This window comes from Rhodococcus sp. PvR099 (assembly GCF_017833315.1).
Lineage (GTDB): Bacteria > Actinomycetota > Actinomycetes > Mycobacteriales > Mycobacteriaceae > Rhodococcus_G > Rhodococcus_G oryzae.
Genome location: NZ_JAFIBV010000001.1, coordinates 1 through 57,167, shown reverse-complemented (window position 1 = coordinate 57,167; position 57,167 = coordinate 1). Strand labels below are relative to the sequence as shown.

Genomic DNA, 57,167 nt, shown 5'->3' with positions numbered 1-57,167 from the left:
GGTTCGCCCCGATGCCGTCGAATCCGAGGGCGAGGCCGAGGCCGATGCCCACGACGAAACCCCCACGGCCGGACCTGGATCCGCCGTGGTCCTGGTCGCCTCCACCGGTGGCGCCCGCGGTACCCGGGAGGACACCACCGGACCGGTTCTCGCGGAATGGCTGACCGCGCAGGGCCTCTCGGTGCGCGGTCCCCTGGTGTACGCCGACGCCGACATCGCCGCCGGGCTGGCCGACGCGCTCACCGGTGCACCGGCGCTCGTGGTGACCACCGGCGGCACGGGCACGTCCCCCACCGACCAGACCCCGGAGGCCACCCGCGCCGTGCTGGACCGGGAGCTGCCCGGACTCGCGGAGGCCATGCGCCGCAAGGGGTCCGAGAAGACCCCGTACGCCTCGCTCAGCCGGGGGCTGTCCGGTTTGTCCGGCCGCACCGTGGTGGTCAACCTGCCGGGATCACCTGGTGGTGTCCGCGACGGCATGTCGGTACTCGAACCGATCCTGGAACACCTGCTGGCGCAGGTTGCGGGCGGAGGTATGCACGATGCGTGAGCTACTCGCTCTCATCTCGACCGAGCCCATCGACCAGGCCGCGGTGGACGCGGCGGTCGCGGGACCCGAGCACGGTGCGGTGGTGCTGTTCAGCGGCGTGGTGCGCAACCACGATGGCGGACAGTCGGTCTCGGCACTGGAGTATCAGGCGCACCCGGACGCCCAGCGCTTCCTGCGCGAGTGCTGCGAGCAGGTGTCCGCCGAGACCGGGCTCCCGGTCGCGGCCGTGCACCGGGTGGGCCCCCTGGTCGTCGGGGACCTGGCGCTGGTCGCCGCGGTCGCGGCGCCGCACCGCGCGGAGGCCTTCGCGGCCTGCTCGGTTCTGGTCGAACGCATCAAGGCGGAGGTGCCGATCTGGAAGCGGCAGCACTTCGCCGACGGCGTCACCGAATGGGTTGGGCTGTAGAGGTGTGACGCAGCCGACGGTCGGAGCGGTCCGATCGTCGGCTATCCTGGGTGACACCTGGCGCGGCTGTATGCGCGCCAAACGTCGTGGAACGCTTCCTCAACGAACTCGTTGATCGGTGCACCCAGCACGAGCTCTTCTTACGGCGATCGATTTTGCCCACCGGCAATCTCGCCATCTTGTGCTGACAGACGTGTGGATCCTTTCGATTCCCCGTGCGTCGAACAGTGCAACCCGATGCCTGAAAGGCACTCGACCCACATGACGAAATCCTTTGCTGAACTCGGCGTGCGCGAACCCCTCATGAGGGCGCTCGCCGACGGCGGCATCACCTCTCCCTTCCCGATCCAGGTCGACACCCTGCCGGACACCCTTGCCGGCCGCGACGTGCTCGGACGGGGCAAGACCGGCAGCGGTAAGACGCTCGCGTTCTCCATCCCGATGGTCGCCCGCCTCGCCGGTGACCTGGCGGGCGGCAAGCGTCGCCCGGGCCGCCCCCTCGGCCTCGTCCTTGCCCCGACCCGCGAGCTCGCCACCCAGATCACCGCGACGCTCGAGCCCCTCGCCGGCGCCTACGACCTGCGCGTCACCACCATCTTCGGCGGCGTCTCGCAGCACCGTCAGGTGCAGGCCCTCAAGGCGGGCGTCGACATCGTCGTGGCCTGCCCCGGCCGCCTCGAGGACCTGATGAAGCAGAAGTTCGTCTCCCTCGACGCCGTCGAGATCACCGTCCTCGACGAGGCCGACCACATGGCCGACCTGGGCTTCCTGCCCGTCGTGACGCGGATCCTCGCGGCCACCCCGACTCAGGGACAGCGGCTGCTGTTCTCCGCGACCCTCGACAACGGCGTGGACAAGCTGGTCAAGCGCTTCCTGCACAACGAGGTGCTGCACTCGGTGGACGAGGCCAACTCGCCCGTCGCCGCGATGACGCACCACGTGTTCGACGTGCACGGCGTCGACGCCAAGAAGGACCTCGTGCACAAGCTGGCGTCCGGCACCGGCCGCCGGATCCTGTTCATGCGCACCAAGCACCAGGCCCGCAAGCTGGCGCGTCAGCTCACCGAGGCCGGTATCCCCTCGGTTGACCTGCACGGCAACCTGTCGCAGGCCGCGCGTGACCGCAACCTGGCCGCGTTCTCCGCAGGCGAGGCCCGCGTCCTGGTCGCGACCGACGTCGCGGCGCGCGGGGTGCACGTCGACGATGTGGAGCTGGTCGTGCACGTGGACCCGCCCGCGGAGCACAAGGCGTACCTGCACCGCTCCGGCCGCACCGCGCGCGCGGGCAGCGCGGGCGACGTCGTGACCGTGGTGCTGCCCGAGCAGCGCAAGGACCTCGCCATCCTCATGCGCAAGGCCGCCATCAAGGTGACCCCGCAGCAGGTGACGGCGGACTCCGATCCGGTCAACGCGCTGGTCGGCGAGATCGCGCCGCACGTCATCCCGGCACCCAAGCCCGCCACCCAGCCGCAGGGCCAGGGCGGCGGCGGCCGCCGTGGCGGCGCAGCCGGTGCCGGTCAGCGTCGTGGCGGCGCCCAGGGCGGCGCTCGCAGCGGCGGCGGCCAGGGCGGCACCCGTGGCGGCGGTGCGCAGGGCGGCGGCCGTGGCCGCGGACAGTCCGGTTCCGGGACCGGCCGCAGCGGCGAGGGTGCCGCCACCGGCGGCGGTCGGGGCTCGGGTGGCCGCGGGCGCGGCCAGGGTTCCGGGCAGCCCACCGTGATGTACAGCAGCGAGACGCCGGGATCCGGCGGCTCGCAGGGCGGCGGCAGCAATCAGCGCCGCAGGCGCGCCACGCGTCCCTAGGTTCTAGTTCTCCACCACGTAGCGGTGCACGCCGGTCATGGCCGCCGCGGCGGTGCCGTGCGATTGCGCGGCACCGCTTTCGTGTATCCGGACACACTCGTCGATGCGCCGCCGCAGCGCGTCCACGTCGATGCCGGAACCGATCAGCACCAGTTCGGTGACGCGCGCCGCTCCCCTGCCCCATGGGCCCGTCTCGAACCGGATGTGTCTGCCGACGGTCTGCAGCGTGTACCGCTGGGTGTGTCCGGGAATGCCGAAGTACACAAAGCCTTTGACTCGATACAGGCCGGGTGGCGGATCCTCCAGCAGACGGGTCAGGGCCCGAGGGTCCATCGGCCGGTCGCTGGTGAACGTCACGGCCTCGTAGCGGTCGTGCAGATGATCATGGCCGTCACAGTCGTGGTCGTGCGGATCGGCGAGCAGTTCGTCGAGACTGAGCTGACGCGGACCGTCGTCGACCCGGGCCACCTCGTCGAAGAGCAACCTCGGATCGATGCGGCCGTGCGCGGTGGGCAGCACCGGCGCCCGGCCGCCCAGCTCCCCGACGCGGGCCAGCACCGACTGCAGGTCGTGCTCGGAGATCCGGTCGGTCTTGTTGAGTACCAACAGGTCCGCCATCCGCACGTGAAGATCCAGCTCGGGGTTGGCCACCCTGGTGTCCTCGAACTCCACGGCGTCGACCAGCACCACCAGCCCGCCGTAGACGATGCGCGGATTCTCACTGCCGAGCACGAGGCGGACCATGTTCCGCGGCTCCGCCAGCCCGCTGGCCTCGACGACGATCACGTCGATGTCCGAGCGAGGGTGGGCCAGCCGGTCGAGCATCGAGTCCATCTCGCTCACGTCCACCGCGCAGCACAGGCAGCCGTTGCTCAGCGAGACCATCGAATCGACCTGGCCCGCCACCATCATCGAGTCGATGTTGACGGCGCCGAAGTCGTTGACGATGACGCCGATCCGCACGCCGCGGTTGTTGCGCAACAGGTGGTTGAGCATGGTGGTCTTGCCTGCACCGAGGAATCCCGCGACCAGGACCACCGGTATCAATCGCTTTGCCACACGACCTCCCGTCTCGACCGGCCACCCATCTTAGGTCGGTCGAAACGGGTTCGAGTGCGCCCCTGTCGGGCGATCAGTTCTCGGCGCCCTGCGCCGTCAACGCCTCGAGCAGCCCGCTCAGCAGATTCGAGACCAGCCCCAGGTTCTCGCCGGTCGCCAGCCCGGTGAAACCGCCGAGGCCCAGCTGCTCGAGCAGCGGCTGCAGCAGCACGAGCACCTGGCTGAGCCCCGCGTCCGCCGGGGCGGCCTTCTCGGTTGTCGTCGCGCTCGGGGGTGCGGGCTTCGTGGTGGTCTTCGTGGACGGCGTCGACGGTGTGGCCGGCTCGACGGCCGTCGCGGTCGTCGTGGGCGCAGCAGCCGTGGTGGTGGTGGTCGTGGTCGCGTCGGTTCCCGTGGCAGGCGTCGAGGCGACCGTCCCGCCCTCCATCAGGAAGTTGACCGCGCCGGTGGTGATCGCGATCGCGTGCTTGAGCCGGCCGTCGAGGCTGTCGAGGACCGCCGAGTCCTCGGGGTTGGACCCGTTGCCCATCTCGACGAAGACCAGCGGGACGGTGGTGAGCGCGGGACCGGCCACATCGCCGCGGGTCTGCAATCCCTCGACGACCCCGGCGTAGTTCGCGGGCGTGAAGCCGTTCTTGACGTAGACGTCGCGCATCGCCCGCGAGGCCTCGAGGCCCTTACCGGACTGCGCCTTGTCGACGGCCGGGTCGGGCACCGGCAGCTCCGGAACGATCATGTGGAACCCGCGCCTGCTCGCGTCCGCCTCCGCGGTGGTGGAGTCGGCGTGGATGCTGATGGCCAGGTCCGCGCCCGAGTCGTTGGCCGCCTTGGCTCGCTCGTCCACGCAGCCGCCCCAGCCGGAGTCGTCCTGACGGCTGAGCACGACCTTGGCGCCCAGGGTCTCCAGGCTGGTCTTCACCAGCTGCGAGACGTCCCAGTTGATCGTGTGCTCGGCGAGACCGCCCTGGCTGGTCATGCCGGTGGTCTGGCAGTCCTTCTTGCCCCCGCGGCCGTCGTCGACCTGCCTGGAGAGGTTCTCGGAGTGGGCCGTGCCCTGGTGCCCGGGGTCGAGGAAGACCGTCTTGCCGGTCAGCGGCGTCTCGGCTGCGGTGTCGGCTGCGGGTTCGGCCAGCGCCGCCGCGGGCAGCACCATCGCGGTCAGGGTCGCCGCGGCAAACCCGGCCATCATCGTGGTCATCTTCATCTTCGGGATGGGCGCCGGGTGCGGGTTGGTCCGCGGGCGCCGCTCTCCTTCCACACAGGTAACACCAGTCACTCAGGTCACATTCGGCACCAAGTGAAACAGATGTTTCGCCGACAGGCGAGGATCCGCGGCAACCGTTGGGTTTCCGTGACCTGACGCCCGGGTTCCCCGGGCACGCGCCGTGCGGTGGGGCACCATGGATCGCGTGGGGGACATTCAGAGCACGCTGGCGCGCTCGACCGGCGCGGTCGCGACCGCGACCGTGGCAAGTCGCGCGACGGGTTTCATCCGCACGCTCGCGCTGGCGGCCGTACTGGGCACCGCGGTGGTCGGCGATGCGTACAACGGGGCGAACAGCCTGCCGAACATGGTCTACGAGCTGCTGCTCGGCGGGGTGATGAGCAGCGTGTTCGTGCCGGTGCTGGCGCGGGCCCGGTTGCGCGGACGCGCCCATTCGCGCGAGTTCACCCAGCGCCTGCTGCTGGCCACGATCATCGGTGCCGCCGTGGCGACGGTGGTCGCGGTGCTGTGCGTTCCTCTGTTGGTCGGGGCGCTGGTGTCGGATTCGGACCAGTCGAAGTTGACGACCGTGCTGGCGTATCTGTTGTTCCCGGAGATCTTCTTCTACGCGCTCGCGGCGACGGTGACCGCAGTCCTGAACGTCCGCGACAGCTACGTGCCGGCGGCCTGGGCGCCGGTCCTCAACAACGTGATGGTCCTCGCCACGGTCGGCATTTTCGTGCTGGTGCCCGGCCCGATGACGTTGACACCGTCTTCGATGACCACCGCACAGGTATTGGTCCTCGGCATCGGCACCACAGCCGGCATCGTCGGACAGGCCTCGTGGACGGTCGTGGCACTGCGCCGGACCGGATTCCGGTGGAGCTGGCGGGTCCGGCCCCTGCCGTACACGTGGAGGCCGGTGCGCGTCGGGGCCGGCCTGCTCGGCTGGATCGTGGCCTATGTCGCGATCAGCCAGGTCGGCGTGACGTTCGTGCTGCTGGTGGCCTTCGACCACGGCGGCGTCTCGACCTACACCTACGCGGACCTGTTGTTCCAGGTCCCGTACGGAATCCTCGGTGTGTCCCTGCTGACCGTGCTCACCCCGCGCATCGCCCGCGCCGTCGCCGACGACGACCGCGGCGCACTGATCGCGGACATGGGGCGAGCCGCCCGGTACTCGGTGGTCGCGCTGGTCCCGGCCGCCGTCGCGATGACCCTGCTGGGACCGATGCTGACCACGGTGATGTTCATCGGTCGCGTCGACGTCGACGCCGCGCGGCTCATCGGCATCTCGCTGGCGCTGTCGGCGTTCGGACTCGCGCCGTTCGCTCTGGTCATGCTCCAGCTCCGGGTCTTCTACGCGGGCAACGACATGCGGACACCGGCGCTGATCAACGTCGCGATGGTGGCGACGAAGATCGCCGTCGTCGCGCTGAGCGCGGCCACCCTCCCGAGCCAGGTGGTCGTGGTGACGCTGCCGGTCGCGAGTTCCCTGTCCTACCTCGTCGGCGCCGTGTGCGGACACTTGGCGCTGCGACGCCGCTACGGGCTGCTCGGCTTCCACGCCGTGCTCGAGACGTTCACACGCGTGCTGTGGGCATCGGTCGTCGCGGGCCTGTTCTGCGTCGCGTCCGTCGGGCTGTCCCATCGGTTCATCGACAACCCGCGCGAGGCCGCGGCGGTCACGCTGCTGGCGGCCGCGGCCTTCGCCGTGCCGGCGTTCCTGCTCGCCGCCAGGACGATCGGCGTGCCCGAGGTCCGCCACGCCAGGTCGCTCCTGCTCGGCTGAACCGCGACATCGGCTGAACTACGACAAAACCCTCATCTCGCGGTTCGCGAGATGAGGGTTTTGTTGTGGGTGGAGCTAAGGGGACTCGAACCCCTGACCCCCACACTGCCAGTGTGGTGCGCTACCAGCTGCGCCATAGCCCCGTATTCGGTTGTTTCTCCGCACCGGAGTGCGTGCTCCTCCGTGCTCGAAGAAAGTTACACCATTGCCACTCCGGCCAACAAATTGCCTGGTCAAAGCCTACTCGGATGGAGCGAGGGGCGGGCGGCTCGCTCTCGCCGTCCGCCCCTCGCGACCCGAGTCAGTTCAGCTCGGCGACCCAGTTCGGATTCCCGAGGGCATCGATCATGGTGCCGTTCACGATGACGGTGGGCGTTCCGGCCGCACCGCTGGCCGCGAGCGCCTCGCGGCCCTTCTGCGCCGCCGCGGCGGCGTCGTTCACCTTGGCGCCGTCCGAGATGCACGCCACCGCGGCGTCGTTGGCGCCGGAGTCCTTGGCGATCTGGGCCAGGTCCGCATTGGAGTGATCCGAGGAGCCGTTCTCCTTTGGCTGGTTCTCGGGCGAGAACAGCGCCGCGTGGAACTTGGAGTAGGCGATCGCGTCGCCGCTCTCCGCCACGCACATCGACGCGGCCACCGCGCGGGTCGAGTAGTCACCGCTGGCCGAGAGCCGGTTGAGGAAGTCGAGGACGTGGTACCGCACCGCGACCTTGCCCTCGTCGACCTTCTGCGCCAACTCCTGGCCGTTCGTGTTCTCCAGCTCGGCGCAGTACGGGCACATCGGATCCTCGAAGACGTCGATCGTGGTGGCCGCCTCCGGCTGACCGATCCGCACGGCGCCGTCCTCCTGCACCGCCACCTGCACGGCCGAGTTCGACACGGCCCCATAGCCCTCGTTGCGCGGCTTGCTGCGGTTGCTCTGCCAGATCACCCCGCCGATCACGACAGCGGCGATCACCAGGATCGCCAACCCTCCGAGAATGTACGTCGACCGACTCGACGTCGGCTGCAGAGAGGTGACGGGCTTGTTCTTCGCATTCACAGATGCAGTCCTTCGCTCCGAGAGTCAAATGTGGCTTTACTCTGCCATCTCATGCTGAGCGGGCACTGAGAGTGCGGGCCTCGATCCGGGCCCCAGCGCGAACGGGCTGCGGGGGAAGACGGTGAGCCACGCGGCCATGGCGAGGAACCCGACGTCGCGGGCGATCTCGCGGGCGTAGTCCCAGCCGTCGACATCCGCGGCCCCGCCGCCACCGAAGCAACCGCAGTCGATGGACAGCCCGCGCGCCCACACCGAGATGATCACCCCGATCAGCACCACGAGTAGCAGCGCCGACGCGATCGCCGCGATCCGGACCCCAAGGCCGATCAGCAACAACAGTCCGAGCGCTATCTCGAGGAACGGCAGCGTGTTCGCGACCGGCCGCACCAACGACTCCGGCAGCAGCTGGTAGGCGCGCACGGCGATCACCGTTCCCGCCGGGTCTGCGGCCTTGAGCACTCCCGAGATCAACCAGACGGCGGCAAGCCCGAGCCTGGCGAGCAGGCTGACGATACGAATCCACACCTGGCCCACGGTACCGATCGGCGTAGATTCACCGGTATGAGCGAGCCGCAGCCGGGGCCCGACGCCACCGAGAACGCGCTCCCCCATGAGTTCGATCACACCCATTCGAACGTGTCCGGCGGCTGGCTCCGGGCGGCGACGTTCGGCGCGATGGACGGCCTGGTCACCAACACCTCGCTGATCGCAGGCGTCGGCGGCGCGGGAGTCGACGCGCACACCGTGATCCTCAGCGGCGTCGCAGGCCTGGTGGCAGGCGCGTTCTCCATGGCCCTCGGCGAGTTCGCCTCGGTCTCCACCGCGAACGAGCAGATCGAGGCGGAGGTGAAGGTCGAGACGCGTTCGCAGGCCCGCTACCCCGAGGCCGAACAGGCCGAACTGGTCGAGACCTTCACCGCGATGGGGATGAGCGAGGCGACCGCGGAGGCCGCGGCCGCCGAGGTACACAACGACTCCGCACGCGCGGTGAACATCCACCTCACCCACGAGCTCGGCGTCAACCCAAGCGAGAAGCCCTCACCGCTGGTGGCGGCCGGTTCCTCGTTCCTGATGTTCTGTGTCGGCGCGATCATCCCACTGATCCCGTACCTGCTCGGATTCGAGTCACTCGTCGCCGGGCTGACCGTTGGCGGGATCGGCCTACTGATCGTCGGCGCGATCGCGGCGAGCTTCACTGCGAAGTCGAAGGTCCGCGGTGCGCTCCGGCAGCTCGCCTTCGGCGGGATCGCCGTCGCCGCCACCTACCTGGTCGGCGCGCTGATCGGGGTCGGCATCCCCGGTTGACGCCTGTGGGATGGTCCGCGGCGCGACGAGCCAGAACGCGATCGGGAGCAGCATCAGCGCGCCGGTGACCGCGAAGGCCACCCCGTAGGACAGGTACTGGGCCAACACCCCGGCCACCAGCGGACCGGCCACCACCCCGACGTCGGAGGCCATCTGGAAGGTGGCCAGCACCGGACCGCCCCTGGCCTTGGAGCCGATCACGTCCGCGACCGCGGCCTGCTGGGCCGGGTTCATCAGCCCGGACCCCACGCCCGCGACGAGCGACAGCGCGAGGAACACCAGCAGGTTCTCGCTGAATCCGAGGAGCATCGTCGCCGCCCCTGCGACGGCCAGCCCGGCCAGCACGAACGGCCGCCTGCCGCGCACATCCGACATCCGGCCCGCCGGGATCTGCACCAGCGCGTTGCCGATCGCGTACACGGTCAGCGCCACACCCGCCAGCGCTGTGCCCTGGTCCAGCGCCTCGACCACGAACAGCGGCACCATCGCGACCCGAACGCCGAACGACACCCAGCCGTTGGCGAAGTTCGACACCAGAGACGCGCGGTAGGTCGCCGACGCCAGCGCCTCGCGCAGCGTCATCGTGACGACGTGGCCGCCCGAATCCGGTGCGGCCAATGCGGACTCGCGCAGGCTGAGGTACACCACCGCCGCCGCGATCAGCAGCGCCACGGCGTAGATGAGGAACGGGGCGCGCAGCCCGAAGCCGGCGAGCGCGCCGCCGACCAGCGGCCCGCCGATGGTGCCGAACAGGAAGGACGTCGCATACAGGCCCGACACCCGCCCGCGGATGCCCGGCGGCGTGATCCGGATCAACAGTCCGAGCGCGGACACGGTGAACATGGTCGACCCGATGCCGCCGAGCGCCCGGAACAGCAGCAGCTGCCAGTAGCCCTGGGCGAAGGCCACCGCACCGGACGAGACCGCGACGATCAACAGCCCGGTGAGATACGTCGGGCGCTCCCCCAACCGCTGGACCAGCGCCCCACTGAGAGGCGCGAACAGCAGTCGCATCAGGGCGAACACGCTGATCACCGAGAACGTGGCGATGTACCCGACGTCGAAGCTGCGGGCGAACTGCGGCAGCGCAGGGGCGACGATGCCGAACCCGAGGGCGATGACGAAACTGGCGGAGACCAGGACCCAGATCTCGCGTGGCAGCTTATTTGCGGTGGTATGCATGATTGCCACCGATCCTAGCCAGCGGCGCAAAGGCTCAGGCGTCTGCTCCCAGCGCCCGCGCCACCAGCTCCCGCGCCTCGTCCTGCACCTGGGCGAGATGCTCCCCGCCCCTGAACGATTCGGCGTAGATCTTGTACTTGTCCTCGGTACCCGACGGCCGCGCGGCGAACCAGGCGTTCTCCGTGCAGACCTTGAGCCCACCGAGCGCCGCACCGTTGCCGGGCGCCGCGGTGAGCGTGGCGGTGATCGGCTCGCCCGCCAGCTCGGTCGCGGTGACCTGCTCCGAGGACAGCGCCGCCAGGGCGGCCTTCTGCTCTCGGGTGGCGGGTGCGTCGACCCGGGCGTACTCGGGGCTGCCGTACCGCTGCGCCAGCTCGGCGTACCGGGCCGCGGGCGAGCGCCCGGTGACGGCGGTGATCTCGGACGCCAGCAGCGCCATGATGATGCCGTCCTTGTCCGTCGTCCACACCCGGCCGTCGGTGCGCAGGAACGATGCCCCGGCGCTCTCCTCGCCGCCGAAGCCCAGCTCACCCGTCAGCAGGCCCGGCACGAACCATTTGAACCCGACGGGTACCTCCACCAATTCCCGGCCGAGACCCGCCACCACCCGATCGATCATCGATGAGCTCACCAAGGTCTTGCCGACCTTGGTGCCCGGCGCCCAGCCTGGCCGGTTCGCGTATAGGTAGTCGATGGCCACCGCGAGATAGTGGTTCGGGTTCATCAACCCGCCGTCTGGGGTGACGATGCCGTGCCGATCGGCGTCCGCATCGTTGCCGGTGGCGATGTCGAACCGGTTCCGCGCCCCGATCAGCGAGGCCATCGCGTCCGGGGACGAACAGTCCATCCTGATCTTGCCATCGGTGTCGAGGGTCATGAACCGCCACGTCGCATCCACCAGTGGGTTCACCACCGTCAGATCGAGGCGGTGGCGCTCGGCGATCGCGCCCCAGTAGTCGACGCTGGCACCGCCGAGCGGATCCGCGCCGATCCGGATGCCTGCGTCGCGGACCGCGTCGAGGTCGACCACGTTCGGCAGGTCGTCGAGGTACGTGGCGAGGAAGTCGTAGGGACGGGCTGCGCTCGCGAGCGCCGCGGCGAGCGTGACCCGCTTGACCCCGACCAGGCCTGCCGCGATCAGCTCGTTTGCGCGGGCCTCGATGGACGCGGTCGCGGTGCTGTCTGCGGGGCCGCCGTGTGGCGGGTTGTACTTGAATCCACCGTCGCGTGGCGGGTTGTGCGAGGGCGTCACCACGATGCCGTCTGCCGGTGCGGCCGTACCGGAGGCGTTGTGCCGCAGGATCGCATGACTGACCGCTGGGGTCGGGGTGTAGCGGCCGCCGGAATCGATCAGCACCACAACGTCATTGGCCGCGAGGACTTCGAGCGCGCTGGTCCAGGCGGGCTCGGAGAGCGCGTGGGTGTCGCGGCCGAGGAACAGCGGTCCGGTGATCGACTGACGTGCCCGATACTCGGCGATGGCCTGCGTGGTGGCGAGGATGTGCGCCTCGTTGAAGGCGCCGTCCAGGCTGGATCCGCGGTGCCCTGAGGTGCCGAACGCGACCCGTTCGTCCGGGTTCTCCGGATCGGGGATGCGGCTGTAGTAGGCCGTCACCAGCTGCGCGAGGTCCTCGAGATCCTGCGGCTGGGCAAGCGTGCCCGCTCGATCGTGCGCCACGGCGCGCCTCCTCGTTCGGTGATTGTCGGTCATGGCCATTCGATCACGCGAGCGCGGCGTGCGCGACGGCGAACCCCAGTGCCGCGGCGGCGATCCCGGCCGCGACGCTGACCACGATGTTGGCCAGCGCGTACAAACGCACCCCGTCCTCGACGAGCCGGACCGTCTCGTAGCCGAAGGTGCTGTACGTGGTCAGCGCACCACAGAATCCGGTGCCCACGAGGGCCATCACCTCACCGCCATGGGCGGCGCCGCCGACCAGCGCACCGAGGATCAGCGACCCGATCACGTTCACAGTGAGGGTCCCCAACGGGAACGCGCTGTCGGTGCGGGAACCGACGGCGCGGTCGAGCAGGAAGCGCGTGGGCGCGCCGACCATGCCGCCGAGGACGACCAGCATCACCGTCACGGCCGGTCCTCGGTGAAGTGCACCCGCTCGACGCCCTCGAGGGTCACGGTGGCCTCGGTGAGCAGTTCACCGATGCCGTCAAGGAACCCGCGGATCCGCTCCTCGGTGTCCACCGCGACCACCAGCAGCGGCAATCCGTCGGCCAGGTCGAGGAGCCTGGTGGTGTGGATGTGCGCGGACGCGCCATACCCCTCGACACCCCGCCACACACTGGCACCGCTCAGCCCGGCGGCACGGGCGCGCTTGACGATCTCCTGGTACTTCGGCTTGTGATGCCAGAGGTCGTCCTGCCCGAGGATGATCGACAGCCGCATCTCCGTGCGCGAGTAAGACATGTCAGCTTCCTTTCCCGGCGACGGCACCGGTGATGAGCCGCGCGCCCCACACTCCCACCAGGACGGCGGCGAGCGCCGCGATCACCGTCCCGAAGAGATAGCCGAACGCGATCGGATAGTTGCCGGACGCCAGCAGCCCCCGCACCTCGACCGCATAGGTCGAGAAAGTGGTGAAGCCGCCGAGCACCCCGACCCCGAGGAACGGTCGCAGCAACCGGTGCGCCGTCCAGACCTCGGTAATGAGCACCATGAGGATGCCGATCAGCAGGCAGCCGGTCACGTTGGTGATCAGCGTCGCCCACGGGATCTCCCGAGTGGGCATCGCGTGCGCGATGCCGTATCTCGCGAGCGCACCGATCCCGCCGCCGAGCGCGACCACCGCGAGTAGCGATCCCTCACCGCGCATGTCGATCACCTACTCCGACAGCCTGAACCGCACCGCGGCGATCACGTCGCCGAGGGCCTCGGCGAGGACCATCAGACGTTCGCCCGGCCCGGGCGCCGACAGCAACCTCAGCCGATCCACCGCGACAAGCGGGAGGGTCGCCGCGAGGGCGTAGACGCGGTCGCCCATCTCACCCGGCAACTCGTCCAATTTGGGAAACCCCGGTACCGGGATGCCACGCACCGCCGCGGACCTGATCAGCAGCCCGCCGAGTTCGTCCACCAGCGCGCCGACCTCGTCGATCGAGTCCGACCCGAAGTCCGAACCCTCGTCGGGCCACGGTTCCACGTCCGCCCGCGGGTAGGGGTTGTCCGGCAGCCAGCGGCGCACCCGGATGCGGCCCTCGCCGACGCAGCCGAGCAGCAGTCGCCCTCCCTGCACCCGCTCGTAGTCGACGATCCGCGCCACGGTCCCGATGTCGGCGCGCTCGTCGCCGCCGCCCACCTCGTGGCCGCGGGTGATGAGGACCACGCCGAATCGCCGGAGGTCCGGGGACGAGGTGAGGTCCTCGACCATCTCGAGGTAGCGCGGCTCGAACACCTGCAACGGCAGCAGCTCACCGGGGAGCAACACGGACCCGAGCGGGAACATCGGCAGAGCATCCACGGTCACAGCATGCCCTCGATCCGGGTGTCGCGCCGATAACCGCGAAAGAGCGCGCCGATCTTCGCTAGTGTGAGCTGCGTCATGGTGCCGGTTTCTCCCACCATTCATCGGAGGCTTTCGATGAGAGTCACACTCAGAGATTCCGCTTCGGCCCTCCTCGCGGCACTCGCGCTCGCCATCTCACCGGCGATCACCGCGCCGCCCGCGGCCGCACAGGCCCAGCCGCTGATGCCCGCGCCCGACCCCGACCCCTTCTACTGGGCGTCGCCGGACCTGGCCGCCAGGGCGAACGGCGACATCCTCCGCAGCAGACCGGTCGACGTCTCCCGGTTCGGGAACGCGGACGGCTGGCAGATCGCCTACCGCTCCACGAACTCGTCGGGCCACCCGGTTGCCGCCGTGACGACCGTCCTCGTCCCGCGCGGCGGAGTGGACCGGCCGCTGCTGTCGTACCAGGCCATCATCAACGCACTCGGGACCCGATGCGGACCGTCACACACGTTGTTCAACGGACAGCTCCAAGAGGCCCCGGTGGTGAACCTCGCACTGATGCGGGGCTGGGCGATCGCCCTGCCCGATCACCTCGGCCCGACCAGCGCCTACGGCGCCGCCAGGCTGGGTGGTCAGATCGTCCTCGACGGGGTACGAGCGGTGCAGCACCTGCCCGAGGCGAGGCTCGGTCACAGCCCCGTCGGGCTCGCCGGCTACTCGGGCGGCGGGATGACCAGCGGCTGGGCGGGTGCCCTGGCGCCGACCTACGCCCCCGAACTCCCCATCGTCGGCGTCGCGGCGGGCGGCGTCCCTGCGAACCTCAGCGAGCTCGCGAACGGGCTCGGGACCGCGCCGCATCCCCTGTTCGGCCTCGGCTTCGCCGCCACGCTCGGTCTCGAACGCGAGTACCCGTCCTCGATCCCGTTGGCCAGCGGCCTCACCGGCGCGGGCCTGGCCCTGCGCGACCGGATCGCCAACGCCTGCTCCCAGGAGATCATCGACGCCGGAGCAAATCACAGCGCGGCAGAGGTATCCGCCGATCCAGCCAAGATCAACGAGCCTGCCGTGCGGGCGATCTTCGATGAGAACAGCCTGATGATGTTCCCCGGACTCCCCCGGGCACCGGTGTACGTCTGGCACGGCAACGGCGATCAGCTGGCCCCCCTGGATTCGATCGCGGCGACCGTCGGCAGATACTGCGCGGCCGGTGTTCCTGTCCAGTTCAGCGTGTTCCCCGGAGACCACGGCCCGACCAGCATCGAGGGGCTACCGGGGGTGCTCGGCTGGCTCGACGGCAGGTTCGCCGGTCAGCCCGCGCCGAGCAACTGCTGAGGTCGGCGGCGTGACGTCGGGTGCGCGATTCGTGGCTCACCCATCGACGACTCGGCTGCCCTCGACGTCCTGCAAGGGGCGAGCACCTACCACGTGTACATCCTCGCGGGCCTGAATTCCGCCCGGCCGGACCTCGGGTCGGCGGCTATCTCACCGAGTTCGGGGAGCGTGCGATGGCATCGGCGGAGCTCGGATGTCACCGCCCTGCTCCCCCCGCCGCGCTGACCCGGCCGGGTTCGGCACACGGCACCGAACACAGCGAGGCCCCGCAGCCGACTTCGACTGCGGGGCCCTCTCAGCTGGCGTTGAGCGTGGGCACGCTCACGCAGAAAGCGATGCGACGCCTGCGACGCCCGCGATCACCGCAACCAGCGCCGACACCAAGGTCGCCCCTGCTGCGACCATGGTGAGATCCTCTGCTGTCGATCCCATGTGATCACTCCTTCTCGACCGTGAAGCCTCGCTTCGCTGTGACGCCACCTCGGCGCTGATGCATTTGTAGCCGAGCGAAAGCATCATCACCAAGCCCTGAACACCCTGGGGCGCAATGCATTACAAGAAAGAAACCTGGCGGTAGGGTTCCGTAACCCGACGTTACACATCGGCAACACTGGAGCTCCTGGCCGCGTGTCTCCTGCACAAAAAGGGCCAGGCCGGAGAGTCTGTGATGACTCTCCGGCCTGGCCTGTGTGGAGCTGCCGGGAATCGAACCCGGGTCCTCCGCCGAATCGCTAGGGCTTCTCCGTGTGCAGTTCGCTAAGCCTCTACTCGGATCTCCCGGTCTCGCGAACAAGCCGTGATGACGATCCCAGTCACTGTTTGATGTCCCGAACGACTCCGTGACCGAGCCGACCGGTAAAGCCCTCTAGCTGATGCCAGTACCCGACCCGAGGGCGAGATCGGACTGACAGACACGCTTCGCTACTTAGGCAGCGAGAGCGTAGTCGCGCTGATTGGAATCGGCGCTTATAGGTTTGCAGCGACGCTTACGGTGGTCTCTTGCCTGCACCGACACGCTTCCCCTAACTCAACGTACAAAGTCGAAACCGTTCAGCCCCGTACGTACCCAGCACCGTGCTGGGACCACATACTGTAACGCCCCTGCGCCGCGAAATCATCCCATTAAATTCTGCGGCGTTTCATCTGGACGTCCGTCCAAAATCAACTACCCTTCTCAGCAAAATAGTTAGCTGATTGATCGGGGAAGTCGAAGCCACATGACACATCAACCAGGGCGTACACGCCGTCGATGGGTAAACGCGCTGGCCGCCACGCTGGCGCTGGTCCTGGCCGGCGGTGGGATCGCGGCGTCTCAGCCCTCGTCCGACCCGATCGGCCCCGGTGACGATCCCGTCTTCGGGCTGGCGAACGGCTGCTACGCCCTCAAGTCGGAGCAGAGCGGGAAGTTCGTCCGCCGCGCCGACGGCGGCTACCGCGCCGACGCCGACACGGTCGGCGGTGCCGAGGCGTTCCGCACGCATGCGGCGCAGCTGGGCCGGTTCATGTTCTACGGCAAGGGCGGCGACATGCTCGCCCACGACGGCAAGAGTGCGGTGGTCTCGACCCGCGACGCGCTGCCGACCACCGACTGGACGCTGACGCACACCGACGGCACCTACGCGGTCACCGCGACGGACAACGGCAGCCAGCTCACCGCCGCGAACGGTGGGCTGGAGCTCACCGACCCCGGCGTCAATCCCGCGGGCGGACGATTCGTCCTCACCCCGGCCGAGGGCTGCGCGACCTTCCCCGACTCCGAGGTGAACGCGACCGGTAAGCCGCTCTCCGGCACCGGACCGAACGGCGAGGTGCGCGGGTTCATCGACGCGCACGTCCACCTCGACGCCAACCTGTTCATCGGCGGCCAGGTGCACTGCGGCACCCCCTTCGACCCGCAAGGCATCACCGTCGCGCTGCGCGACTGCGCCGACCACGGCAAGGACGGGATGCCGGCGCTGCTCGAGAACATCCTGTCGCACGGCAGCCCGGTCGCGGAGCACGACACCGTAGGCTGGCCGACCTTCGAGGACTGGCCGGACGCCGACTCGCTGACCCACGAGCAGACCTACTACCGGTGGGTGGAGCGCGCCTGGCGCGGCGGACTGCGCATCTTCACCAACCTGTTGGTGAACAACCGGGTCCTCTGCGACATCTACCCGCTCAAGAACCGCTCCTGCAACGACATGGACACCATCCGTGCGCAGGCCGAGCAGGTCCGGCAGATGCAGGACTACATCGACGCCCAGTACGGCGGCCCCGGCCGCGGCTGGTTCCGGGTCGTCCGATCTCCCGAGGAGGTCCGCAAGGTCGCCAGCGAGGGCAAGCTCGCGGTGACGATCGGCATCGAGACCTCCGAACCGTTCGGGTGCTCGCAGCGCAACGACGTGCCCCAGTGCACCGAGGCCGATGTCGACCGTGGCCTCGACGAGGTCTACGCGATGGGCGTGCGGCAGATGATCGTCACGCACAAGTTCGACAACGCCTTCGGCGGTGTCCGCTTCGACGGCGGCATCCAGGGCATCGCTGTCAACGCGGGCAACTTCCTCAGCACCGGCAAGTTCTGGGAGGCCGAACCCTGCAAGGGCCCGGTGCACGACAACCCGCTGCTCTCCTTCGGCGACGCGCCGGCCGAGGTGATGTCCGCGCTGCCGCCCGGTGTCACCACACCGGTCTACCCGTCCGGCCCGCTGTGCAACACCCGCGGCCTGACGAAGCTCGGCGAGCACATGGTCCGCGGCATGATGGATCGCGGCATGATCGTCGACGTCGACCACATGAGCGTCAAGACCGCCGAGGACACTCTCCGGATCCTCGAGGAGGCCAAGTACTCCGGTGTGGTCTCGAGCCACAGTTGGACCGACCCGCTGAACTACGAGCGGATCTACGCGCTCGGCGGCTTCGTCGCCGCCTACGCCTCGGGCCTCAACTCCGACCCGAAGAAGGAGAACTTCGTCACCGCCTGGCGCAAGGCCCGCGCGGACCGCAGCGAGGACTACTACTACGGCTTCGGCTACGGCGCGGACACCAACGGCTTCGGCCCGCAGGCGCGCCCGCGTGAGGACGCCGACACCAACCCGCTGCAGTATCCGTACAAGACCTTCGACGGCGGCACGACGATGGATCGCCAGCGCACCGGCGAGCGCGTCTTCGACCTCAACAAGGACGGCGTCGCGCAGTACGGGCTGATCCCCGACTGGATCGCGGACATGCGGATCGCCGCCGGGGACGACGGCGACCAGATCATCGAGGACATGAGCCGCGGTGCCGAGGCCTACCTGCAGATGTGGGAGCGCGTCGCGAAGTAGGTTGTTGCACCCTCGATAGGTCATTCCTCCGGCTGCGACGGGCCGACCCGCCTAGAATCGGGTCAGCCCGTCGCTGCGGGAGGAGACATCGATGGCCGACCGGATGACGGTTCGCGCGGGCAACGCCCCACCCGCCTCGCGTCCCGAGCAGCTGCGCAATGTGGTCCTGATCGGGTGCAGCGGCGCGGGCAAGACCACGCTGGCCGAGTCGCTCGCGTTCGCCGCAGGGGCCATCGGCCGGGCCGGCCGGATCCCGGACGGCAACACGGTCTCCGACTACGAAGAGATCGAGCACCAACAGCAACGATCGGTCCAGCTCGCGGTCCTGCCGCTGGAGTGGAACGGCTGCAAGGTCAATCTCCTCGACCCGCCTGGCCATCCCGACTTCGGCGCCGAGCTGCGGGCCGGTCTGCACGCCGCCGACGCCGCCGTCTTCGTGGTCTCGGCCACCGACCCGGTGACCACCCCCACCCGCGCGCTGTGGCGCGAATGTGCCGCGGCAGGCATCCCCCGCGCCATCGTGGTGGCCAAACTCGACGTGGCCCGCGGCAGCTTCGACGAGATCCTCACCGCCTGTCACGACGCGTTCGGCCTCGGCACCGACACGCTGCGGCCGGTCTACCTCCCGGTCTTCGCCGACGGCAGGCCCTGCGGGTCGCTCGGCCTGCTCACCGGGCGCAGCTACGGCGAACCCGGCGCCTGCCCCGATGCCGACGCGGCGCGCGAGAGCCTCGTCGAGGCCATCTCCGGCCAGGACGACGGCCTCATGGAGCGCTACCTCGCGGGCGAACCGCTCGACGAGGAGGCGCTGACCGACGGCCTGCGCCGGGAGATCGTCGACTGCGCCCTGCACCCCGCCCTCGCCGTCACCGACAACGGCGTCGGCGCGGCGGAACTGCTCGACCTCATCACCGGCGCGTTCCCGGATCCCACCCACCGGCGCGGACCCGCGCCCGCGGCCGACCCCGAGGCCCCGCTCGCCGCTCAGGTCATCCGGATCACCGGCGACGCCTACGTCGGCCGCATCAGCCTCGTACGCGTCTTCTCCGGCACGCTGCTCCCCGACACCCACGTCCACGTCGCAGGCGCGGCAGCCACCTCCGGTGCGAGCACCGACGAGAAGGTCACCACCCTCACCGGCCCGTTCGGCAAGCTGCAGCGACCGGTGCCCGAGGCGGTCGCGGGCGACATCGTCTGCCTGCCCAAGCTGACCGTCCACATCGGCGACACCATCGGCGACACCGAGGACCCTGCCCCGCTGAAGGCATGGGCGCTGCCGGTGCCGCTGCTGCCGGTCGGCGTCGAGGCGCACAGCAAGACCGACGAGGACAAGCTCTCCCAGGCACTGACCCGGCTGACCACCGAGGACCCGGCCCTGCGGCTGGAACAGAACCCGGACACCCACCAACTGGTCCTGTGGTGCACGGGCGACGCGCACGCCGAGGTGGCGCTCGACCGGTTGCGCAACCGGCACGGCGTCCACGTGGACACCGTGCCGTACCAGGTGGCACTGCGGGAGACGTTCGGCGGCAACGCATCCGGGCACGGTCGGCTTGTCAAGCAGTCCGGCGGCCACGGCCAGTACGCGATCTGCGACCTCGAGGTCGAACCGCTACCGACCGGATCGGGATTCGAGTTCCGCGAACACGTGGTGGGCGGTGCGGTCCCGAAGGGCTTCATCCCGTCGGTGGAGAAGGGCGTGCGCGCCCAACTGGAGAAGGGCGTGGCGACCGGTCACCCGCTCGTGGACGTGCGGGTGACCCTCGTCGACGGGAAGGCGCACTCGGTGGACTCCTCCGACGCCGCCTTCCAGACCGCCGCGAGCCTCGCCCTCCGCGACGCCGCGGGGCACACCTCGATCCGACTGCTCGAACCGGTCGCCGCCGTCGCCGTGACGCTCCCCGACGACTATCTCGGCGCCGTTCTCAGTGACCTGTCTGCCAGGCGTGGCCGGGTCCTCGGGACCGAGGTGAAGGGTCCGGGACTGTCGTTGCTGCGGGCCGAGGTGCCCGAGATCGAGCTCGCCCGCTACCCGGTCGAGCTCAACTCACTCGTGCACGGCAACGCCGAGTTCTCCCGCTGCCACCTGCGCTACGAGCTGATGCCCGACGCGCTGGCGGCCCAGGTCGCACGCTAGCGGCTCATGCCCTTCACGCGGCGCCCGAGCTCACGAGTGACCTCCCGCTCGGCCGTCCGTCGCGCGAGGTCCTGACGCTTGTCGTAGTCCTGCTTGCCCTTGGCGAGGGCGAGCTCCACCTTGACCTTGCCGTCGGAGAAGTACATCGAGAGCGGGACCAGCGTCTGGTTCCCCTCCCTGGTCTTGCCGACCAGGTGCTCGATCTCGCGCTTGTGCAGCAACAGCTTCCTGGTCCGCCGCGGCGAATGGTTGGTCCAGCTGCCCTGGGTGTACTCGGGGATGTGCAGCCCACGCAGCCACACCTCGCCGTCGTCGACGGTGGCGAAGGCGTCGACGAGCGACGCCTTGCCCTCGCGCAGGCTCTTCACCTCGGTGCCGACCAGCGCCACGCCCGCCTCGTAGACGTCGATGATCGAATAGTTGTGTCGCGCCTTGCGGTTGGTCGCGATGACCTTGCGGCCCTTTTCCTTCACGTTCGGGCCCCTTCAGTCCGCGCAGTGATCGAGTTCTGTCCCCAGGATATGCCCGGGGCGCAACCGATTACTCACGGACGTAGAGCCGCAGCGTGATGTAGGCGGTGATCGCGGCCATGCCGACGCCGGTGAGCACCAGGAACGGCGACACCAGCAGCACGTCGCTGTTCGAGATCCGGGCGACGATGTTCGCGTCGTAGACGTCGGTGAGCACGTCGTCGATGAACAGATTCTTCGCGGTGAACAATCCGGCGATCGCCAGCACGGCACCGATCAGCGCGGCGACCACGGCCTCCAAGAGGAACGGGAGCTGGGTATACCAACGGGTCGCGCCGACGAGCCGCATGATCCCGACTTCGGTGCGACGGGTGAACGCGGCGATCTGCACCATGTTCGCGATCAGCAGGATCGAGGCGATCGCCTGCACGATGGCGATCGCGAAGGCCGCGTTCCGGATTCCGTTCAGCACGCTGAACAACCGCTCGACCAGGTCACGCTGGTTGAGCACGCTCTGCACACCAGGTCGAGCACCGAACGAATCGTTGATCACCCCGAACCGCTCCGGGTCGCTGAGCTTGATCTTGAACGAGGCGGGCAGCGAGTCTTCGCTCACCATCGACGCGAGCTCGGGCTGGTCCTTGAACACCCGCTCCTTGGCGTCCGCCACCGCGTCCGCGCGGTTGAGGTACTGCACGGACACCACCGACGGGGTGCTCTCGAGATCGCTGCGCAGGGCCGAGCAGATGTCCTGGTTGCAGTCGGGGTCGGAGATGGACACATCATCGGTGAGGAAGATCTGCACCTCGACCCGATCGAGGAAGATCTGCTGCGTCTTGCCCGCCATCTGGACGACGAGGAGTCCGCCGCCGAACAGGGCGAGCGAGATCGCGGTCGTCAGGATCATCGCGATGGTCATCGTGATGTTGCGGCGCAGGCCGGTGAAAACCTCGCTGAAGATGAAGCTGGCGCGCATCGGAAAGTCTTGTCCTTCGTATGTCGGGGTGAACGGCGAGGGGTCGGGGGTACCTAACGCCCCACGCCGTAGACACCGCGGGCCTCGTCGCGCACCACGCGTCCGAGGTCGAGTTCGACCACCCGGCGCCGCATCGAGTCGACGATGTGGTGGTCGTGGGTGGCCATCAGCACGGTGGTTCCGGTGCGGTTGATCCGTTCGAGCAGCAGCATGATGTCGCCGGTGGTGTCGGGGTCGAGGTTGCCGGTGGGCTCGTCGGCGAGCAGCACCAGCGGCCGGTTCACGAATGCCCGCGCGATGGCGACGCGCTGCTGCTCACCGCCGGAGAGTTCGGTGGGCAGTCGGTCCGCCTTGCCGGACAGGCCGACCAGGTCCAGCACCTCAGGAACGGTGCGATCGATCACGTTGCGCGGCTTGCCGATCACCTCGAGGGCGAAGGCCACGTTCTCGGTCACGGTCTTCTGCTGCAGCAGCCGGAAGTCCTGGAAAACGCAGCCGATGCTCTGCCGCAGCTTCGGCACCCGGCGCGCGGACAGCCGGTTCACGTGGAAGTCCCCGACCTTGATGTCGCCCGAGGTGGGGGTGTCCTCCTTGAGCAGCAGCCGCATGAAGGTGGACTTCCCGGACCCGGAAGGGCCGATCAGGAAGACGAACTCGCCCTTGTCCACCGAGACATTCACCTTGTCCAGTGCAGGCCTCGACGAGGTCTTGTAGGACTTGGACACATTCTCCACGCTGATCACGGGGAGCCAGTTTAGCCGTTATCCGACGGTGACCTTGGGTTTCGACGGACCCGCAGGTCCAGGCCCTACGGGGTGGGTGTGGGCGGTGTGGTCGACGTCTCGGGGGTGGCCGTCACGACCCCCTCCGGCAGCTCCACGCCGGACGGGACTGACAGCCACGGCGGCAGCACCACGACGGGCGGCGGGGTGGTCGTGACCGGCTGCTGTGAGGTGGTCGAAGGCGCACCAGTTGTGGTGCTGCTGCTGCTGGGCGGCGGGGTGGTCGTGCTCGGCTCCGAGCGCTGCGGGGTCGGCGACTGGGTATCCGAAAGCACCGGCGCCGTAGGCCCGATCACATCGTCTTTGGGCGGTTCCGGATTGAGGTATCCATGCAGCATCGCCGTGGCGACGAACGCCACGGAGAGGGCGACCGTGGAGGTCCTGGCGCGGCCGAGCGTCTTCGGCACCGACCAGCGTCGCTCCTGCTTGTTGGCCGGTTCCGTCTTCTTCGCACGTTCGGCGGTCATACGTTGTCCCCGATCTGATCGGCCGCCAACTCCGGGCCAACCAGGATCCCCTCCCGGCGCAGCGCCTCGGCGACCCGCACCCGCAGCTCGCGTCCCACCTGGAACTGCTTGCCGGGCAGGGTGCGCGCGACCATCCGGATGTTGACGGTGTCCAGCTCGAGACTCTCCACGCCCATCACCGACGGCTCGTCGAGGAGGAGCGGTTCGAGATCGGCGTCCGCGAACGCCTCGCGGCCGACACCCCGCAGTACGTCGTTGACGTGGTTGATGTCCGCGGTGGCGGGAATCGGGACGTCGACCACGGCCCGCGCCCAGTCCTTGGACAGATTGACGGCCTTGACGATCTGTCCGTTGGGCACGGTGATGACCTCGCCGTCGGAGGACCGCAGCCGCGTCACCCGCAGGGTCACATCCTCGACCGTTCCGTAGGCGTCCTCCGACGATCCGGTGATGGCGATCCTCGCGACGTCACCGAAGCCGTACTGCCGCTCGGCGATGATGAAGAAGCCGGCCAGGATGTCCTGCACCACACGCTGCGCGCCGAAACCGAGCGCGGCACCGAGCACGGTCGCGGGCGCGACCAGGCTCGCCACCGAGAAGCCGAGCCGCTGCAGCACCTCGATGGTCACCAGGGTGTACACGATGATGATGAGCACCCAGGTGATCACCTGGGCCAGGGCGTGCCTGTGCTTGGTCGCCTCCGAACGGACCAGCGCGTCGCCCTGGTGGTAGTTCAGGTCGATCCGATCGGTGACCTTGTTCCCCAGCCAGGAGAGGAACCGCCCGACCAGCAGCCCGCCGATGACATAGAGCACGATCTCCAGGCCGCTGGACCTCAGCCAAACTTCGAATCCGGTATCCGGGACCAGCTTGAACGCCGTGAACACCGACTCAGACCTGCTCCGCGCTCATCCGCCAGCGGATGCCGGACTCGAGGAAGCCGTCGATGTCGCCGTCGAGCACCGCCGACGGGTTGTTCACCTCGTACTCCGTGCGCAGGTCCTTGACCATCTGATAGGGGTGCAGCACGTAGGAACGCATCTGGTTGCCCCAGGAGCTGCCACCGTCGCCCTTGAGGGCGTCCATCTCGGCCCGCTCCTCGCGGCGCTTGACCTCGAGCAGCTTGGCCTGCAGCACCCGCATGGCCGAGACCTTGTTCTGCAGCTGCGACTTCTCGTTCTGACAGGTCACCACGATGCCGGTGGGGATGTGCGTCAGCCGCACCGCGGAGTCGGTGGTGTTGACCGACTGACCGCCGGGGCCGGACGAGCGGTAGACGTCGACGCGGACGTCGTTCTCGTTGACCTCGATGTGGTCGGTGGTCTCGACCACCGGCAGCACCTCGACCTCGGCGAAGGAGGTCTGCCTGCGGCCCTGGTTGTCGAACGGGCTGATCCGCACCAGGCGGTGGGTGCCCATCTCCACGGAGAGTGTTCCGTACGTGTAGGGCGCCTTGACCGCGAAGGTCGCACTCTTGATGCCGGCCTCTTCGGCGTAGGAGACGTCGTAGACCTCGACGCCGTAGCCGTGCTTCTCGGCCCAGCGGATGTACATGCGCATCAGCATCTCGGCCCAGTCCGCGGCGTCGATGCCGCCCGCGCCGGACCGGATGTTGACCAGCGCGTCGCGCTCGTCGTACTCACCCGAGAGCATGGTCTTGACTTCCATCGCCGCGATGTCCTCGCGCAGCGACGCACGCTCGGTGTCGGCATCGGCGACGGCGTCGGCACCCTCGTCCTCGGCCAGCTCGTAGAGCACCGGCATGTCGTCGAGGCGTCCACGCAGGCCCTCGACCCGGCGCAGCTCGGACTGTGCGTGGGAGAGCTGGCTGGTCACCTGCTGGGCGTGCTCCTGGTTGTTCCACAACTCCGGATCTGCCGCCTGGTGCTCGAGTTCGTCGATGCGCCGGCGCAGCTCCTCGACGTCCAGCACCCGCTCGACGGTGGTGAGGGTGGTGTTGAGCTCGGCCAGGTCTGCGGAAACGTCGGGATGCACAAGAATCAAGGTTACCGGTGCCCGCAGGCGATTGCCGCCGCGGTCGCCCTCAGGTGACCGCGCCGGGCCAGCCCGGCGACGCGACGACCACGGGGCCGGGCCGGCCGTCGACGCGGAACTCCGCCGTCCGGATCACCGCGTTCCGCCGGAAGTCGAGCGCGTGGACCCGGACGGTCGGCCCGTCCACCTCGATCCGCAGCCCCTGGTTCTCGTTCCGGTCGACGGGCTCCTCGCCGCCGCGGCCGTCCGGGCCGAATCCGGTCTGCACTGCGCCGGTGTTGACCGCCGCGAACCCGTCCGGGTGCCCGCCCGGCACGGTCCGCCTGGTCAGCCAGTCCTCGCGATACAGGCTCCAATGGGTGTGGCCGCTCAGCAACAGCACGTTGGGGAACCCGGCGAGCAGAGCCAGCAGCTCGTCGGATTCCGCATAGTCACCGCTGTAGATCTTCGGCGCCTGGGTGAGCTGATCGGTGAACGTCCCCGACACCGTGCCCGGCAGCGCGTGATGGCTCATCACCAGCACCGGGCGCTCGCGCGGGCGCTCCTCGAGGGTGTCCCGCAGCCAGTCCAGCTGGGTGCGGCCGAGGATCACACAGTGCCCACTCGCCTCGCTGCCGTCCGTCGTGCCGAGCCGGATCACGGGAACCCCGCCGACCTCGTGCGCGGAGAACAGCCCCGGCATCGCCGAGTACCGCAGGAACCGCGCGACCGATACCTCACTCGATTCACCGTTGTAGAACTCGTGGTTGCCGATCGTGTACAGCGCGGCCGGATGCTCGCTGCGGCGCAGCCGGTCGAACAATTCCTCGTACTCGTGCTCGCGGCCGTTCGGGGTGAGATCCCCGTTGACGAGTAGCGCGTCCGCCCGGCCGAACGCCGCGAGTCCGTCGAGCGCACGGTCGAGGTCGGTGAGGTCGCCCTGGATGTCGGAGATAACGTCGAACCAGACGGCCGTCGACGGCTTCGGAATCGGCTGGGCAGGTGGGCCGGGCGCGGGCGCGGTCATACCGAGGAATTCTGCCGCGGCAAGGCTCGCCAGCGCGCCACCTCCGAAGAGAACACTGCGCCGTGTCAGCATCACGAGCCCGATCGTCACAGTCACGGCGAAACGGCCGCCCGACTCGCGCTGAATGCGCGGTGAATCGCCGAGGAAGTCCGGACCCGGGTCGAGTACCGTCTTCGCCGTGACCGATCTCGAACTCGCACTGCGCATCGCCGATGAGGCCGACACCATCACCATGGCCCGCTTCGGCGCGCTCGACCTGAAGGTCGACGACAAGCCCGACCTCACCCCGGTCTCGGACGCGGACCTCGCGGTCGAGCGGGCGGTCCGGGCGGTGCTGGCGGCGGAGCGGCCGGACGACGCGGTCCTCGGCGAGGAGTTCGGCGGCGACGCGACGTTCGAGGGCAGGCAGTGGGTGGTCGACCCGATCGACGGCACCAAGAACTTCGTCCGCGGAGTTCCGGTATGGGCCACGCTGATCGCGCTGCTGCAGGACGGGGTTCCGGTGGTCGGCGTCATCAGCGCACCGGCATTGAAGCGACGTTGGTGGGCCGCCGAGGGTACGGGCGCCTTCGCGTCGTTCGATGGCGGTGAGCCCACTCGGATCTCGACGTCCGCAGTGAACCGGTTGGAGTCCGCGAGCCTGAGTTTCGCGAGCCTGAGCGGCTGGCGTGACCGCGGGATCCGCGACCAGTTCATCGCACTCACCGACGAGGTGTGGCGGGTCCGCGGCTACGGCGACTTCTACTCCTACTGCCTCCTGGCCGAGGGCGCGCTCGAGATCGCAGCCGAACCCGAGGTCTCGCTGTGGGACCTGGCACCGTTGGACATCCTGGTGCGCGAGGCGGGCGGACGCTTCACCGCGCTCGACGGCAGCGCGGGCCCGCACGGCGGCAGCGCGGTGGCGAGCAACGGCCTGCTGCACGACGCGGTGTTGGAGCGCCTGGGACAGTCGGGCACCGAGTAGCTCAGGGGCCACCCGAGAGCGAGTAGGCGATGTATCGATCGCCCCACTTCAGGAAGGCGCTCGTCGTGGCCTCACCGCGGACTTCATCGTTCTGCCACTGATAGATACCGTGCACGGGCGGCAAGAAGCCCGCTCGCTCGAGCGTCCAGGCCTCGGTGTGAGTGGGGCCGTACCGCTGATCAAGTTCCTCGCGACTGAACTCTGTGTTGCCAAGAAGGTAGGTCCTGCCGAGTGACTCGATTCTTTCTGGCGGAGTGAAGACGTTGACACTACGGTAGACAAGCATTGTGTAGAGCAGACCCGCCCCGAAAATCGCCGTGAGCGTCAAGGCCCCTACGCGGAGCGCTCGACGAGCTGGGAATGGCATGGCTCACAGTACAACCCGTAGGTCAGGCTGGATGGTCGCACTCACAACTGCGCAGACCCATCCGATTGTGGGCACAGCGGCGCTATGGTTCGACGATGCGTCATGCAATCTACGTGCCGCTCTTCGGCGCACTGGCTGACCCGCACGCGATCACCGACATTGCACAGGCCGCTGAGAATTCGGGCTGGGATGGGCTTTTCGTTTGGGATCACGTCCTGAGTCCCATAGCGGGCGAGTGGGCGATCGCGGATCCCTGGGTGGTACTGGCCGCTGCGGCAACAGTCACCAGCCGAATCAAGTTGGGGCCGATGGTGACACCACTGCCACGACGGCGGGTGATCAAACTGGCACGCGAGACGGTGACCCTCGACCACCTGAGTCGTGGCCGACTGATCGTGGGGTTGGGCACAGGCAGCGATGCCGGGCGAGAGTACTCGGCCTTCGGTGACGTCGCCGATCCTCGTCAGCGTGGCCGAGCGCTCGATGAAGGCGCCGAAGTTCTGGCCGCATTGTGGGCCGGCGAGACCGTCACCCACCGTGGGCTCCTGGTGGCAGAAAACGTGCAGATCCGCCCCCGGCCGGTCCAGCAGCCACGGATTCCGCTGTGGTTCGGTACCGAGCGCACTTCGGGCCGCCCGATAGAGCGAGCCGCACGATACGACGGAATCTTCCCACTCGAAACAGATGCGGCAGGGGTTGCGCGCATCGTGGAGAGAATCGAGACCGTGCGTGGTTCGTCTGGGTCGTTCGATATCGCAGTGGTAGCTCGTCCTGGCGTCGACCTCGAGGCACTCAGCACGGCCGGCGCCACATGGGCGATGCACGCCTTTTGGCCAGGACATACCCCAGAACAGGTACTTCGAGTGATAGATCGAGGCACTCCCGACTGAATCCCCCTCGGAATCATCTTGTCGGTGGTCACACGTAGACTCGTACACATGTTCGATACCGGGGGGTTTCGGGGTGGCGCCGCAGGTGAGGGCGCCCGCGCCGTCGAGCGCCCGGTGGATTTCGAGGACGGTGCCGCGGCTCTGTCGGCGTTGCGGGAGTACGGGCGGGCGGAGAACATCGCCGCGGCGCACAAGGTGTTGACGGCGGCGTCGTTTGCGCGGCGGCAGTTCGCATCCGAGGTTGATCTGTTCGGGGAGGAGTTCGCTTACCGGGCCGGTCGGTCGGCGGAGATGGAGACCTCGCTGGCGTTGGGGGTGAGTGCGTTCACGGCGGAACGGTATGTGGCGGTGGGCAATGCGTTGGATCTGCGGCTGCCGTTGATTCGTGAGGTGTTCGTGTCAGGGCGGGTGGACTTTCCGCGGGTGTTCGCGATCGTCGAGGCGACCGCGGAGATCTCCGATGCCACCCTCGAACGGATGGAAGGCCACCTCGCGGACGCCGCGCTGTATTTGACGCCGAAGAAACTCGTAGCGGAGGTGATGCGGGAGTTGATCCGCATCAACCCCACCGAGGCAGAGGAACTCCGCAGGCGGCGTGAGCGTCACTGTCGTCGGGTGTCGGTGACCGCGGACCTGCACGGCATGGCCCAGGTATATGCGACACTGACGGCGGCGGAGGGCCGGACCCTCGAATCGCTCGTCCAGGAGATGGCCGGCACGGTCTGCCGGGAGGATCCCCGCACCGTCGACAACCTGCGCACGGATGCGTTCATGGCGCTGGTGCACGGCGAGAGCTATCTGCACTGCCTGTGTGGACGCGATGACTGTCCGACCGCGCATTTGCCGCGCACCGAGCGGCCGAAACCCGAGGTGCATATCCATATCGATCTGGAGAGTCTGCTGCGGTTGGCGGATCATCCCGGGCATGTGGAGGGTCACGGGCCGATCGATCCGGAGTTGGCGAGGTTGCTCGCCGGGGATGCGACGTGGCAGGCGGTGATCACCGATGCAAGGCGCATCGATGCCGAACGAAACGGCTCTGTGGGCGATGGGGGCGCGGGCGACAGCTACTGCGGTGGCGACACCAACGGCAATGACGACGGAGTCAGCGGCGGCGAGATTGCCTGCGACAAAGCCGCTGAGGGACGCCGCGACGGCCAACTGCCACGAGAACCGAAGTCCGACAGCGAGTCAGGGGAACCCAACCCAGGGGATAGCTCTGTCTCGAACCCGACACCTGGAGTCCCGACCCGCTACCGCCTCCGACGCAGGACCGCGGGGCAACTGCCGCCGCGGCAGGACTCACCGAGGCCATCACCGGACACGAACCCACGAGGGCCGCGGATCACCGACATTCTCGACGCGATCACCGCGAACCCCGCCCTGCTCGACGGCCAATACCCGGACGGGCACGGCGGATACGCCCACCCACCCCGCGGAGCCCTGACCTACCGGCCCAGCAACAGCGTCCGCACCGCGGTCTTCGACAAGTACGACACCTGCACCTTCCCCGGCTGCACCGTCAAGGCCCGCGACTGCCAGTTCGACCACATCGTCGAGTTCGACCCCGACAACCCCCTCGCGGGCGGCTGGACCGTGGAGAGCAACGGCGAACCCGCCTGCATCTGGCACCACCAGGCCAAGACCGACCGACTCTTCCGCGTCGTCCGCCTCGACGGCGACGTCATCGTCTGGATCGGCCAACACGGCGCAATCGGGGTCACCCTGCCCCTGCCGGTCGAGCAACGACCCAGCGCCCGCACCAAGAAACCCGCAGCGCGGCCGACCTCGAAGCCGACACCCGCACCGCCGCCGCCCGAACCACCCGACCCCGGCATCTACGAACTGACCTGGTGGGAAACCCACATGCAGCCCACCGACCTACCCCCGACGCTCCCGGAACTCGCCACCATCAGTGACCCCGGCCACCTCGCGCGGTGCGCACAACTGCGCGCCCACCACGCCGAACACCTCGCGATCCTGGGCGAACGTCTCCGCCATCAACCCCCGCCGTTCTAGAACACGGCCGCGGTGATCAGCGCGAGCAGCGGGGTGATCCCCTGAACCACCGCCGGCCGCAGGTACTTTGCGCCCGTCGATGCGAGTACCACCGCGGCACCGACGATGCACACACAGCAGAAGACGACGATGGCGTGCCCGGCGGCGCCCCCGATGATCAGGCCGACAACGATGCCGATCGCCAGGAAGAGGTTGTAGAAACCCTGGTTGTAGGCCAACGGACGGGCGACATCCGCGTCCTGCTGGCTGGTCAGTCCGAAGCGTTTCCAGACCTCCGGGCGCGTCCACCACACGCTCTCCATGGCAAAGATCACGACGTGTAGCGCAGCAGCGAGACCAGCGAATATCTGGGCGATGACCGGCATGACAGAACGATGCCACACCGGCACGGGCATCGCGCGGTAACACAGCACGACTGCCCGCACAAGGCCCGCTGGGAGGAGCCGAATCGCCGAAACCCCGGCCTCCGGGCGGGCGGCACGCGCTCCCCCGCCCCGAAGACTCGAGGGCATGAACGTCGTCTCCAGGCGCGCCTTCCTGATGGGGCTCGCCGCCACCCCGATCGCCCTGTCCGCCGGATGCGCTGCCGGCCGGCCGAGTCCGGCGGGAGCCTCTTCCCGGCCGCTGCCCATCCCTCCGCTCGCGACCGCTACGACCGACGGGGCGGGTGCGCGGCATTTCACCCTCACCGCAGGGGCGGGCAGCTCGGAGATCGTGGCAGGCAAGTCGACCGCGACGTGGGGGTTCAACGGTTCGATGCTGGGTCCGACCATCCGCGCCCGCCGCGGCGAGTCGGTCGCGTTCACCATCGACAACGGCCTGCCCGAGGCGACCACGGTGCACTGGCACGGGATGCACGTGCCCGCCCGCTTCGACGGCGGTCCGCACCAGACCATCGAGCCCGGCGCCCGCTGGGAGCCGGCATGGACGGTGAACCAGCCGGGCGCGACCCTCTGGTACCACCCGCACCCGCACGGCTCCACCGAGAAGCACGTCTACCGCGGCCTGGCCGGACTGTTCCTGGTCGACGACGAGGTCACCGACGCCGTCGACCTGCCCAAGACCTATGGGGTGGACGACATCCCGCTGATCATCCAGGACAAGCGCTTCACCGCCGACGGAACCCTCGACGAGTCCGACCCCACCGACATCGGACTGCTGGGCGACACCATCGTCACCAACGGGATCGCAGGCGCCCACCTGCCGGTCAGCACCGAGAGGGTTCGGCTGCGGATCCTCAACGGCTCCTCGGGCCGGATGTACAACCTCGGCTTCGCCGACGATCGCGAGTTCCACCTGGTCGCGAGCGACGGCGGCCTGCTTGCGGCGCCCGTGCCGCTCACCCGGGTCCGGCTCAGCCCCGGCGAGCGGGCGGAGATCGTGGTGGCCGTGAACGGCTCGAACGCGCTGCTGCGCGCGCTGCCCCACGAGGACCACGCCGGACTCGACCGCGGCGACGCGGCCGCATTCGGCGTGCAGGAGAGCTTCGACGTCCTCGAACTGCGACCCGGCGAGAACCCGACCGGCTCACCCGCACTACCCGCATCGCTGGCGACCATCGCACGGCTCGACCCCACGGGTGCGGCCGCCGAGCGCAGCTTCGAGCTCCAGTGGTTCATGATCAACGGCGCCCAGATGGACATGAACCGCATCGACTTCTCCCCCACCGTCGACACCACCGAGGTGTGGACGGTGCGCAATGTCGACAACTGGCCGCACAACTTCCACGTGCACGACGTGCAGTTCCAGATCATCGACATCGACGGCAGCCCGCCGCCCCCGGCACTGGCCGGCTGGAAGGACACCGTCTACACGCCGCCGGGCGTCCGGTTCCGGCTGGCGCTGCGCTTCACCGAGTACTCCGACCCGACCTTTCCGTACATGTACCACTGCCATCTGCTGCTGCACGAGGATCAGGGCATGATGGGGCAGTTCCTCGTCCTCGAACCGGGTCAGAAGCCCGCTCCGATGGCGATGGACATGGACATGTCACACCAGGGGCACGGCGGCTAGCGGTTGGGAGGCCTGATGGAACCGGACGAGGTCGATTTCGCGCACACCGACGCGGCCGACCGGAAGCGGCGCGAGAAGGCCACCGAACTGGCCCGGTTCGCGTGGGACCGGGCCATCAGCGGAGCCGAGCTCCTCGACCTGCCCGACGACCGGTTGCGCAAGCTCGCGAGGGCAGCGGGCGCGAATCCGCCGAGCACCAGGGAGACCTGGACCGTGGTTGCCGACCTGCTCGACCAGAAGTCGACATGGGCCGCGGCGAACCCCGACCACCCGCAGGCCACCCCGGCGCACGCCGACGAGAAGATCATGTGGGTCAAGCGGCCCATCCCGCCCTGGACCTAGCCCAGCGAGAAAAGGTCGGTGCACTCCCCTACCGGCCTCGCCCGCAGGATCTCGCGCGCACGCGACCGCGCGTTGTTGTACTCGAACCACGCCGTGTCGTCGTCGACGTCCATCCCGAGCAGCGCGCACGAGCGTGCAGGCTCTGGCAGCCGGTCGAGGGCGGGCACCGCATCGACGGACAGGCCGCGCAGGTACCCGACGTCGATGTCCCCCGTGTCGGCGTACCGCTGCGCGTTCCGCTCCGCGATGTAGCCATCCGGATTGAGCGCGGCGAACCCGAGCAACCCCACCGCCACCGAAGCCAGCACCGCCCGCGGCAGCCACCGCGCCGACATCCGCACCCCGGCCACCATCAGCAACACGAAGACCACACCCAGCCACAGCTCAGTCGCCATCACGCCCACGCGCAGCCGGGTGAAGCCGAACTCGTTCTCGTACAGCGACATCCGATGCACCGCCGACGCGACGATCACGAGGGTGAGGACGCAGAGCGCCCCGAGGAGCAGGCGGGCGCTCAACCGGTCCCCCGAGTCCCGCCGATCCACCTTCCGGACGGCGACCGCGATGACGGCCAGGGTCAGGACGGTGACCGCGGTGAGCTGCCAGAAGCCCTGCCGCGCGTAATCGGCGTAGGTCAGATCGTCCGTGTCCTGCACATGGTCGTCCCCGCCGAACAGCACCCGTACCTGCACCGCGACGAAAACGACGAACAGCAGGTCCAGCAGCGCCAGCGGCACCGCCCATTCCCACCGCGCGACCGGGCGACCGGGCCGGGGCGCCAGTGCATCGAATCGCGGGGTCCGTCGCCGCAGGTAGGCCCCCGCGAGGGCGGTGCCCACGACGAGAAAGCCGAGAATCAGGCGGCCCACCGGATTCGTCACCTGCACGTCGGGAACCACGGCGCCGAACAGCTCGGCGAACTCCGGATCCGCGCTGACGAAGAGCGAACCGAACACCAGGATCAGCACGACGCTGATCGCCGTCACGGCGAGCACCCGTCCCGGTTTCACCCCCCGCCCGGTCCGTAGCCGGGCGCGGCCACGCCGCACCCAGCCGCTCACCCGCACGGGGGTGAGCCAGACCGCGGTCGACGCCAGCGCGAGGCCCGTCCACGTCCAGCCGCCGACAAGGGCGACCGATCCGACGACCCAGCTCGCCACGACGCACAGCGTGATCAGCCACTCGGCGCCGCGCACCGCCGCCACCGCGAGCAGGGCGAGGGCGCCGAGGGCCGCGCCGATCTGCAGCCCCGTCGGACGCGGACGAACGGTCGCGAATGCGGTCGCCGCCACCGCCACTCCGGTCAGGAGGTAGGCGATGCTCACCACCGTCACCTGCAATGTGAGGGTGGCGATGGCGCCGGCACCCAGTGCAGCGGCCAGGGTCGCGCGGGGGGCCATCGACGTGTGGTCCTGCCGCCACATCCCGCGTGGCCAGCGCCAAGGGCGGCCGCCCCGCACCATTTCGGGGCGCGCCGCCGTCATCGCTCGGTTCATCGTCTCTGCGCTCATCTGGTCCTCCTGATCCGCGCCCACCCGGCACGCGGGCAGGCGTCATCACGGGACCGGCCGGGAAGGCCGGACCCCCAAGGGAATTCGTCTTGTTGGTTGCGCTAGGTCTGTGGAATCGACACCCGGATGCAGCAGCCCGGACCCGTGTCGAGGACCTCGATACGGCCGCTGTGCAGCTCGACCGCCCAGCGTGCGATCGCCAGGCCGAGGCCGGTCCCGCCGTCCTGCGCGCCGCCGCGGGTGAAGCGCTCGAACACCCGGGACCGGTCGGCCACGGGGATGCCGGGGCCGTCGTCGTGCACGTCCAGGATCAGCTGGCCCGAGTCCTGGTCGATCCGGACCCGGACCCGCACGGGCGCATCCGGCGAACCGTGCCGCGCCGCGTTGTCGAGGAGGTTGGTGATCACCTGATGGAGTCGGGCCGTGTCCGCGACGGCGCGCAGCCCCGCCGGTGTCACCTCCACCAGGGCAGGCAACGGACCGCTGGGGCCTGCGGCCTGCCGGATCACCTCGTCCAGGAACGGCTCGATCTCGAAGGTGGTGCGCTGCAACGGCACCGCGCCACCCTCCAGCCTGGACAGATCCAGCAGGTCCGCCACCAGGCTGCCCAGCCGTTCGGTCTGGGCGAGCGCCGACCGCATCGTCTGCTGATCGGCCGTCTCGACGCCGTCGACCACGTTCTCCAGCACCGCCTGCAGGGCCGCGATGGGGGTCCGCAGCTCGTGTGAGACGTTGCCGATCAGCTCACGGCGGTATCGGTCGTCGGCCTCGAGGTCCTCCGCCATCTGGTTGAACGCCGTCGCCAGCTGGCCGATCTCGTCCCGCGACGTCGAACGCACCCGGCGCGAATAGTCGCCGGTCGCCATCGCCCGCGCCGCGGCGGTCATCTCCCGCAGCGGCGACGTCATGCCGTGCGCGAGTACCTGCGTCACCGCGAGCGCGGCGAGGAGGGCCGCGAGCAACGCGAACCGGAACTGCCACTGCGCGGTGATCCAGAAGGTCAGCGAGGCGAGGAACAGCGAGGCGACCACCAGCAGGCCGGTCTTGGCCTTGAACGAACGCAACGGGTCCAGCGGCCTCGGCCAGTTCACCTCGGCACCTCCAGCGCGTAACCGACCCCGTGCACGGTGCGGATCATGTCGCCGCCCAACTTGCGGCGCAACGCCTTCACATGGCTGTCGACGGTGCGACTACTGGCCGACTCGCCCCAGCCCCAGACCTGTTCGAGCAGCGTTTCGCGGGCGATCGCCGCGCGCGGCCGCAGGGCCAGGTGCGCCAGCAGGTCGAACTCGGTCCGGGTCAGGTGGACCTCCTCGGATCCGAGCCGGACCCGCCGAGCGGTGAGGTCGATCGTCACCTCGCCGATGGCGAGGGTCTCGGGCTGCTCCGGCACGGCACGCTCGGAACGGCGCAGCAGCGCGGCCACTCGAGCGACCAGGATCCGCATGCTGAAAGGCTTGCTCAGGTAGTCGTCCGCGCCCACCCCGAGCCCGATCACCATGTCCGTCTCGTCGGCGCGGGCGGTCAGCATCAGCACCGGAACCGGCCGGGTGGCCTGGATACGCCTGCACACCTCGAGCCCGTCGAAGCCAGGCAGCATGACGTCCAGCACCACCGCGTCCGGGTCGAAGCTCGCGCACGCGGACACCGCGCCCGGCCCGTCCGCCGCCGTCTCGACCTCGTACCCCTCCGCGCGCAACCGCGCGGCAATCGACTCGGAGATCGTGCGTTCGTCGTCGACGACGAGCACTCTTCGCTGGGTCATGCATCGACTGTATGGGCCGGGTGTGGGGATGCCCGGCAGGAGTTGTGAAGGTTGTGTGCAGGTTTGTGGGCCGCGACTCAGCCGAGTTTGTGCGAGTAGACCGCCAGCCGGACGCGGTTGTCGCAGGCGGTCTTGTCCATCAGGTTGGCGATGTGCGTCTTCACGGTCGTCACCCCGAGGTGCAGTCGGTCGGCGATCTCCTGATTGCTCAGCCCGTCACCGACGAGGGCCAGCACCTCCTGCTCACGTGCCGTCAGCGCGACGCCCGCGTCCCCGGACGGCTGCGGGCCGGTCTCGAGCGCGCGATCGACCAGGCGGCGCAACAAGTCGGGTGAGAACAGCATGTCGCCGTCGACGATACGGTGGATCGCGCTCAACAGATCGGTGGGCGCGGTGTCCTTGACCAGGAATCCCGCCGCCCCCGCCGCCAGCGCGGGATAGAGGTGATCGTCGTCGTCGAAGGTGGTGAGCACCAGCACCTTTGCCTGCGGCCGCGACCCCAGGATCTGGCGGGTCGCCTCGATGCCGTCCAGTCCCGGCATCCGCAGGTCCATCAGGATCAGGTCCGGAGACAGCTCGGCGGCCAGCCGGACCGCCTCGACCCCGTTCGCCGCCTCGCCGATCACCTCGAGGTCCTCGGTCGACTCGCACAGCATCCGCAGCCCGGCGCGGACCAGGCGCTGGTCGTCGACGATCAGCAATCGGATCACTTCTCCCCCTCCGCTGCCGTGACGGCGGCGCCGGGGAGCCAGGCATCGACCTCCCACCCCCGCTCGGTGGGGCCGACGTCGAGGGTGCCGCCGACGAGTTCGACGCGCTCCCCCATCCCGATGATCCCGTGCCCGGCCGGATTCGGGACGCCCGCATCATGGCCGGAGTCGGTGACCCGGACGGCGATTCCCGCACTTCGGTGTGCCACCGTCACCGCGACCGCCCCGCCAGGGTCCACGTGCTTCATGACATTGGTCAGCGATTCCTGCACCACCCGCAGCAACGTGAGCCTGCCGATCGCGTCCAGCCCGCGGAGGTCCTGGTCCACCTCCGAGGAAACCGTGAACCCCGCCGCCCGGGTGCGCTCGATCGCGGCCTCGATCTCCGTCGGCACCGCGTCGGACTCGACCAGCGCGACCTCGCCCAGCGCCGGATCCCGCAACGCCACCAGCAGCCTGCGGATGTCGGAGAGCGCATCGGAGGCCGTCGCGTGCACGTCGTCGAGCACCTCGTGTACCCGCGGGTCCGCATCTGCGAGCACGTGCCGCGCGACCCCGATCCGCAGCACGATCGATGCCATGTGGTGCGCGACGAGGTCGTGCAGTTCCCTCGCCAGCGCACTGCGTTCGGCGGTCCTCGCGTGGAGTTCGGCTTCGGCCCTGCGTGATTCGGCCGACGCTGCCTGCGCCCGGTAGGTCACCGCGAGGTCCCGTTGCGCACGCAGGTACAGCCCGAGCAGCAGGGGTAGGCCCACATACGCCACCGTCGAGACCGCGGTCGCGGGGCGCCAGAAGTCCGTGTGGCTGTCGACCCAGATCCCGGCTAGCACCGCACCGGTCCAGCACGCGGTCGCCGTGACCACCTGCCAGGTCCGATGTGTGCGCATCGCGACCTCGGCCAGCGACACCGCCCCCAGATACGGGACCAGCTCGGACAGCCCCCACGCGTCCGCGGCGAACAGCGGAACCGCCAGCGCGGACAGCACGACAGAGACGGGTAGCGGCCACCGGTCGCCCACGACGAAGACCGCGGCCGCGGCCACGGACAGCAGCCAGTAACCGGCAGGCACCTGGTACTCGCCAGGGAAGTCGCTCGCGAGCAGCATCAGCGGCACCAGGACCAGGGGCGCACAGCGCACCAGCGGGCGCAGGTCGCGACGCGGTCGGATCTCGATCACGACTCAACGGTAGGTGAGCCGATGGTCGGAAACCTCCTACCTGGGGAGGAGGCCGTAGACGCGCCGCGCGTTCGTCTCGAACAGCGCGGACCGAGCGTCGGCATCGAATTGCGCCGCCGCTGCCCGGTATCCGTCGTACAGCCGGTCGAACTCGCCGTACATGCGGTCCACCGGGAAGTTGCTCGCAAACATCGCCCGCCGCGGACCGAAGACCTCCAGGCACCGAAGCACCCACGGCCGCTGGGCCGCCCCGTCCAGGGTGTGCAGCGCCATGCCCAGCCCCGAGATCTTGCACTGCACGTTCGCGCGCTCACCGAGCACACCGAGCGCGGCCGACCACTCATCGAAATCCGCTGCGGCGATGGGCCATCCGGCGTGCTCGAGCACCACGGCCAGGTTCTCGTGGCCGCGCAGGACCTCGGACCAGCCCGGCATGGAGCGGGGATGCGCGACGAGGTCGAACACCAGCGAGTGCCGCCGCAGGTAGTCGAGCAGCGGCACGGTCACCTCGGAATCAGGGCGGAGCCCACGCAGCACCCGGATCCCACGGAAGAGCGGGTTGCGTCGCTGCGTGTCGAGGTCGGCCCGGATCGAGGGCCAGCCGGCGGCGGGGTCGACGGTGCCGATCGCCGCAGCGGGCCAACCGTCCGCGCGTGCGAGCTCCCCGATCCACTCCAGTTCGTCGAGATGTGTTCCGGTTCGGCTGACGGCCGAGACATGTACGATCGCGCGGACCTCATAGCCGGCGGTGTCGACGAGGTAGTCGGCCGCGGTGTAGTCGTGTGCCAATCGGCGCAGGTCACCGAGCGTGGAGGGCCTCGCGTCGCCCCGCTGCTGCATCAGCGGGTACCACGGCCGTCTCGACGGCAGCCAGTGATGCACATGCGGGTCCACGATCGCGATGGCCTGGTTGTCCGCCATGCCCCCAGCCTGGTCGCGGGCGGTATCGACGATCAAGCGCGGTCACCGCGGAATGGGAGACCGGGCTGGTGACCGTGATCACTCTGATGAAATTCTCGACTTCCTATCTTACTCCGGAGTAAGATAACGGGTGTCCACGACCGAACACCGAGAAACTGGTGATCATGAGTAAGCAAGACAGCGTTGTGAGAGCAAACGGCGCCAAGCGTGAGCCCCGCGACACCTCCGCCGTAGGCCTGAACCCGGTGAAGCGGGACGCGATGGGAGCAGCCATGCGGGTGCTCACCAAGATCACCGGCTCGGAGCTCGCCGAGAAGTACAACCTCCGCCAGACCATCGACCGGGTCACCTACGAGGGCACCAAGACCGGCTTCAAGACGCTCGGAGCTGCGACCAGGACGTTCACGAAGGTCTCGGGCGGCGGCCAGCCGAAGCGTCTGCCCACGGCCGAGGCCAAGAACGCCGACTACTTCGACATCACCCCGAACGACGAGCAGAAGATGATCGTCGAGACGGTCCGCGATTTCGCGGGCGAGATCCTGCGCCCCGCCGCGCACGACGCGGACGCGGCCGCCGCCTCGCCCGCCGACCTGGTCGCGCGCGCCGCGGAGCTCGGCATCACCCTCATCAACGTGCCCGAGGAGCTCGACGGCGCCGCCAGCGAGCGCGGCGCGGTCACCAACTCCCTCGTCGCCGAGGCGCTCGCGCACGGCGACATGGGCCTGGCGCTGCCGATCCTCGCGCCCAGCGGCGTCGCGGTCGCCCTGACCCAGTGGGGCACCGACAGCCAGCAGCAGACCTACCTCCCGGCCTTCACCGGCGAGAAGGTGCCGAACGCGGCAGTTGTGGTCAACGAGCCCCGCGCGCTGTTCGACCCGTTCGCGTTGCAGACCAAGGCGGTTCGCTCGCCCAGCGGCTACAAGCTCAACGGCGTCAAGTCCTTCGTGCCCGCCGCCGCGGACTCCGAGCTGTTCATCGTCGCGGCCGAGCTGGACGGCAAGCAGGCCTTCTTCATCGTCGAGTCCGACGCCAAGGGCCTCGTCGTTGAGGCGGATCCCAGCATGGGACTGCGCGCGGCCGGCCTCGGCCGGCTGATCCTCACCGACGTCTCGGTGCCCGAATCCGCCATCCTCGGCGACGGCGACGCCGCCCAGCGTGCGGCCGACTACGCCAACGCCATCCGCCTGGCCCGCCTCGGCTGGGCCTCGATGGCGGTCGGCACCAGCCAGGCCGTGCTGGACTACGTGATCCCCTACGTCAACGAGCGCGAGGCGTTCGGCGAGCCGATCAGCCATCGCCAGGCGGTGGCCTTCATGGTCGCCAACATCGCCATCGAGCTCGACGGCCTGCGACTGGTCACCCTCCGCGGCGCCTCCCGCGCCGAGCAGGGTCTGTCCTTCGCGCGCGAGTCGGCGCTGGCCCGCAAGCTCGCCTCGGAGAAGGGCATGCAGATCGGCCTCGACGGTGTGCAGCTGCTCGGCGGCCACGGCTTCACCAAGGAGCACCCGGTCGAGCGCTGGTACCGCGACCTGCGAGCCATCGGCGTTGCCGAGGGCATCGTCCTCATCTGACGCCGCTGCTGTCCACTAGGAGACTTTGATGATCAACCTCGAACTTCCCAAGAAGCTCAAAGCCTCTGCGAACCAGGCACACCAGGTCGCAGCGGAGATCTTCCGGCCCATTTCGCGCAAGTACGATCTGGCCGAGCACGAGTACCCCGTCGAACTCGACACCATGGCGGCCATGATCGAGGGCCTCAACGACTCGGGCGGTGACGTCGGTGGCGCTGCCGGTGGCCGGTCGGAGGCCTCCACCGAGCTGCTCGGAAACTCCAACGGCGGCAACATGGCCGCACTGCTGAACGCGCTCGAGACCTCGTGGGGCGATGTCGGCCTGATGCTCTCGATTCCCTACCAGGGACTCGGCAACGCTGCGATCGCGGCGGTGTCGACCGACGAACAGCTCGAGCGCTTCGGCAAGGTCTGGGCCTCGATGGCCATCACCGAGCCCAGCTTCGGTTCTGATTCCGCGGCCGTCACCACCACCGCCGTCCTGGACGGCGACGAGTGGGTTCTCAACGGCGAGAAGATCTTCGTGACCGCGGGCGAGCGCTCCACCCACGTCGTGGTGTGGGCCTCGGTCGACAAGTCGAAGGGCCGCGCCGCGATCAAGTCGTTCGTGGTGCCGCGGGACGCCCCTGGCCTGTCCGTCGCGCGTCTCGAGCACAAGCTCGGCATCAAGGCGTCGGACACCGCCGTGCTGCTGCTCCAGGACTGCCGGATCCCCAAGGACAACATCCTCGGCAGCCCCGAGGTGAACGTGGAGCAGGGCTTCGCGGGCGTCATGCAGACCTTCGACAACACCCGCCCGCTGGTGGCCGCCATGGCCGTCGGCGTCGGCCGGGCCGCACTCGAGGAACTGCGCGGCATCCTGGCCGAGGCGGGTGTCGAGGTCTCGTACGACACCCCCGCCTACAACCAGCACGCGGCGGCCGCCGAGTTCCTCCGCCTCGAGGCGGACTGGGAGGCGTCCTACCTGCTGTCGCTGCGGGCGGCCTGGATGGCCGACAACAAGAAGCCGAACTCGCTCGAGGCGTCGATGTCCAAGGCGAAGGCGGGACGCACCGGCACCGACGTCACGCTCAAGGCCGTCGAGCTGGCAGGCAGCCTCGGATACTCGCAGCACACGCTCCTGGAGAAGTGGGGCCGTGACTCGAAGATCCTCGACATCTTCGAGGGCACCCAGCAGATCCAGCAGCTGATCGTGGCGAGGCGCGTGCTCGGAAAGTCGTCTGCCGAGCTCAAGTAGTCTGCGCTGCACGCTGTTTCATGCAACGTCCGCCCCCGTCGCCTCCAATGGCGGCGGGGGCGGACTCATTGCACTGAGCGGTCTTGCATCCCCAAAGCGCTTGATTAACAACAATTTCCACGAAATTACCCCTGGGAATCCGGATAATCGAGTAGGGCATGATTCGCCTACGTGACGCGTTCATCGAATAGTGCCCGACTGGCGCTGGGGATCAATGTCCCCGGCGACTTCGACTCGCCACTCCCCGCAGATCAGTGCACCTGGGTGGAACGCGCGCTGTGCCGCACCGAGCACCCCGATCAGATGTTCGTTCGTGGCGCCGCCCAGCGCGAGGCGGCCACATTGTGTCGGCGGTGCCCAGTCATCGTTCAGTGCGGCATCGAGGCACTCGACAACGCAATCGAATACGGCGTGTGGGGTGGGATGACAGAGCGTCAGCGGCGGGCTTTGCTCAAGCGTCACCCCAACGTCGAGTCGTGGGCCGATCTGATGGAGATCGACTCCACCGGACCTACGTGATGAGTGCGATGCCGACGCTCGGGCCGCCGTCCGGCAAGTGCACGAGCGGGCTGTTGGTGAACTTCAGCGGCGTCGGGTCCCACCGCATCAGCGGAAAGCCGACATTCTCCTGCCAGGTCTCGCGCAGGTTGACCACGATCGGACTGGCGAGAGAGCCGGGTTCGACCCAGAAGGTGTCCGGGGCGACCGCTTCGTAGATCGGGAGCCCCGCATTCCGCGCCGCGATCAGAGTTTGGGTCGTCAATCCCTGCGGAGCGGCGATGTCACCGACGGCGGCACCCGCCGCGAAAGCCGTGACAGGCGCCAGCGGATCTGCTGTCGCAGCCGCCGGTGCCGCCACACCGACACCGATCGCGACCGCGGCGCGGCACCCATGAACACATGCTTCGACGTGATCATCACAGATCCCCCTCAATCGAAACCAGAAACCTACCAATCTGTCGGTTTTCTGCCCGCGCTTCGTTACAGCGGCCGCTTTCACGCTCCCTCGCGCCGTTCGAAACCTGCCACCGGGCACCCACCCCGCACTAGGCTGAGGACCATCCACTCACCGGATCGATTCTGGGCTCAGGGGGCAAATTCCAATGCCGGGTGTTCTGACGAAGACGATCGATACCCTCGGGGCGGCGCGGGTGATGGTACGCGCGGGTCTCGTCCCGTTTCCCCGGGTAGACCGGGGCATCGCGGCCATCCTCGCGGTCCGCAAATACGGCCCCTTCGCCGGGCCGATCCACGCGCACGCCGAGGCCGGACTCGACGCGGTCGCGATCATCGACGAACACGGGCAACTGACCTACGCCCAGCTCGAGCAGCAGTCCAACGCCCTGGTGCGGGCCTGGGAGGCGAACGGCATCGCTCCGGGGTCGGTGATGGGCGCCATGTGCCGCAACCATCGCGGCCTGGTCCTCACAATGCTCGCCGCCGCGAAGCTGGGCGCCAAGCTGGTCCTGATGAACACCGGCTTCGCTCCCCCGCAGCTGGTGGATGTCGCTGCCCGCGAACAGGTTCGGTCGTTCGTCTACGACGAGGAGTTCGCCGACGTCGCCGCGGCCCTACCCTCGGACGTGCGGCTCTTCCTGTCCTGGGGCAAGGACACCGGGCACGGGGCCCGAACGCTCGACGATCTCATCTCCGGTCAGCCCACCAGCGCCGTCCCCCATCCGGCCACGCACGGCAGCTTCGTGTTGCTCACGAGTGGCACCACCGGAACCCCGAAGGGCGCACCGCGCGAGCGCACCTCGCCGCTGGCATCCGCCCAGTTCCTGGACCGGGTGCCGCTGCGTCCCGGCCAGACAATGGTGATGGCGGCGCCCGCCTTCCACGGCACCGGCATGTCCCAGTTCGCGATCGCGCTTGCGCTCGGCCAGACGGTCGTCATGCAGCGCAAGTTCGACCCCGAGGGCAGCGTCCGCCTCGTCGCCGAGCAACGGGCCGACGTCCTCGTCGTGGTCCCGACGATGCTGCAGCGGATCATCGACCTCGGCCCCGAGATCCTGTCGAAGTACGACACCACCAACCTCAAGATCATCTTCGCCGCGGGGTCCGCCATCTCCCCCGATCTGAGCAGGCGCACCACCGGGGCCTTCGGCCATGTTCTGCACAACCTGTACGGCTCAACCGAAGTCGCGGTTGCGACAGTCGCCACGCCTGCCGACCTCGCGGTTGCACCCGGCACCGCGGGCAGAGCGCCGGTGACCTGTCACGTCGAGCTCTACGACGACGCGGGGGTGCGGATCACCGAACCCGAGTCGGTGGGCCGGATCTTCGTCTCCAGCGGACTGAGCTTCAGCGGATACACCGACGGCCGCGACAAGGAGCGGATCAACGGGCTGCTCGCCACCGGCGACGTCGGGCACTTCGACAAGGACGGGCTGCTCTTCGTCGACGGCCGCGACGACGACATGATCGTCTCGGGCGGCGAGAACGTCTACCCCCTCGAGGTCGAGAACCTGCTCTACGAGCGCCCCGATGTGCTGGAGGTGGCGGTGATCGGCGTCGACGATGCCGAGTTCGGCCACCGGCTCAAGGCATTCGTGGTGCCGACACCGGACTCCACACCCGACGATCAGGTGCTCAAGGCCTACGTGAAGGAGCACCTCGCCCGCTACAAGGTGCCCCGCGAAGTGGTCTTCCTCGAGGAGTTGCCCCGCAATGCCACCGGAAAACTGCTCCGGCGGGTCCTGATCGAGATGGAAACCCCGAAGGACTAATCGAGGAATGCGCCGATGATGGTCCGGCCGACGGCTTCGATCGCCGCCAGCTGATCCGCGTCGGGCGCGGTGCCCGCAGGCATGTGCTCGCGCAGCACGGGCAGTTCCGCAGCCGTCAGCTCGACATGGAACTGCAGGCCGTAGGCGTTGTCCCCGACCCGGAAGGCCTGGTGCGGATAGGACGCGCTGCCCGCGAGCAGCACCGCTCCCTCCGGCAGGTCGAAGGTGTCGCCGTGCCAATGCACCACCGGCATTTCGCCGCCGAGACCACCAAAGACCTTGTCCGACTTCGCGGCATCGGTGAGGGTGACCGTCCCGGCACCGAATTCTCCTGTGGGGCCCTCGAATACGTTGGCCCCGAGCGCCGCCGCGAGGAGCTGGGCACCGAGGCACACCCCGATCACCGGGACGCCGAGATCGAGGCAGTCACGGATCAGCGCGCGTTCGGCCGCCAGGTGGGGGTGGCCGGCGTCGTCGAGCGCATTCATCGGACCACCCATGACCACCAGTCCGGCGCACTCGGACGCCTCCGGGAGGCTGTCTCCGTCGAAGGGCTCGCAGACCGAGTAACCGATCCCCCGTGCGCTGAGCACGGTCCCGATCAGGGCCGGCCCCTCGAAGGCGACATGCTTGATGATCCACCAGGTTTGAGTCACCGGCCAAGACTGGCACAACAGCGACATCACCGAGAAACGACGAAAGCCCGGTCCGAAGACCGGGCTTTCGTTCATTGGTAGCGGGGACAGGATTTGAACCTGCGACCTCTGGGTTATGAGCCCAGCGAGCTACCGAGCTGCTCCACCCCGCGCTGCACTGATAACTCTACACGAGAATTGGGGCACTCCCGACCACAGCCGGATCCAGCGGATCGGCAACCCGATCCAGCGACTCCCAGGTCGACTCGTAGCGCCTGCGCGTCACCTCGTCCGCGTCCTGCAGAAGGGCATCCAAGAGCGACTTCGGATCGCGTCGCCACGCCGCCACGACCCCCGCGACCTCCTTGTCGGAGAACACACCCGATCGGGCAACCGCGGAGATCCACTCCTCGAACACACCACATCGGATCCGTTCGACAGCACCCCGATCGAAGCCGCCCTCGACGAAATCGTGAGAGAACATCGCGGCGACGTAGTCACCATGAACCAACTGTTCGGTCTTCATGGGGTGAGCACCTTCCCTGGCGTGGCTGGCGAGACGTTCACAGCCTGCCGCCTACCGGCCCCGATGACGACGGGAGTACTACCCAGGTACATACCTGTCTCCGCATCGGGAACCCAGGAAACGACGAAAGCCCGGTCCGAGGACCGGGCTTTCGTTCTTTGGTAGCGGGGACAGGATTTGAACCTGCGACCTCTGGGTTATGAGCCCAGCGAGCTACCGAGCTGCTCCACCCCGCGATGCATTTACGAAGTTACACGAGCGGCGGAACAGAACACAAATCGCGTGCGGCGGGGCCGGAAACCGCCCCCCGGAAAGCACGGAAACAGGTGACCCAAGGCACAAATGGGCCGTGATCCCAGCCACATAACGGACGCATAACGAACACGCATCCTGTTGACAACGGCGCGCACTCACCTGCGGAAATGCTCGATCCGGCACGGATTTTCGGGTGCAGGGGACGTCCGGACGGCGGGATGACCGTGTCGAAAATGTTGCGTACGGTCGCCACCGGCCCGAAACAACCGGGCTTAAGCCGACCCGCCGCTGCTCACTCTGCCCCGCGGGATCGGAACCCCGAAACCTTCGAGGGGCAGGGACGCGGCGCCAGTGTTTGTGTGCCGGGCGAGAGGAACTCACTCCGCCCCAGGCCGGCCCGTTCGCAAGCGCGGAGAGGATTCACCCCGCATGACGACTCGCAAGATGACCACGCGTGCCCTCGGATGGGTTGCCGCCACCGGCGCACTCGTCGCAGTTCCCTTCGGCCTCGCCACCGCCACCGCCAGCGCCGCCTCCCACAACTGGGACGGCGTCGCACAGTGCGAGAGCGGCGGCAACTGGGGCACCAACACCGGCAACGGCTACTACGGCGGCCTGCAGTTCTCCCAGAGCACCTGGACCGCCAACGGCGGCAGCGGCTCGCCGCACGGCGCATCCAAGGCCGAGCAGATCCGCGTCGCGGAGAACACCCTCGCCAGCCAGGGCCCCGGCGCCTGGCCGGTGTGCGGTCAGTACCTGAGCACCGCGACCGAGGACGTTGCCCCGGAGCCGGCCCCCGCGCCCGCCCCCGCGCCCGCTCCGGTCGAGATCCCGGCCGTCCCCGCGGTCATCGCCCCGGCCCTGCCTGCCCTCGAGACCATCCCGGCGCCCGCCGCCGACCAGGTCAAGAAGGCGTCCGACGCCGCCGTCGCCCTGGCGAACCAGCACGGCTTCGGAGATCAGATCCAGCAGCTGATCGCCAACAACGGTGTGGCCCTCGCGAGCCTGACCCGCTGATCCAGCGCACGACAGCAAAGGGGCCCTGCCATCCGGTCGGATGGCAGGGCCCCTTTGCTGTCGTGCGCTGTTACTTGGGTAGCCCCTGGTAGGCGTCGACCGCCTTCTGCAGCCGGTCGAGCGCCGCACCGTACGCCGCGAAGTCGCCGCTCTGCTGCGCCGTCTTGACCGCCCCGAGCGCTGCGTCGACCTCGGTCAGCGCGGCGTCGACGTTACCGCTCGGTGCCGGCGGCGGGACCGCGGTCGGTCCGCCCGGCGGCTGCGCCTGCTGCTCCCCATCCGTCGCAGGCGCCGCCCCGCCCGGCGCGGTCGCCACAGAGGCTGCCCCCGAACCGAACACCTGATCCAGCGCCTCCGCCAGCGTCGGCGCATAGCCGACGCGGATGCCCTTCGTGTCGGTGAAGCTCACCAGCACCGCGGTGAGCTGCGGGAAGGCATTCGTCGAATTCCGTTGGGTGTACAACGGTTCGACGTACAGGATGCCGCCCTCGGCGATCGGCAGCGTCAACAGATTGCCGTACTGGATCTTGTTCGACTGTTTGATCAGCGACAGCGCGCTGGCCACCGTCTGATTCGACGTCATCGCGGTCTGTGCCTGCTGCGGGCCCTGAGTCTGCGTCTCCGTCGGCAACTGCAGCACGGTGAACTTGCCGTAGTCCTTCGGATCCGACGCGACCGAGATGTACGCGGCCAGCAACTCCCGGTTGTATCCCTCCATCGGGCTGGTCAGCTTGAACTCGGGCTTTGCCGTCTCCTCGTTGCCGAGCAACACGTAATAGGGCGGCTGGTTCTTATCCGTCTCCACCGTGGGGTCGCTGGGGACCGACCAGAAGTTGTTGTTCGTGAAGAACTCGTTCGGGTCGTCCACGTGGTACTTGGCGAGCATCTCCCGCTGCACCTTGAACAGGTCCTCGGGGTATCGGAAATGCGCCCGCAGGTCGTCGGTGACCGCGCTGTTGGGCTGAACCGTGCCGGGGAAGACGCCCATCCAGGCCTTGAGAACCGGGTCCTGCTCGTCCACCTGGTACAGGGTCACCGTTCCGTCGTAGGCGTCGACGGTGGCCTTGACCGAGTTCCGGATGTACGAGACCTCTTTCTTCGGCAGCAGCCGTCCGGTGGCCTGGTCGACGCTGTCCTCGACCAGGCCGTCGAGCGAGGAGCGCTGCGCGTACGGATAGTTGTCGAGTGTTGTGTAGGCATCGACGATCCACTGCATCCGGCCCGCGACCACCGCGGGGTAGATGGTGCCGTCGGTGGTCAGCCACGGCGCGACCTGGTTCACCCGGTCCCGGGGGTCGCGGTTGTAGATGATCTTCGAATCGTCGCCGATCGCACCGGAGAAGAGGATGTTGCGCTCGGTGTACTTGGCCGCGAACGCCATGCGGTTCACCCAGTTGCCGATCCCGACACCACCGGCGCCGGTGTAGGTGTACTTCGAGTCGTCCGTGTCGTACTCGCGGGGCTCGCCGCCCGCAGCGCCGACGATCGCGTAGTCGGCGTCCGACTTGGCGATCACCTCGCCGTAGTAGATCCGCGGATTGTCCACCCGCAGAGCCGGATCCGACGGCTGCGTCTTGAGGTCGCTGACGCTGTAGATCGGGTAACCGCCGGTGTTGTTCTGGCTGTCCCCCGAGACCTTGGTCACCTGATTGGCGGGCGCGGCGACGAATCCGTTGCCGTGCGTGTACACGGTGTGCTTGTTGATCCAGTCGGTCTGGTTGCCGCTCAGGCTGGCGGGCGAGAGCTCGCGCGCCGCCACCACGAAGTCGCGCAGCTGACCGTTCATCTCGTACCGGTCGATGTTGAGCGCCTTCGGGAAGGCATAGAAGTTCTTCAACTGCTGCTGCGCGGTGAACGTCGGCGACAGGATGTTCGGGTCGAGCAACCGCGTGTTGGCGATCGTCGTCACGTCCGCGGGCACATCCTGCGGCTGCTTCGTCGCGACACCCGTGTAGTCGACGTATTCGACGGTGTCGTCGGTGATCCCGTACGCCTGCCTCGTCGCCTGGATGTTGCGCTCGATATACGGGCTCTCCTTCTGCGCGGCGTTCGGCTTCACCGAGAACTGCTCGACCACCAGCGGGTAGACGGCGCCGATCAGGATCGAGGAGAGCACCAGCAGCGCGGTGGCCATAGCGGGGATCCGGATGTCGCGCAGGAAGATCGCGGCGAAGAACGCGAGGGCGCAGATCACCGCGATGGCCATCAGGATCAGCTTGGCAGGCAGCACCGCATTGATGTCGGTGTAGCTGCCGCCGGTGAAGGTGGGCTCCTTGCGGCTGCTCGAGAGCAACGAGTACCTGTCCAGCCAGTAGCCGACGGCCTTGAGCAACACGAAGGTGCCCGCCAGCAACGCGAGCTGGACGGTCGCCGCCTTGGTCAGCGCGCCGTCCCTGCCGCTGAGCCGGAGCCCGCCGAAGACGTAGTGCGTCAACAGGTTCGCGAAGAAGGCGATGAGGACGGCAACGAACAGCCAGTTCAGCACGAGCCGGAAGAACGGCAGGTCGAAGGAGTAGAAGCCGATGTCGAGGCCGAACTGGGGGTCCTTGATACCGAACGACTCACCGTGCAGGAACAGCTGCACCGTCACCCAGTTCGACTGCGCGACCAGTCCGGCGAGAAGACCCATCGCGACCGGGATGCCGATGCCGAACGCCTTCAGCCGACCCATCACCGTGGTCCGGTACCGGGCGATCGGGTCGTTGGGCCCGGCGACCGGCACGAACACCGGACGGGAGCGGTAGGCCAGCAGCAACGCCAGGAACACCGCCCCACCGACCAGCAACGCCACCGCCAGGAACAGCAGGAGCCTGGTGACCAGCACCGTGGTGAAGACGGTCCGGAATCCGACCTCGCCGAACCACAACCAATTGGTATAGGTGTCGATCAGCCGGGGACCGATCAGCAACAGTGCCGCGGCTACGAGCGCCAATACCAGCAGCACTCGACTTCGACGGGACAACGACGGTAAGCCGGTGGGGGGCCGCATGCCCACGTGCCACTCTCCAGTGATTCGGGCGGCGCACAGGCGCCGCGGTGGTTGTGACCACTCTACGTGTGGGTGGGAGGATGGGACCGTGAGCGATAGCAATGGCGTGTACTACGGCCACCCGGCCGACTTCTCCGTCGACGCACTCCCCCGGTGCATACGCGAGGTGTCGGACTTCGTCGACGCGGGCGGATGGGGTCAACCGCCGGTGATGTTCGCCCTCGTCCCCACCGCCGTCCTGGCCGCCGCGGAGCCCGACCTCATCGATCAGCTCGAGGACGGCACCGAGCTGACGCCGGTCGAGCAGGAGCCGTTCCCGGAGGACATCGGTGGCGGCACCCCCGCGCTCGACGAGTTCCTGTCCACCACCAGCTGGCCCGCGGAGGTCGTCGGCTGCGCCCTGGTGCAGGAGATCGTGGTGTTGCCGCCGACGGCCGAGTCCGATCTCGACAGCGCGGTGGCACCGGTGGTGACCGACGAGCACGCCGCCGACGAGATCGCCCGCGCCACCGCGAACGCCCACCCCGAACGCCGCGAGGCCCGGCTCATCGCCGCGGTGCTGCGGGACGGCCCGTCCGTCTGCGTGCTCCAGCTCAAGCCGGAGGAAGACGACCTCGATGCCGAACCCGAGCTGCTCACCTACGAGGACCTCGCGCCGAACCTGGTGAACGCGCTGTACGCGACGTTCGACGCGCCCGACGACTGACCCGCGGGGCCGAAAACCGGCCCTAGCAGGCGGGCGCGTCGCCGCCGGAATTCAGCGAGTCGAGCGCCGACACCGCGCCGTCGAGGTTGTCCACCTTCACCAGCCGCAGACCCTCGGGTACCCGCTGACGGGCCTCGTCGCAGTTCTTCGACGGCACCAGGAAGGTGGTCGCCCCGGCTTCGCGGGCGGCGAGCAACTTGTACGGGATGCCGCCGATCGGGCCGACCTCTCCCTCGGAGTCGATGGTCCCGGTGCCGGCCACGAACCCGCCACCGCTGAGTTCGCCGGGCGAGAGCTTGTCGATCACCGCGAGGGTGAACATCAGTCCGGCCGAGGGGCCGCCCACCTCGGCCAGGTTGAACTCCACGGTGAACGGGACCTCGGGCTTCTCCTGCGGCGTGATCCCCAGGTAGCCGTGGTCCGTGGCTCCCGGCCGCGCGCCGAGCGTCACCGGCACGGTCATCTCCTGGCCGTCGCGACGCAGCAGCACGCTGACCTCGCTGCCGGGTTCGAGTTCGGCAACCGCCCGCTGCACCTCACCGACAGTCTTGACCTGCGTGCCGTTGATGGCGAGCAGCTGGTCGCCCGGCCGCAGCGCGTCCTTGGCCGGTCCTTCCTCGGCTACGTCGACCACCTCGAGCGCGACGGGCAGGTTCAAGTAGTGCAGCGCGGCGAGCTCCGCGGAATCCTCCGACTGCGCGAAGTCCGCCTCGTTCTCCTGCTTGACCTCGTCCTTGCTCTTGTCCGGCGGGTACACCTCGGAGCGCGGTACCAGGCCGTAGCGCCCACTGATCCAGTTCCCGAAGGCCTCGAAGATGTTGAGTCCGTCACGGACCGAGACGGTGGTCATGTTCAGGTTGCCCGACGTCGGATCGATCTCGGTCCCCTCGATCTCGACCACGGGCTTGCCGTCGGCCTCGCCGAGGGTGTTGAAGGTGGGTCCCGGTCCGAGGGCCACGAACGGCACGGTCACCGCGGTCCCGAGAGTGAAGAGCGCCACCACCGGCACCAGCGCAGCGGCCAGGGTCACCATCCGTCGATTCACCCGGCCCAGCGTAGAGGGCGGCCTGGCGTGTTCGCGCTGAGCGTCATCTCCGCCGCCACCAACCCCCACGATGCCTTGTACCGTTGAGCCATGAGCAATCCGCCGTTTGGTTTCTCGAGTTCCGACGACGATCCCGACCGTGACAAGGGTCGGGACGGCGAGGGTTCGCCCGGTCCGGGCGGGATCCCGTTCGGCTTCACCCCCGAGGGCTTCGACCCCACGCAGCTCGGCCAGATGCTCACCCAGTTCGGGCAGATGCTCAGCGGCATGGGTGGCGCGATGGGCACCGGCGGTAGCGGCCCTGTCAATTACGACCTCGCCAAGAAGCTCGCCCTCCAGCAGCTCGGCTCCGTGGCCCCGATCTCGAGCGGAACCGGCACCGCGGTCGCCGACGCCGCCCACCTCGCGGAGGTGTGGCTGGACGGCGCCACCACCCTGCCCGCCGGCGCGTCCAAGGCGGTCGCCTGGACGGCAGCCGACTGGCTCGAGAACACCCTCGACACTTGGAAGCGCCTGTGCGACCCGGTGGCCGAACAGATCTCGGGCATGTGGGCGAGCGGCCTCCCCGAGGAGGCCAAGCAGATGGCGGGCCCGATGATGGGCATGCTCGGACAGATGGGCGGGTTGGCCTTCGGCTCTCAGCTGGGCCAGGCCCTCGGCCAGCTCTCCTCCGAGGTGCTGACCTCCACCGACGTCGGGCTCCCGCTCGGCCCCAGTGGGGTGTCGGCGCTGCTGCCGACGGCGATCGAGAAGTTCAGCGAGGGTCTCGAGCAGCCCGATCGCGAGATCCTGGTGTTCCTCGCCGCACGCGAGGCCGCTCATCACCGCCTGTACGTTCACGTGCCGTGGCTCCGGCAGCGACTGCTGGCCACCGTCGAGGAGTACGCGCGCGGCATCCGGATGGACTTCTCCGCGATCGAGGAGGCCGCCCAGGGCATCGACCCGAGCGCGCTGACCGATCCGTCGAAGATCGAGGAGATCCTCCAGCAGGGCGCCTTCGAACCGCAGACGACGCCCGAGCAGAAGCAGGCCCTCGAACGCCTCGAGACCATGCTCGCCCTCATCGAGGGCTGGGTGGAGACCGTGGTGTCCGAGGCGCTCGGCGACCGGCTGCCCGGGGTGGCCGCCCTGTCCGAGACGCTCCGCCGTCGCCGCGCCACCGGCGGTCCCGCGGAGCAGACGTTCGCCACCCTCGTCGGCCTGGAACTACGCCCCCGCAAGGTCCGCGAGGCGTCGCGCCTGTGGCACCTGCTCACCGAGAGCGCCGGGATCGAGGGCCGGGACGGGGTGTGGGCGCACCCCGATCTACTGCCGGACTCCTCCGATCTGGACAGCCCCGCCGGATTCGTCGATCGTGTGGTCGGCGGCGGCACCAGCGCCTTCGACGACCCGATCGCGCAACTCGAGGCGACCGAGGCCCGCGAGCGTGAGCAGGGTGGGGACACCGACCGACCGACGGAGTAGCGGCCGGAACGAAAACCCCAGGCCATCGGCGCCGCAACCCTGTGGATAACCGGGTGCGCAGCGGTCGTCTGCGCCGCCGCACCTGCAAGGGTCGGGACATGACATCCGCCTCGGCACTGAGCGCGGGTCCGCGGCTCGATCCGCGGATCCCGATCCTGGTTCGGCCCAGCGGTACCGTCCAATTGGGCTGGGACCCCGAGCGCGCCCTGCTGCTCACCGTGCCGACCGGGGTCGCCCCTCCTGCGGTGGCCGCGCTGCTGCGACTGCTCGACGGCCAGCACAGTCACGACGAGATCCTCAGGCGGGCACGGGAGATCGGGCTGACCGCCGCCGACATCGAGGCCCTGCTGGCCGAGTTGGCCGGAGCAGCGCTGTTGATGCCCGCGACGCCTGCACCCCGCTGCGTCACGGCCGTGCACGTGCACGGCCGTGGGCCGCTCTCCGACGGCATCGCGGGCTCGCTCGGGGATGGCAGGGTGCGGCTGACCAGATCGGTGCCGTTCGGCGGCACCGGGGTCCCGCGCATCGACCGGTCGGCCCTCGTCGTCCTGGCCGACGAGTTGGTTCCCGATCCGGGATTCGTGGCCGGGCTCGTCGAGGCGCGGACGCCACACCTGCAGGTCCGGCTCCGCGACGGGGCCGGCATCGTCGGACCGCTGGTGCTGCCCGGCCACACCAGCTGCCTGCGCTGCGCCGACCTCACCAGGACCTCGCGCGACCACGAGTGGCCGCACCTGGCCGCGCAGTTGCTCGGCGCGGTCGGGCATGCGGACCCGGCGGCGATCCTGGCCACCACCGCGATCGCGCTCGCGGAGCTGAACGTGCTGATCGCCGCGCAACCCGCGCGCTCACCCACCTGCCTCGACACCACCCTGGAACTGAACCTGACGACGTATCGACTGGTCAGGAGGACGTGGCCGCGGCATCCCGACTGCGGATGCCGCCGCCGCGCCGGACATGTGGGCGAACCGGCGAATCGTCAGCCATGATGGTGGGCGTGTCAGACATCCCCCGCAGCAGTTCCGCCCGCACCGCCAAACTGGCGAGCATTCCGCTCGGGATCGCGGGACGCGCTGCGGTCGGGTTCGGCCGCAAGCTGGTCGGCGGCGACCGCGAGGAGATCGACGCCAAGCTGACCCAGCAGGCCGCCGAACAGTTGTTCACCGTGCTCGGCGAGCTCAAGGGCGGCGCGATGAAGCTCGGGCAGGCGCTGAGCGTGATGGAGGCCGCCGTCCCGGAGGAGTTCGCGGAGCCGTACCGGGAGGCTCTGACGAAGTTGCAGGCGGAGGCGCCACCGTTGCCCGCCAAGAAGGTGCACCGGGTGCTCGGCGAGCAGCTCGGCAGCAAGTGGCGCGACCGGTTCGCCTCCTTCAACGACGTTCCGACGGCGTCGGCGAGCATCGGGCAGGTGCACCGCGCCGTGTGGTCCGACGGCCGCGACGTCGCGGTGAAGGTGCAGTACCCCGGTGCGGACGAGGCCCTGCGCGCCGACCTGCGCACGCTGTCCCGCTTCGCCGGGATGTTCAGCTCGGTGATCCCGGGTGCGGACGTCAAGCCGGTCCTCGAGGAGCTCACCGCACGCACCGAGGACGAGCTGGACTACCGCATCGAGGCAAACAACCAACGAGCCTTCGCCGCCGAGTTCGCGGGCGACCCCAAGTTCGCGATCCCGAAGGTGGTCGCGAGTTCGCCGAAGGTGGTGATCACCGAATGGATGTCGGCGACACCGCTGTCGACGATCATCGCAGGCGGCACCGCCGATCAGCGCAACAGCGCGGGCGCCCTGCTCGCCGAGTTCCACTTCGCCTCGCCCGCCAGGGTTGGACTGCTGCACAGCGATCCCCACCCCGGCAATTTCATGATGCTCGAGGACGGCAGGCTCGGCGTCATCGACTACGGCGCCTGCGCGCCGATGCCAGGCGGGTTGCCCCCGGTGCTCGGGAGGATGGTGCGGCTCGCGCTCGAGGAACGGTTCGACGAACTGACGGAACTGCTGCGCGCCAACGGATTCGTGCTGCCCGGCCGCAAGGTCACAGATCAGGAGATCGCCGACTACCTCCGTCCCTTCACCGACCCCATCCACACCGAGTCCTTCCACTTCACCAGGGCCTGGCTGCAGAAGGCGGCCGGGACCGCGACGGACTTCTCGTCCGCACAGTTCCGGACCGCACGGGCACTGAACATGCCCGCCGAGTACGTGATGATCTTCCGGGTGCTGCTCGGCTCGGTCGGCATCTGCGCGCAGCTCGACGCCTACGCGCCGTACATGGAGATCCTCACGAAATGGCTGCCCGGCTTCACCGAGGACGTGCCGGTGGCCGAGTAGCGGTGCGGATCGCGACCTTCAACGTCAACGGTATCCGGGCCGCGCAGCGGCGTGGTTTCGAGCAGTGGCTGCGCGAGCGCGACCCCGATGTGGTGGCCGTGCAGGAGATGCGGTCCCGCGCGGCCACCATCCCGCCGGGGGTGTTCGGCCCCTATCACCTCGCCTACGACGAGGGCGTGCTGGCAGGCCGCAACGGCGTCGCGGTCCTGACCCGGCACGCGCCCGCAGCGGTGCGGACGTGGAGCGGCACCGCCATGCTGCGTGCATCCGGCGAAACCCACACCCACACAGTCGAACTCGACCCGGCTCCGCTGGCGCGGGGCCTGCGCGAGTTCGCCGACCAGGGGCGGTACATCGAGGTCGACCTCGCCGACGCTCCGATCACCGTCGCGTCGCTGTACCTGCCGAAGGGCGGTCTCCCCGCCCATCTGCAGAAGCCCGGGCGAATGCGGGAAGCCCCGGACGGCGGCGCCCGTTACGAGCGCAAGATGCGTTTCTTGGACGGGTTCGCGCGACAGCTGACGCGCTCACGCCGCGACGCCAGGGCACGCGGACGCGAACTGCTGCTCATGGGCGATCTCAACATCGCGCACACCCGACACGATGTGCGGAACTGGCGGCGCAGCAACCAGGTCGAGGGCTACCTCCCCGAGGAACGCGAGTGGTTCGGCTCGATCCTGTCCCCCCGCACCCTCGTCGATGTCGTCCGAGATCGGTGCCCGGACACCGACGGGCCCTACTCCTGGTGGTCGTGGCTGGGGCAGTCGTTCGCCGACGACACCGGTTGGCGCATCGACTACCACCTCGCGACCCCCCGGCTCGCCCGGGCGGCCGTCGCGGCGGGCACCGACCGTGAACCCGCCGCGGACCTCCGGATGAGCGATCACGCCCCGGTCGTCGTCGACTACGAACTCTGAGTCCGCCCTGCCGACCGGTCAGGCGCAGACGGCCACCTTCCTCGGGCGACCGCGGGGACGCTTGCGCGCGATGACGACACCCTGATCGAGGATCTCGCCACCCCACACGCCCCACGGTTCGGCGCGGTCCAGAGCCGCGCTGAGGCAGCGGGCACGGACCGGGCACTGTGCGCACAATGTCTTCGCCTGCTCGAGCTCGGCGGGGGTCTCACCGAACCAGAGATCGGGATTGTCGGCTCGACAAGGCAGTTCGCGTCGCGCGGGTGCGATCACGGTCGGCTCGCTGATGGCGGTCACGGTCCGGAAATCGTCTCGGCATGTCGCGGTAGACACGTCGTTCTCCTTAAAGCTCTGCGATGGATTCAGGTCGTGGTGCGAACCGAAAGCCGGGCTTTGGAGCAACGAGCTCAAAAACAAAGGCCACGGTCCGCTGGTGCGTCCGTGGCCAAGAGGAAGGAGTACCTACCGAATGGTGATTCGGCTTCTACTCCGGGGCACGGACAAAAGCGCTGCTGCGTGTGCGCGATGGCGGACGACGCGCTTCGGCGCCACCGCCCACGTAGCTGCGGGCAGGTGAGCGGCGCCTGCGACACGAGTGGTCGCCGCGTACGCGTTCGCGCTGCGGTTCCAATCGATCATTGCCGTTCACCTCCCTTTTCGTTCGTGCCGTCCCGCCGGTACCGGGGCACCTGCGGGCTTGTCGCGACGGCAAGCCGGAGCTCACTGCGTCGGAGACCAGGGTATGCGGTCACCTCGGAACCGCACAACCTATTTTTGACCTGGGGTTATCCCG

52 protein-coding genes, 3 tRNA genes, 1 other RNA gene and 1 pseudogene (1 of these 57 running past the window's edge) are annotated in these 57,167 nt (G+C 68.8%); 23 read left to right on the top strand and 34 right to left on the bottom strand.

Annotated elements, in window-relative coordinates:
* The 3 genes from moaCB to JOE46_RS00270 all read left to right on the top strand — a co-directional run.
* Positions 1–550, top strand: partial view of a bifunctional molybdenum cofactor biosynthesis protein MoaC/MoaB gene (gene moaCB / locus JOE46_RS00280; protein ID WP_097213669.1) — the 3' portion only. The gene continues 416 nt to the left of window position 1, outside the view; the window shows 550 of its 966 coding nt (coding positions 417–966); its start codon lies beyond the left edge, outside the window; the stop codon is at positions 548–550.
* Positions 543–956, top strand: a complete 414-nt coding sequence (locus JOE46_RS00275) for a molybdenum cofactor biosynthesis protein MoaE (RefSeq protein WP_097213670.1) — start codon at positions 543–545, stop codon at positions 954–956. Before moaCB ends, JOE46_RS00275 begins: the two co-directional genes overlap by 8 nt.
* Before the next feature lie 261 nt (positions 957–1,217).
* Complete coding sequence (locus tag JOE46_RS00270; RefSeq protein WP_097213641.1) at positions 1,218–2,759, top strand: DEAD/DEAH box helicase; 1,542 nt, start codon at positions 1,218–1,220, stop codon at positions 2,757–2,759.
* A 3-nt stretch (positions 2,760–2,762) separates the two neighbouring features.
* On the opposite strand, the gene JOE46_RS00265 is transcribed toward JOE46_RS00270, so the two are convergent.
* Positions 2,763–3,818, bottom strand: coding sequence for a GTP-binding protein (locus tag JOE46_RS00265; protein WP_097213642.1), 1,056 nt, complete (start codon positions 3,816–3,818; stop codon positions 2,763–2,765).
* Positions 3,819–3,891: 73 nt separating this feature from the next.
* Positions 3,892–5,022, bottom strand: coding sequence for an N-acetylmuramoyl-L-alanine amidase (locus JOE46_RS00260; RefSeq protein ID WP_097213643.1), 1,131 nt, complete (start codon positions 5,020–5,022; stop codon positions 3,892–3,894).
* A gap of 196 nt (positions 5,023–5,218) precedes the next feature.
* Here JOE46_RS00260 and murJ point away from each other — a divergent pair, with 196 nt between their 5' ends.
* Positions 5,219–6,814 (top strand): murein biosynthesis integral membrane protein MurJ, encoded by a 1,596-nt coding sequence (murJ, locus tag JOE46_RS00255; protein WP_097213671.1) that lies wholly within the window; start codon positions 5,219–5,221, stop codon positions 6,812–6,814.
* 70 nt (positions 6,815–6,884) lie between these two features.
* On the opposite strand, the gene JOE46_RS00250 is transcribed toward murJ, so the two are convergent.
* The 3 genes from JOE46_RS00250 to JOE46_RS00240 all read right to left on the bottom strand — a co-directional run bounded on the left by JOE46_RS00250 (position 6,885) and on the right by JOE46_RS00240 (position 8,381).
* Positions 6,885–6,957: transfer RNA gene (locus tag JOE46_RS00250), tRNA-Ala, on the bottom strand.
* Between the two features lie 158 nt (positions 6,958–7,115).
* Positions 7,116–7,856, bottom strand: a complete 741-nt coding sequence (locus JOE46_RS00245) for a DsbA family protein (RefSeq protein ID WP_097213644.1) — start codon at positions 7,854–7,856, stop codon at positions 7,116–7,118.
* A gap of 36 nt (positions 7,857–7,892) precedes the next feature.
* Positions 7,893–8,381 carry a MauE/DoxX family redox-associated membrane protein gene (locus JOE46_RS00240; RefSeq protein ID WP_097213672.1) on the bottom strand — a complete coding sequence of 163 codons (489 nt, stop codon included), beginning with the start codon at positions 8,379–8,381 and terminating at the stop codon, positions 7,893–7,895.
* A gap of 36 nt (positions 8,382–8,417) precedes the next feature.
* Between JOE46_RS00240 and JOE46_RS26185 the strand changes: the two genes are divergently transcribed.
* Positions 8,418–9,161 (top strand): VIT1/CCC1 transporter family protein, encoded by a 744-nt coding sequence (locus JOE46_RS26185; protein ID WP_097213645.1) that lies wholly within the window; start codon positions 8,418–8,420, stop codon positions 9,159–9,161.
* On the opposite strand, the pseudogene JOE46_RS00235 reads toward JOE46_RS26185, so the two are convergent.
* From JOE46_RS00235 to JOE46_RS00210, 6 genes and pseudogenes are all read right to left on the bottom strand, one after another.
* A pseudogene (locus JOE46_RS00235) lies at positions 9,147–10,343 on the bottom strand (MFS transporter); the annotation flags it as partial. The gene JOE46_RS26185 and the pseudogene JOE46_RS00235 overlap by 15 nt on opposite strands.
* Positions 10,344–10,377: 34 nt before the next feature.
* Complete coding sequence (gene pgm, locus JOE46_RS00230; RefSeq protein WP_097213673.1) at positions 10,378–12,021, bottom strand: phosphoglucomutase (alpha-D-glucose-1,6-bisphosphate-dependent); 1,644 nt, start codon at positions 12,019–12,021, stop codon at positions 10,378–10,380.
* A 43-nt stretch (positions 12,022–12,064) separates the two neighbouring features.
* Positions 12,065–12,421, bottom strand: coding sequence for a fluoride efflux transporter CrcB (gene crcB / locus JOE46_RS00225; protein WP_245221191.1), 357 nt, complete (start codon positions 12,419–12,421; stop codon positions 12,065–12,067).
* Positions 12,422–12,426: 5 nt separating this feature from the next.
* Positions 12,427–12,765, bottom strand: a complete 339-nt coding sequence (locus tag JOE46_RS00220) for a DUF190 domain-containing protein (protein WP_077043584.1) — start codon at positions 12,763–12,765, stop codon at positions 12,427–12,429.
* Position 12,766: 1 nt separating this feature from the next.
* Complete coding sequence (crcB, locus tag JOE46_RS00215; protein ID WP_097213674.1) at positions 12,767–13,171, bottom strand: fluoride efflux transporter CrcB; 405 nt, start codon at positions 13,169–13,171, stop codon at positions 12,767–12,769.
* Between the two features lie 9 nt (positions 13,172–13,180).
* Entirely contained in the window at positions 13,181–13,822 is a 642-nt protein-coding gene (locus JOE46_RS00210) for an LON peptidase substrate-binding domain-containing protein (protein ID WP_306455754.1), read from the bottom strand.
* Positions 13,823–13,936: 114 nt separating this feature from the next.
* Between JOE46_RS00210 and JOE46_RS00205 the strand changes: the two genes are divergently transcribed.
* Positions 13,937–15,139, top strand: a complete 1,203-nt coding sequence (locus JOE46_RS00205) for a lipase family protein (protein ID WP_097213648.1) — start codon at positions 13,937–13,939, stop codon at positions 15,137–15,139.
* Between the two features lie 687 nt (positions 15,140–15,826).
* On the opposite strand, the gene ssrA is transcribed toward JOE46_RS00205, so the two are convergent.
* Positions 15,827–16,197: a transfer-messenger RNA gene (ssrA, locus tag JOE46_RS00200) on the bottom strand.
* Between the two features lie 159 nt (positions 16,198–16,356).
* Here ssrA and JOE46_RS00195 point away from each other — a divergent pair.
* Positions 16,357–18,444, top strand: coding sequence for a membrane dipeptidase (locus tag JOE46_RS00195; protein WP_209925851.1), 2,088 nt, complete (start codon positions 16,357–16,359; stop codon positions 18,442–18,444).
* A gap of 91 nt (positions 18,445–18,535) precedes the next feature.
* Entirely contained in the window at positions 18,536–20,581 is a 2,046-nt protein-coding gene (locus tag JOE46_RS00190; RefSeq protein ID WP_209925849.1) for an elongation factor G-like protein EF-G2, read from the top strand.
* Here the strand turns inward: JOE46_RS00190 and smpB are convergent.
* The 7 genes from smpB to JOE46_RS00155 all read right to left on the bottom strand — a co-directional run bounded on the left by smpB (position 20,578) and on the right by JOE46_RS00155 (position 26,373).
* Complete coding sequence (smpB, locus tag JOE46_RS00185; protein WP_077041093.1) at positions 20,578–21,054, bottom strand: SsrA-binding protein SmpB; 477 nt, start codon at positions 21,052–21,054, stop codon at positions 20,578–20,580. The genes JOE46_RS00190 and smpB overlap by 4 nt on opposite strands.
* Before the next feature lie 67 nt (positions 21,055–21,121).
* Positions 21,122–22,027, bottom strand: coding sequence for a permease-like cell division protein FtsX (gene ftsX, locus JOE46_RS00180; protein ID WP_077041092.1), 906 nt, complete (start codon positions 22,025–22,027; stop codon positions 21,122–21,124).
* Between the two features lie 53 nt (positions 22,028–22,080).
* Positions 22,081–22,770: a cell division ATP-binding protein FtsE gene (gene ftsE / locus JOE46_RS00175; protein WP_097213651.1), complete on the bottom strand. Its 690-nt coding sequence runs from the start codon at positions 22,768–22,770 to the stop codon at positions 22,081–22,083.
* A gap of 65 nt (positions 22,771–22,835) precedes the next feature.
* Complete coding sequence (locus JOE46_RS00170; protein ID WP_209925846.1) at positions 22,836–23,276, bottom strand: hypothetical protein; 441 nt, start codon at positions 23,274–23,276, stop codon at positions 22,836–22,838.
* Entirely contained in the window at positions 23,273–24,163 is an 891-nt protein-coding gene (locus JOE46_RS00165; protein ID WP_269588304.1) for a mechanosensitive ion channel family protein, read from the bottom strand. The genes JOE46_RS00170 and JOE46_RS00165 overlap by 4 nt, the downstream gene beginning before the upstream one ends.
* Positions 24,164–24,167: 4 nt before the next feature.
* Entirely contained in the window at positions 24,168–25,271 is a 1,104-nt protein-coding gene (prfB, locus tag JOE46_RS00160) for a peptide chain release factor 2 (RefSeq protein WP_097213653.1), read from the bottom strand.
* Between the two features lie 49 nt (positions 25,272–25,320).
* Positions 25,321–26,373 (bottom strand): metallophosphoesterase, encoded by a 1,053-nt coding sequence (locus JOE46_RS00155; RefSeq protein ID WP_209925844.1) that lies wholly within the window; start codon positions 26,371–26,373, stop codon positions 25,321–25,323.
* Positions 26,374–26,401: 28 nt separating this feature from the next.
* On the opposite strand from JOE46_RS00155, the gene hisN reads away from it, so the two are divergent.
* The 3 genes from hisN (at position 26,402) to JOE46_RS00140 (ending at position 30,517) form a co-directional block, all read left to right on the top strand.
* Entirely contained in the window at positions 26,402–27,241 is an 840-nt protein-coding gene (gene hisN / locus JOE46_RS00150; protein ID WP_209925842.1) for a histidinol-phosphatase, read from the top strand.
* A 462-nt stretch (positions 27,242–27,703) separates the two neighbouring features.
* On the top strand, positions 27,704–28,498 hold the full coding sequence (locus tag JOE46_RS00145) for an LLM class flavin-dependent oxidoreductase (RefSeq protein ID WP_097213656.1): 795 nt from the start codon (positions 27,704–27,706) through the stop codon (positions 28,496–28,498).
* Positions 28,499–28,546: 48 nt separating this feature from the next.
* Positions 28,547–30,517, top strand: a complete 1,971-nt coding sequence (locus JOE46_RS00140) for an HNH endonuclease signature motif containing protein (RefSeq protein ID WP_209925833.1) — start codon at positions 28,547–28,549, stop codon at positions 30,515–30,517.
* Here JOE46_RS00140 and JOE46_RS00135 read toward each other — a convergent pair.
* Positions 30,514–30,882, bottom strand: a complete 369-nt coding sequence (locus JOE46_RS00135; protein WP_097210631.1) for a DUF1304 domain-containing protein — start codon at positions 30,880–30,882, stop codon at positions 30,514–30,516. The two genes, JOE46_RS00140 and JOE46_RS00135, sit on opposite strands and share 4 nt — an antisense overlap.
* Positions 30,883–31,027: 145 nt before the next feature.
* On the opposite strand from JOE46_RS00135, the gene JOE46_RS00130 reads away from it, so the two are divergent.
* Together JOE46_RS00130 and JOE46_RS00125 are read left to right on the top strand one after the other, a co-directional pair.
* The gene (locus tag JOE46_RS00130) at positions 31,028–32,530 is read left to right on the top strand and encodes a multicopper oxidase family protein (RefSeq protein WP_209925831.1); all 1,503 of its coding nucleotides are present in this window, start codon (positions 31,028–31,030) and stop codon (positions 32,528–32,530) included.
* 15 nt (positions 32,531–32,545) lie between these two features.
* The gene (locus JOE46_RS00125) at positions 32,546–32,872 is read left to right on the top strand and encodes a hypothetical protein (RefSeq protein ID WP_097210629.1); all 327 of its coding nucleotides are present in this window, start codon (positions 32,546–32,548) and stop codon (positions 32,870–32,872) included.
* On the opposite strand, the gene JOE46_RS00120 is transcribed toward JOE46_RS00125, so the two are convergent.
* From JOE46_RS00120 to JOE46_RS00095, 6 genes are all read right to left on the bottom strand, one after another.
* Complete coding sequence (locus JOE46_RS00120; RefSeq protein ID WP_307861235.1) at positions 32,869–34,383, bottom strand: DUF4173 domain-containing protein; 1,515 nt, start codon at positions 34,381–34,383, stop codon at positions 32,869–32,871. The genes JOE46_RS00125 and JOE46_RS00120 overlap by 4 nt on opposite strands.
* A 101-nt stretch (positions 34,384–34,484) precedes the next feature.
* Positions 34,485–35,474, bottom strand: a complete 990-nt coding sequence (locus JOE46_RS00115) for a HAMP domain-containing sensor histidine kinase (RefSeq protein WP_097210626.1) — start codon at positions 35,472–35,474, stop codon at positions 34,485–34,487.
* Positions 35,471–36,148 carry a response regulator transcription factor gene (locus tag JOE46_RS00110; RefSeq protein WP_097210625.1) on the bottom strand — a complete coding sequence of 226 codons (678 nt, stop codon included), beginning with the start codon at positions 36,146–36,148 and terminating at the stop codon, positions 35,471–35,473. Before JOE46_RS00110 ends, JOE46_RS00115 begins: the two co-directional genes overlap by 4 nt.
* A gap of 77 nt (positions 36,149–36,225) precedes the next feature.
* Positions 36,226–36,858, bottom strand: a complete 633-nt coding sequence (locus JOE46_RS00105; protein WP_097210624.1) for a response regulator transcription factor — start codon at positions 36,856–36,858, stop codon at positions 36,226–36,228.
* Complete coding sequence (locus JOE46_RS00100) at positions 36,855–38,033, bottom strand: histidine kinase (protein ID WP_257017135.1); 1,179 nt, start codon at positions 38,031–38,033, stop codon at positions 36,855–36,857. Before JOE46_RS00100 ends, JOE46_RS00105 begins: the two co-directional genes overlap by 4 nt.
* Before the next feature lie 39 nt (positions 38,034–38,072).
* On the bottom strand, positions 38,073–38,957 hold the full coding sequence (locus JOE46_RS00095) for an amidohydrolase (protein ID WP_209925822.1): 885 nt from the start codon (positions 38,955–38,957) through the stop codon (positions 38,073–38,075).
* A gap of 158 nt (positions 38,958–39,115) precedes the next feature.
* Here JOE46_RS00095 and JOE46_RS00090 point away from each other — a divergent pair, with 158 nt between their 5' ends.
* From JOE46_RS00090 to JOE46_RS00080, 3 genes are all read left to right on the top strand, one after another.
* Positions 39,116–40,528 carry an acyl-CoA dehydrogenase family protein gene (locus JOE46_RS00090; protein WP_097210623.1) on the top strand — a complete coding sequence of 471 codons (1,413 nt, stop codon included), beginning with the start codon at positions 39,116–39,118 and terminating at the stop codon, positions 40,526–40,528.
* 28 nt (positions 40,529–40,556) lie between these two features.
* On the top strand, positions 40,557–41,765 hold the full coding sequence (locus tag JOE46_RS00085; protein ID WP_097210622.1) for an acyl-CoA dehydrogenase family protein: 1,209 nt from the start codon (positions 40,557–40,559) through the stop codon (positions 41,763–41,765).
* Between the two features lie 210 nt (positions 41,766–41,975).
* Positions 41,976–42,284, top strand: a complete 309-nt coding sequence (locus tag JOE46_RS00080) for a WhiB family transcriptional regulator (protein ID WP_269588428.1) — start codon at positions 41,976–41,978, stop codon at positions 42,282–42,284.
* On the opposite strand, the gene JOE46_RS00075 is transcribed toward JOE46_RS00080, so the two are convergent.
* Positions 42,277–42,765, bottom strand: coding sequence for a hypothetical protein (locus tag JOE46_RS00075; RefSeq protein WP_209925819.1), 489 nt, complete (start codon positions 42,763–42,765; stop codon positions 42,277–42,279). The genes JOE46_RS00080 and JOE46_RS00075 overlap by 8 nt on opposite strands.
* A 103-nt stretch (positions 42,766–42,868) precedes the next feature.
* Here JOE46_RS00075 and JOE46_RS00070 point away from each other — a divergent pair, with 103 nt between their 5' ends.
* On the top strand, positions 42,869–44,494 hold the full coding sequence (locus tag JOE46_RS00070; protein WP_097210620.1) for an acyl-CoA synthetase: 1,626 nt from the start codon (positions 42,869–42,871) through the stop codon (positions 44,492–44,494).
* On the opposite strand, the gene JOE46_RS00065 is transcribed toward JOE46_RS00070, so the two are convergent.
* From JOE46_RS00065 to JOE46_RS00050, 4 genes are all read right to left on the bottom strand, one after another.
* Positions 44,491–45,150: a type 1 glutamine amidotransferase gene (locus JOE46_RS00065; protein ID WP_097210619.1), complete on the bottom strand. Its 660-nt coding sequence runs from the start codon at positions 45,148–45,150 to the stop codon at positions 44,491–44,493. The genes JOE46_RS00070 and JOE46_RS00065 overlap by 4 nt on opposite strands.
* 75 nt (positions 45,151–45,225) lie before the next feature.
* Positions 45,226–45,302 (bottom strand) — tRNA-Met (locus JOE46_RS00060).
* A 14-nt stretch (positions 45,303–45,316) separates the two neighbouring features.
* The gene (locus JOE46_RS00055; RefSeq protein ID WP_097210618.1) at positions 45,317–45,655 is read right to left on the bottom strand and encodes a hypothetical protein; all 339 of its coding nucleotides are present in this window, start codon (positions 45,653–45,655) and stop codon (positions 45,317–45,319) included.
* A gap of 159 nt (positions 45,656–45,814) precedes the next feature.
* Positions 45,815–45,891, bottom strand: a tRNA-Met gene (locus JOE46_RS00050).
* Positions 45,892–46,339: 448 nt separating this feature from the next.
* On the opposite strand from JOE46_RS00050, the gene JOE46_RS00045 reads away from it, so the two are divergent.
* A complete protein-coding gene (locus tag JOE46_RS00045; protein ID WP_209925818.1) occupies positions 46,340–46,927 on the top strand; it encodes a transglycosylase family protein in 588 nt (195 codons plus the stop codon).
* Between the two features lie 70 nt (positions 46,928–46,997).
* On the opposite strand, the gene JOE46_RS00040 is transcribed toward JOE46_RS00045, so the two are convergent.
* A complete protein-coding gene (locus tag JOE46_RS00040; protein WP_097210616.1) occupies positions 46,998–49,922 on the bottom strand; it encodes a UPF0182 family protein in 2,925 nt (974 codons plus the stop codon).
* Between the two features lie 82 nt (positions 49,923–50,004).
* Here JOE46_RS00040 and JOE46_RS00035 point away from each other — a divergent pair, with 82 nt between their 5' ends.
* Positions 50,005–50,622 carry a PPA1309 family protein gene (locus tag JOE46_RS00035; protein WP_257017121.1) on the top strand — a complete coding sequence of 206 codons (618 nt, stop codon included), beginning with the start codon at positions 50,005–50,007 and terminating at the stop codon, positions 50,620–50,622.
* Positions 50,623–50,644: 22 nt separating this feature from the next.
* Here JOE46_RS00035 and JOE46_RS00030 read toward each other — a convergent pair whose 3' ends face one another.
* Positions 50,645–51,667 (bottom strand): PDZ domain-containing protein, encoded by a 1,023-nt coding sequence (locus JOE46_RS00030; protein ID WP_209925817.1) that lies wholly within the window; start codon positions 51,665–51,667, stop codon positions 50,645–50,647.
* 90 nt (positions 51,668–51,757) lie between these two features.
* Between JOE46_RS00030 and JOE46_RS00025 the strand changes: the two genes are divergently transcribed.
* From JOE46_RS00025 to JOE46_RS00010, 4 genes are all read left to right on the top strand, one after another.
* A complete protein-coding gene (locus JOE46_RS00025) occupies positions 51,758–53,131 on the top strand; it encodes a zinc-dependent metalloprotease (RefSeq protein WP_097210614.1) in 1,374 nt (457 codons plus the stop codon).
* A 98-nt stretch (positions 53,132–53,229) separates the two neighbouring features.
* The gene (locus JOE46_RS00020) at positions 53,230–54,120 is read left to right on the top strand and encodes a hypothetical protein (RefSeq protein ID WP_209925816.1); all 891 of its coding nucleotides are present in this window, start codon (positions 53,230–53,232) and stop codon (positions 54,118–54,120) included.
* Positions 54,117–55,457, top strand: a complete 1,341-nt coding sequence (locus tag JOE46_RS00015) for an AarF/ABC1/UbiB kinase family protein (protein WP_209925815.1) — start codon at positions 54,117–54,119, stop codon at positions 55,455–55,457. The genes JOE46_RS00020 and JOE46_RS00015 overlap by 4 nt, the downstream gene beginning before the upstream one ends.
* Positions 55,458–55,459: 2 nt before the next feature.
* A complete protein-coding gene (locus tag JOE46_RS00010; protein ID WP_209925814.1) occupies positions 55,460–56,374 on the top strand; it encodes an exodeoxyribonuclease III in 915 nt (304 codons plus the stop codon).
* A gap of 18 nt (positions 56,375–56,392) precedes the next feature.
* Here JOE46_RS00010 and JOE46_RS00005 read toward each other — a convergent pair whose 3' ends face one another.
* Entirely contained in the window at positions 56,393–56,671 is a 279-nt protein-coding gene (locus tag JOE46_RS00005; RefSeq protein ID WP_077041064.1) for a WhiB family transcriptional regulator, read from the bottom strand.
* Between the last annotated feature and the right edge of the window lie 496 nt (positions 56,672–57,167).

Excerpts from the sequence above, each read along its gene's own strand:
- JOE46_RS00085 (WP_097210622.1), top strand. The coding sequence starts at position 40,557 with ATGATCAACCTCGAACTTCCCAAGAAGCTCAAAGCCTCTGCGAACCAG.
- JOE46_RS00015 (WP_209925815.1), top strand. The coding sequence starts at position 54,117 with ATGATGGTGGGCGTGTCAGACATCCCCCGCAGCAGTTCCGCCCGCACC.
- crcB (WP_097213674.1), bottom strand. The coding sequence starts at position 13,171 with ATGCGCGGTGAGGGATCGCTACTCGCGGTGGTCGCGCTCGGCGGCGGG.
- ftsX (WP_077041092.1), bottom strand. The coding sequence starts at position 22,027 with ATGCGCGCCAGCTTCATCTTCAGCGAGGTTTTCACCGGCCTGCGCCGC.
- JOE46_RS00130 (WP_209925831.1), top strand. The coding sequence starts at position 31,028 with ATGAACGTCGTCTCCAGGCGCGCCTTCCTGATGGGGCTCGCCGCCACC.
- JOE46_RS00125 (WP_097210629.1), top strand. The coding sequence starts at position 32,546 with ATGGAACCGGACGAGGTCGATTTCGCGCACACCGACGCGGCCGACCGG.
- JOE46_RS00020 (WP_209925816.1), top strand. The coding sequence starts at position 53,230 with ATGACATCCGCCTCGGCACTGAGCGCGGGTCCGCGGCTCGATCCGCGG.
- JOE46_RS00220 (WP_077043584.1), bottom strand. The coding sequence starts at position 12,765 with ATGTCTTACTCGCGCACGGAGATGCGGCTGTCGATCATCCTCGGGCAG.
- JOE46_RS00070 (WP_097210620.1), top strand. The coding sequence starts at position 42,869 with ATGCCGGGTGTTCTGACGAAGACGATCGATACCCTCGGGGCGGCGCGG.
- JOE46_RS00270 (WP_097213641.1), top strand. The coding sequence starts at position 1,218 with ATGACGAAATCCTTTGCTGAACTCGGCGTGCGCGAACCCCTCATGAGG.
- JOE46_RS00205 (WP_097213648.1), top strand. The coding sequence starts at position 13,937 with ATGAGAGTCACACTCAGAGATTCCGCTTCGGCCCTCCTCGCGGCACTC.
- JOE46_RS00145 (WP_097213656.1), top strand. The coding sequence starts at position 27,704 with ATGCGTCATGCAATCTACGTGCCGCTCTTCGGCGCACTGGCTGACCCG.
- JOE46_RS00140 (WP_209925833.1), top strand. The coding sequence starts at position 28,547 with ATGTTCGATACCGGGGGGTTTCGGGGTGGCGCCGCAGGTGAGGGCGCC.
- JOE46_RS00190 (WP_209925849.1), top strand. The coding sequence starts at position 18,536 with ATGGCCGACCGGATGACGGTTCGCGCGGGCAACGCCCCACCCGCCTCG.
- JOE46_RS00260 (WP_097213643.1), bottom strand. The coding sequence starts at position 5,022 with ATGAAGATGACCACGATGATGGCCGGGTTTGCCGCGGCGACCCTGACC.
- crcB (WP_245221191.1), bottom strand. The coding sequence starts at position 12,421 with ATGCTGGTCGTCCTCGGCGGCATGGTCGGCGCGCCCACGCGCTTCCTG.
- JOE46_RS00135 (WP_097210631.1), bottom strand. The coding sequence starts at position 30,882 with ATGCCGGTCATCGCCCAGATATTCGCTGGTCTCGCTGCTGCGCTACAC.
- JOE46_RS00095 (WP_209925822.1), bottom strand. The coding sequence starts at position 38,957 with ATGGCGGACAACCAGGCCATCGCGATCGTGGACCCGCATGTGCATCAC.
- JOE46_RS26185 (WP_097213645.1), top strand. The coding sequence starts at position 8,418 with ATGAGCGAGCCGCAGCCGGGGCCCGACGCCACCGAGAACGCGCTCCCC.
- JOE46_RS00055 (WP_097210618.1), bottom strand. The coding sequence starts at position 45,655 with ATGAAGACCGAACAGTTGGTTCATGGTGACTACGTCGCCGCGATGTTC.
- JOE46_RS00195 (WP_209925851.1), top strand. The coding sequence starts at position 16,357 with ATGACACATCAACCAGGGCGTACACGCCGTCGATGGGTAAACGCGCTG.
- murJ (WP_097213671.1), top strand. The coding sequence starts at position 5,219 with ATGGATCGCGTGGGGGACATTCAGAGCACGCTGGCGCGCTCGACCGGC.
- JOE46_RS00045 (WP_209925818.1), top strand. The coding sequence starts at position 46,340 with ATGACGACTCGCAAGATGACCACGCGTGCCCTCGGATGGGTTGCCGCC.
- JOE46_RS00110 (WP_097210625.1), bottom strand. The coding sequence starts at position 36,148 with ATGACCCAGCGAAGAGTGCTCGTCGTCGACGACGAACGCACGATCTCC.
- hisN (WP_209925842.1), top strand. The coding sequence starts at position 26,402 with ATGCGCGGTGAATCGCCGAGGAAGTCCGGACCCGGGTCGAGTACCGTC.
- JOE46_RS00025 (WP_097210614.1), top strand. The coding sequence starts at position 51,758 with ATGAGCAATCCGCCGTTTGGTTTCTCGAGTTCCGACGACGATCCCGAC.
- JOE46_RS00170 (WP_209925846.1), bottom strand. The coding sequence starts at position 23,276 with ATGACCGCCGAACGTGCGAAGAAGACGGAACCGGCCAACAAGCAGGAG.
- JOE46_RS00120 (WP_307861235.1), bottom strand. The coding sequence starts at position 34,383 with ATGAGCGCAGAGACGATGAACCGAGCGATGACGGCGGCGCGCCCCGAA.
- JOE46_RS00275 (WP_097213670.1), top strand. The coding sequence starts at position 543 with ATGCGTGAGCTACTCGCTCTCATCTCGACCGAGCCCATCGACCAGGCC.